Source organism: Stenotrophomonas sp. YJH_SMC_105-26, assembly GCF_059368915.1.
The window spans coordinates 57,416-112,861 of sequence record NZ_JCAFSD010000004.1 but is presented as its reverse complement, the minus strand read 5'-3'; the positions used below and the strand labels follow the sequence as shown (position 1 = coordinate 112,861).

The 55,446-nt window shown below is 66.0% G+C and carries 53 protein-coding genes (2 of these 53 only partly in view); 19 read left to right on the top strand and 34 right to left on the bottom strand.

All coding sequences use genetic code 11. The annotated features are described in order from the left end of the window. Positions 1-775, bottom strand: partial view of a UvrD-helicase domain-containing protein gene (locus AC5P7F_RS12070; protein ID WP_014645444.1) — the start only. 1,202 nt of this gene lie to the left of the window's left edge; the window shows 775 of its 1,977 coding nt (coding positions 1-775); the start codon lies at positions 773-775; the stop codon falls past the left edge of the window. A gap of 99 nt (positions 776-874) precedes the next feature. Between AC5P7F_RS12070 and AC5P7F_RS12065 the strand changes: the two genes are divergently transcribed. The 3 genes from AC5P7F_RS12065 to AC5P7F_RS12055 all read left to right on the top strand — a co-directional run bounded on the left by AC5P7F_RS12065 (position 875) and on the right by AC5P7F_RS12055 (position 2,942). After that, entirely contained in the window at positions 875-1,546 is a 672-nt protein-coding gene (locus tag AC5P7F_RS12065) for an SEL1-like repeat protein (protein WP_014645443.1), read from the top strand. 196 nt (positions 1,547-1,742) lie between these two features. Continuing rightward, a complete protein-coding gene (locus AC5P7F_RS12060; RefSeq protein WP_014645442.1) occupies positions 1,743-2,312 on the top strand; it encodes an SEL1-like repeat protein in 570 nt (189 codons plus the stop codon). Between the two features lie 9 nt (positions 2,313-2,321). Then, on the top strand, positions 2,322-2,942 hold the full coding sequence (locus tag AC5P7F_RS12055; protein ID WP_014645441.1) for a thymidine kinase: 621 nt from the start codon (positions 2,322-2,324) through the stop codon (positions 2,940-2,942). A gap of 541 nt (positions 2,943-3,483) precedes the next feature. On the opposite strand, the gene AC5P7F_RS12050 is transcribed toward AC5P7F_RS12055, so the two are convergent. The 5 genes from AC5P7F_RS12050 to AC5P7F_RS12030 form a co-directional block, all read right to left on the bottom strand. Further along, positions 3,484-5,088, bottom strand: a complete 1,605-nt coding sequence (locus tag AC5P7F_RS12050) for a glucan biosynthesis protein (protein ID WP_164077257.1) — start codon at positions 5,086-5,088, stop codon at positions 3,484-3,486. Positions 5,089-5,193: 105 nt separating this feature from the next. Continuing rightward, positions 5,194-6,006, bottom strand: a complete 813-nt coding sequence (gene mutM / locus AC5P7F_RS12045; protein WP_014645439.1) for a bifunctional DNA-formamidopyrimidine glycosylase/DNA-(apurinic or apyrimidinic site) lyase — start codon at positions 6,004-6,006, stop codon at positions 5,194-5,196. Positions 6,007-6,082: 76 nt separating this feature from the next. Further along, positions 6,083-6,901 carry a hypothetical protein gene (locus AC5P7F_RS12040; protein WP_164077258.1) on the bottom strand — a complete coding sequence of 273 codons (819 nt, stop codon included), beginning with the start codon at positions 6,899-6,901 and terminating at the stop codon, positions 6,083-6,085. A 198-nt stretch (positions 6,902-7,099) separates the two neighbouring features. Beyond that, complete coding sequence (locus tag AC5P7F_RS12035; protein ID WP_164077259.1) at positions 7,100-7,432, bottom strand: EF-hand domain-containing protein; 333 nt, start codon at positions 7,430-7,432, stop codon at positions 7,100-7,102. After that, a complete protein-coding gene (locus tag AC5P7F_RS12030) occupies positions 7,429-8,631 on the bottom strand; it encodes a DesA family fatty acid desaturase (RefSeq protein ID WP_164077260.1) in 1,203 nt (400 codons plus the stop codon). Before AC5P7F_RS12030 ends, AC5P7F_RS12035 begins: the two co-directional genes overlap by 4 nt. A 151-nt stretch (positions 8,632-8,782) precedes the next feature. Here AC5P7F_RS12030 and AC5P7F_RS12025 point away from each other — a divergent pair, with 151 nt between their 5' ends. After that, positions 8,783-9,604: an ABC transporter ATP-binding protein gene (locus tag AC5P7F_RS12025; RefSeq protein WP_164077261.1), complete on the top strand. Its 822-nt coding sequence runs from the start codon at positions 8,783-8,785 to the stop codon at positions 9,602-9,604. A gap of 130 nt (positions 9,605-9,734) precedes the next feature. On the opposite strand, the gene AC5P7F_RS12020 is transcribed toward AC5P7F_RS12025, so the two are convergent. Together AC5P7F_RS12020 and AC5P7F_RS12015 are read right to left on the bottom strand one after the other, a co-directional pair. After that, positions 9,735-10,937 (bottom strand): DUF4785 domain-containing protein, encoded by a 1,203-nt coding sequence (locus AC5P7F_RS12020; protein ID WP_046427650.1) that lies wholly within the window; start codon positions 10,935-10,937, stop codon positions 9,735-9,737. 11 nt (positions 10,938-10,948) lie between these two features. Beyond that, complete coding sequence (locus tag AC5P7F_RS12015) at positions 10,949-11,827, bottom strand: hypothetical protein (RefSeq protein WP_032962353.1); 879 nt, start codon at positions 11,825-11,827, stop codon at positions 10,949-10,951. Positions 11,828-12,085: 258 nt separating this feature from the next. Here AC5P7F_RS12015 and AC5P7F_RS12010 point away from each other — a divergent pair, with 258 nt between their 5' ends. Next, a complete protein-coding gene (locus tag AC5P7F_RS12010; protein ID WP_049408886.1) occupies positions 12,086-12,925 on the top strand; it encodes an acid phosphatase in 840 nt (279 codons plus the stop codon). Positions 12,926-13,058: 133 nt separating this feature from the next. On the opposite strand, the gene AC5P7F_RS12005 is transcribed toward AC5P7F_RS12010, so the two are convergent. After that, positions 13,059-15,329 (bottom strand): TonB-dependent receptor, encoded by a 2,271-nt coding sequence (locus AC5P7F_RS12005; RefSeq protein ID WP_049408885.1) that lies wholly within the window; start codon positions 15,327-15,329, stop codon positions 13,059-13,061. Positions 15,330-15,486: 157 nt separating this feature from the next. Between AC5P7F_RS12005 and AC5P7F_RS12000 the strand changes: the two genes are divergently transcribed. After that, entirely contained in the window at positions 15,487-16,506 is a 1,020-nt protein-coding gene (locus tag AC5P7F_RS12000; RefSeq protein ID WP_164077262.1) for a TIGR00266 family protein, read from the top strand. Positions 16,507-16,710: 204 nt separating this feature from the next. Continuing rightward, entirely contained in the window at positions 16,711-17,703 is a 993-nt protein-coding gene (locus AC5P7F_RS11995; protein WP_032958418.1) for a patatin-like phospholipase family protein, read from the top strand. Positions 17,704-17,742: 39 nt separating this feature from the next. Here AC5P7F_RS11995 and AC5P7F_RS11990 read toward each other — a convergent pair whose 3' ends face one another. Beyond that, entirely contained in the window at positions 17,743-18,228 is a 486-nt protein-coding gene (locus AC5P7F_RS11990) for an Lrp/AsnC family transcriptional regulator (RefSeq protein WP_049446786.1), read from the bottom strand. A 125-nt stretch (positions 18,229-18,353) separates the two neighbouring features. Here AC5P7F_RS11990 and phhA point away from each other — a divergent pair, with 125 nt between their 5' ends. Continuing rightward, positions 18,354-19,247 (top strand): phenylalanine 4-monooxygenase, encoded by an 894-nt coding sequence (gene phhA, locus AC5P7F_RS11985; protein WP_164077263.1) that lies wholly within the window; start codon positions 18,354-18,356, stop codon positions 19,245-19,247. A 106-nt stretch (positions 19,248-19,353) separates the two neighbouring features. On the opposite strand, the gene AC5P7F_RS11980 is transcribed toward phhA, so the two are convergent. Continuing rightward, on the bottom strand, positions 19,354-20,409 hold the full coding sequence (locus tag AC5P7F_RS11980; protein WP_041862907.1) for a LacI family DNA-binding transcriptional regulator: 1,056 nt from the start codon (positions 20,407-20,409) through the stop codon (positions 19,354-19,356). Positions 20,410-20,649: 240 nt separating this feature from the next. Here AC5P7F_RS11980 and AC5P7F_RS11975 point away from each other — a divergent pair, with 240 nt between their 5' ends. The 4 genes from AC5P7F_RS11975 (at position 20,650) to AC5P7F_RS11960 (ending at position 23,641) form a co-directional block, all read left to right on the top strand. Continuing rightward, complete coding sequence (locus AC5P7F_RS11975) at positions 20,650-21,240, top strand: cysteine dioxygenase family protein (RefSeq protein WP_014645425.1); 591 nt, start codon at positions 20,650-20,652, stop codon at positions 21,238-21,240. Positions 21,241-21,357: 117 nt separating this feature from the next. Beyond that, entirely contained in the window at positions 21,358-21,996 is a 639-nt protein-coding gene (eda, locus tag AC5P7F_RS11970) for a bifunctional 4-hydroxy-2-oxoglutarate aldolase/2-dehydro-3-deoxy-phosphogluconate aldolase (protein ID WP_014645424.1), read from the top strand. A gap of 96 nt (positions 21,997-22,092) precedes the next feature. Beyond that, positions 22,093-23,121, top strand: a complete 1,029-nt coding sequence (gene adhP, locus AC5P7F_RS11965; RefSeq protein WP_014645423.1) for an alcohol dehydrogenase AdhP — start codon at positions 22,093-22,095, stop codon at positions 23,119-23,121. A gap of 127 nt (positions 23,122-23,248) precedes the next feature. Then, positions 23,249-23,641 carry a hypothetical protein gene (locus tag AC5P7F_RS11960; RefSeq protein ID WP_014645422.1) on the top strand — a complete coding sequence of 131 codons (393 nt, stop codon included), beginning with the start codon at positions 23,249-23,251 and terminating at the stop codon, positions 23,639-23,641. Between the two features lie 75 nt (positions 23,642-23,716). Here AC5P7F_RS11960 and ligD read toward each other — a convergent pair whose 3' ends face one another. The 3 genes from ligD to AC5P7F_RS11945 form a co-directional block, all read right to left on the bottom strand. After that, positions 23,717-26,209: a DNA ligase D gene (ligD, locus tag AC5P7F_RS11955; protein WP_164077264.1), complete on the bottom strand. Its 2,493-nt coding sequence runs from the start codon at positions 26,207-26,209 to the stop codon at positions 23,717-23,719. A gap of 3 nt (positions 26,210-26,212) precedes the next feature. Then, a complete protein-coding gene (ku, locus tag AC5P7F_RS11950; RefSeq protein ID WP_032958403.1) occupies positions 26,213-27,133 on the bottom strand; it encodes a non-homologous end joining protein Ku in 921 nt (306 codons plus the stop codon). Between the two features lie 164 nt (positions 27,134-27,297). Then, positions 27,298-27,696 (bottom strand): hypothetical protein, encoded by a 399-nt coding sequence (locus tag AC5P7F_RS11945; protein WP_164077265.1) that lies wholly within the window; start codon positions 27,694-27,696, stop codon positions 27,298-27,300. A 146-nt stretch (positions 27,697-27,842) separates the two neighbouring features. Here AC5P7F_RS11945 and AC5P7F_RS11940 point away from each other — a divergent pair, with 146 nt between their 5' ends. Continuing rightward, entirely contained in the window at positions 27,843-28,187 is a 345-nt protein-coding gene (locus AC5P7F_RS11940; RefSeq protein WP_014645419.1) for a hypothetical protein, read from the top strand. Between the two features lie 79 nt (positions 28,188-28,266). Here AC5P7F_RS11940 and AC5P7F_RS11935 read toward each other — a convergent pair whose 3' ends face one another. After that, positions 28,267-30,360, bottom strand: coding sequence for a TonB-dependent receptor domain-containing protein (locus AC5P7F_RS11935; RefSeq protein ID WP_164077266.1), 2,094 nt, complete (start codon positions 30,358-30,360; stop codon positions 28,267-28,269). Between the two features lie 171 nt (positions 30,361-30,531). Here AC5P7F_RS11935 and AC5P7F_RS11930 point away from each other — a divergent pair, with 171 nt between their 5' ends. The 3 genes from AC5P7F_RS11930 to AC5P7F_RS11920 all read left to right on the top strand — a co-directional run bounded on the left by AC5P7F_RS11930 (position 30,532) and on the right by AC5P7F_RS11920 (position 33,829). Next, complete coding sequence (locus tag AC5P7F_RS11930; RefSeq protein ID WP_014645417.1) at positions 30,532-31,734, top strand: amino acid aminotransferase; 1,203 nt, start codon at positions 30,532-30,534, stop codon at positions 31,732-31,734. 259 nt (positions 31,735-31,993) lie between these two features. Further along, entirely contained in the window at positions 31,994-33,010 is a 1,017-nt protein-coding gene (locus AC5P7F_RS11925; RefSeq protein ID WP_032957939.1) for a class 1 fructose-bisphosphatase, read from the top strand. Positions 33,011-33,118: 108 nt separating this feature from the next. Continuing rightward, on the top strand, positions 33,119-33,829 hold the full coding sequence (locus AC5P7F_RS11920) for a 2OG-Fe(II) oxygenase (RefSeq protein WP_053494964.1): 711 nt from the start codon (positions 33,119-33,121) through the stop codon (positions 33,827-33,829). Between the two features lie 96 nt (positions 33,830-33,925). Here AC5P7F_RS11920 and AC5P7F_RS11915 read toward each other — a convergent pair whose 3' ends face one another. The 19 genes from AC5P7F_RS11915 to dnaA all read right to left on the bottom strand — a co-directional run bounded on the left by AC5P7F_RS11915 (position 33,926) and on the right by dnaA (position 53,049). Next, positions 33,926-34,444, bottom strand: a complete 519-nt coding sequence (locus tag AC5P7F_RS11915; RefSeq protein WP_197639793.1) for a hypothetical protein — start codon at positions 34,442-34,444, stop codon at positions 33,926-33,928. A 207-nt stretch (positions 34,445-34,651) separates the two neighbouring features. After that, positions 34,652-34,855, bottom strand: coding sequence for a hypothetical protein (locus AC5P7F_RS11910; protein ID WP_046427592.1), 204 nt, complete (start codon positions 34,853-34,855; stop codon positions 34,652-34,654). Positions 34,856-35,146: 291 nt separating this feature from the next. Further along, the gene (locus AC5P7F_RS11905; RefSeq protein WP_041863994.1) at positions 35,147-35,329 is read right to left on the bottom strand and encodes a hypothetical protein; all 183 of its coding nucleotides are present in this window, start codon (positions 35,327-35,329) and stop codon (positions 35,147-35,149) included. Between the two features lie 67 nt (positions 35,330-35,396). Next, the gene (locus AC5P7F_RS11900; protein WP_239510495.1) at positions 35,397-36,002 is read right to left on the bottom strand and encodes a hypothetical protein; all 606 of its coding nucleotides are present in this window, start codon (positions 36,000-36,002) and stop codon (positions 35,397-35,399) included. A 57-nt stretch (positions 36,003-36,059) separates the two neighbouring features. After that, positions 36,060-37,151 carry a PA0069 family radical SAM protein gene (locus AC5P7F_RS11895; protein WP_164077268.1) on the bottom strand — a complete coding sequence of 364 codons (1,092 nt, stop codon included), beginning with the start codon at positions 37,149-37,151 and terminating at the stop codon, positions 36,060-36,062. Between the two features lie 142 nt (positions 37,152-37,293). Further along, a complete protein-coding gene (locus AC5P7F_RS11890; protein ID WP_014645413.1) occupies positions 37,294-38,037 on the bottom strand; it encodes a pyridoxine 5'-phosphate synthase in 744 nt (247 codons plus the stop codon). 9 nt (positions 38,038-38,046) lie between these two features. After that, complete coding sequence (locus AC5P7F_RS11885; protein WP_014645412.1) at positions 38,047-38,316, bottom strand: hypothetical protein; 270 nt, start codon at positions 38,314-38,316, stop codon at positions 38,047-38,049. Between the two features lie 40 nt (positions 38,317-38,356). Next, complete coding sequence (gene cls / locus AC5P7F_RS11880) at positions 38,357-39,817, bottom strand: cardiolipin synthase (protein WP_014645411.1); 1,461 nt, start codon at positions 39,815-39,817, stop codon at positions 38,357-38,359. Between the two features lie 173 nt (positions 39,818-39,990). Beyond that, positions 39,991-40,404 (bottom strand): ExbD/TolR family protein, encoded by a 414-nt coding sequence (locus AC5P7F_RS11875; protein ID WP_005411740.1) that lies wholly within the window; start codon positions 40,402-40,404, stop codon positions 39,991-39,993. Between the two features lie 3 nt (positions 40,405-40,407). Beyond that, entirely contained in the window at positions 40,408-40,833 is a 426-nt protein-coding gene (locus AC5P7F_RS11870) for an ExbD/TolR family protein (RefSeq protein WP_005421196.1), read from the bottom strand. 61 nt (positions 40,834-40,894) lie between these two features. Next, positions 40,895-41,656, bottom strand: coding sequence for a TonB-system energizer ExbB (gene exbB, locus AC5P7F_RS11865; RefSeq protein WP_005411738.1), 762 nt, complete (start codon positions 41,654-41,656; stop codon positions 40,895-40,897). Between the two features lie 94 nt (positions 41,657-41,750). Continuing rightward, positions 41,751-42,419 (bottom strand): energy transducer TonB, encoded by a 669-nt coding sequence (locus tag AC5P7F_RS11860; RefSeq protein ID WP_049408447.1) that lies wholly within the window; start codon positions 42,417-42,419, stop codon positions 41,751-41,753. A 143-nt stretch (positions 42,420-42,562) separates the two neighbouring features. Beyond that, entirely contained in the window at positions 42,563-43,756 is a 1,194-nt protein-coding gene (locus tag AC5P7F_RS11855; RefSeq protein WP_014035419.1) for a tetratricopeptide repeat protein, read from the bottom strand. 132 nt (positions 43,757-43,888) lie between these two features. Then, complete coding sequence (locus tag AC5P7F_RS11850) at positions 43,889-44,695, bottom strand: M48 family metallopeptidase (RefSeq protein WP_014645409.1); 807 nt, start codon at positions 44,693-44,695, stop codon at positions 43,889-43,891. A gap of 71 nt (positions 44,696-44,766) precedes the next feature. After that, positions 44,767-45,615, bottom strand: a complete 849-nt coding sequence (locus tag AC5P7F_RS11845) for a CPBP family intramembrane glutamic endopeptidase (RefSeq protein ID WP_046433405.1) — start codon at positions 45,613-45,615, stop codon at positions 44,767-44,769. Between the two features lie 67 nt (positions 45,616-45,682). Then, entirely contained in the window at positions 45,683-48,142 is a 2,460-nt protein-coding gene (gene gyrB / locus AC5P7F_RS11840) for a DNA topoisomerase (ATP-hydrolyzing) subunit B (protein ID WP_014645407.1), read from the bottom strand. A 112-nt stretch (positions 48,143-48,254) separates the two neighbouring features. After that, positions 48,255-49,349: a DNA replication/repair protein RecF gene (gene recF / locus AC5P7F_RS11835; protein ID WP_014645406.1), complete on the bottom strand. Its 1,095-nt coding sequence runs from the start codon at positions 49,347-49,349 to the stop codon at positions 48,255-48,257. Between the two features lie 992 nt (positions 49,350-50,341). Continuing rightward, positions 50,342-51,442, bottom strand: coding sequence for a DNA polymerase III subunit beta (gene dnaN, locus AC5P7F_RS11830; RefSeq protein WP_005411731.1), 1,101 nt, complete (start codon positions 51,440-51,442; stop codon positions 50,342-50,344). A 275-nt stretch (positions 51,443-51,717) separates the two neighbouring features. After that, positions 51,718-53,049, bottom strand: coding sequence for a chromosomal replication initiator protein DnaA (gene dnaA / locus AC5P7F_RS11825; RefSeq protein WP_014645405.1), 1,332 nt, complete (start codon positions 53,047-53,049; stop codon positions 51,718-51,720). A gap of 255 nt (positions 53,050-53,304) precedes the next feature. Here dnaA and rpmH point away from each other — a divergent pair, with 255 nt between their 5' ends. The 3 genes in view from rpmH to yidC are tightly spaced (at most 5 nt apart) and all read left to right on the top strand, a layout consistent with a single transcriptional unit that may run on beyond the window. Then, complete coding sequence (gene rpmH / locus AC5P7F_RS11820; protein ID WP_005411729.1) at positions 53,305-53,445, top strand: 50S ribosomal protein L34; 141 nt, start codon at positions 53,305-53,307, stop codon at positions 53,443-53,445. Between the two features lie 5 nt (positions 53,446-53,450). After that, positions 53,451-53,945, top strand: coding sequence for a ribonuclease P protein component (gene rnpA / locus AC5P7F_RS11815; protein WP_080053031.1), 495 nt, complete (start codon positions 53,451-53,453; stop codon positions 53,943-53,945). Next, a protein-coding gene (gene yidC, locus AC5P7F_RS11810; protein ID WP_014648955.1) for a membrane protein insertase YidC crosses the window boundary here: on the top strand, positions 53,945-55,446 show its 5' portion. The gene runs 214 nt beyond the window's last position; 1,502 of the gene's 1,716 nt are visible here — the first part of the coding sequence; its start codon is at positions 53,945-53,947; its stop codon lies beyond the right edge, outside the window. Before rnpA ends, yidC begins: the two co-directional genes overlap by 1 nt.

Here is a 55,446-nt window from a genome sequence, read left to right as displayed (position 1 = left end):
TCTGCTGCAGGTTTTCGGGATTGGCGCCGCGCCAGGCGTAGATCGACTGGTCATCGTCGCCGACGCAGGTGAAGTTGCCCTTCTCGCCGGCCAGCTGCTTGAGCAGGCGGTACTGCGCGTCGTTGGTGTCCTGGCATTCGTCCACCAGCAGGTAGCCGATGCGCTCGCGCCAGGCCAGCGCGATCTCCGGGTTCTCTTCCAGGATCTGCACCGGCAGGCGGATCAGGTCGTCGAAGTCGACCGCATTGAACGCGGTCAGCCGCAGCTGGTAGCGCTCGTAGACGCTGGCCGCTTCCTTCTCGCGGTTGCTGCGCGCGGCGGCCATCGCCTGTTCGGGCGACAGGCCAGCGTTCTTCGCGCGCGACACCAGGTTCTTCATGTCCTCGATGTCATCGGGCTTGGCGCCGTACATCAGGTCCTTGATCTGCGCGGCGGCATCGTCGGCATCGAAGATCGAGAAACCGCGCTTCAGGCCCACCGCGGCATGTTCGATCTGCAGGAACTTCAGGCCCAGCGCATGGAAGGTACAGATGGTCACCTCGTCGGCGTCCTGCTCGCGCAGGCGCTTGGCCACGCGCTCGCGCATTTCCTTGGCCGACTTGTTGGTGAAGGTGATCGCGGCGATGCGGCGGGCCGGGTAGCGGCCACAGCCGATCAGATGGGCAATCTTCTCCACGATCACGCGCGTCTTGCCGCTGCCGGCGCCGGCGAGCACCAGCAACGGGCCTTCGACGTGCAGGACCGCGGCAGCTTGGGGAGGATTCAGACCGTGCATGGGGACAGGATTGTAGCGGGGTGCCGGCAGGCCCACCTGACTTGCATGGCGCCCGCCCGTAAGGTATTGAATCGGCACCGGAACACAGGAGCGTGGTCCATGTCCCCGACTGTCATCGCCCGTCCGCTTGCGGCCGCCCTGCTCGGCCTGCTGGCCCTGCCTGCGGCCGGGTCCGGCCCGCCGCCGCGCACGGATGCCTATGAAGCGATCGTGCTGCAGTCGCACGAGTTCCTCGTCTACCATCCGGACCTGCGCTTCCGTGGGCTCGGCATGCAGGCCCGCGAACGGGGCCGCCACGAAGAAGCCCGCATCGACTTCCGCAATGCCGCGCGCTACGGCGACAAGCTGTCACAGGCAGCGCTGGCCGACATGCTCTGGAACGGGCAAGGCGGCCCGGCTGACCGCGCCCTGGGCTACGCGTGGATGGACCTGGCGGCCGAGCGCGGCACCGAGTGGCTGGTGGTGCAGCGTGAACGCTTCTGGGAGGCGCTGTCCGCCGACGAACGCGAGCGCGCGGTGCGCGAGGGCCGCGCGCTGTACGCCGAGTTCGGTGACCCCGCCGCCACACCGCGGCTGGAACGCGAACTGCGCGCCGGCAGCATGCAGCAGACCGGCAGCCGCGCCGGCTGGAGCGGCGCCATGCGCAGCCAGGGCCGCGGCGATGCCGGGCCGCGCGTGCTGCAACCGGAGAAGCACCAACTGGCTCGTTACTGGGATCCGGTGGCCTACCGGCAATGGCAGGACGAGGCGTTGGCGAAGTCGGGGCGATGACGTTGGTTTTTCCATGGCCATGGCCAGGAGGGCGATCATGAAGGCGAAACACGCTCCACTCTGCCTGTTGCTGCTTCTGTCGACGGCCGCTGCCGTCGCCGCAAAGGAATGTCCGGTTGAGGCCCCGCGACGGATTCCGCCCACCGTCCTGACCGGAGGGTTTTTCGATTCGCACCCGGACCTCTTCTGGCGAAGCATGGCCCAACGGGCCGAACAGGATAAACAGCCCGCCAGGGCCCTGGTCTACTACAAACGCTCGGCACGCTACGCCGACAAGTTCTCCCAGGCAATGGTGGCAAGGCTGTACCAGGAGGGTATCGGCACTGCGCCGGACCCGGTGATGGCCTACATCTGGATGGACCTGGCCGCCGAGCGCATGTACCACGACTTCCTGGTCCTGCGGGAACACTACTGGGCACGCCTTGATCCGCTGCAGCAGGCACAGGCGATCGAGCGCGGCCAACAGGTATACGCCGACTATGGCGACCGCGTAGCCAAGCCCCGCATGGAACGGGCGCTCAGCGACGGGCGCCGGCAGATCACCGGCAGCCGCGTCGGCTACGTGAGCTCGGCCCTGGTCGTCGTGCAGCGCCGCGGCGACGAGCAGGGCATCGCAACGCCAGGCAACATCGTCTACGACAACGACTACTGGAAGGCCGCCGACTACTGGTGCCTGCAGGACAACTACTGGCGGCCAGCGCTTGCGCCCAGCATCGAGATCGGTGCACCGCAGCAGATCCGCGACGGCGGGCCGGGGGGCGACTAGAATTGGCCGATGGCCAAGCTCTACTTCTACTATTCGGCGATGAACGCCGGCAAGACCACCACTCTGCTGCAGAGCGCACACAACTACCGCGAGCGCGGCATGCGGGTGGCGATCCTGACCCCGCGCCTGGACGACCGCGCCGGCGCCGGCGTGGTCGCCTCGCGGATCGGCCTGCGCGCCGATGGCATGGCCTTCGACCGCGATACCGACCTGCAGCGCTGGGTGGAGCAGGATCTGGCGGCCAACGGCCCGATGGGCTGCGTGCTGGTGGACGAGGCGCAGTTCCTGACCCGGGCCCAGGTCTGGCAGCTCAGCGAGGTAGTCGACCAGCTGCGAATTCCGGTGCTGTGCTACGGGTTGCGTACCGACTTCCGCGGCGAGCTGTTCGAGGGCAGCCAGTACCTGCTGGCCTGGGCCGACGAGATGCAGGAAATCAAGACCATCTGCCACAGCGGCAAGAAGGCAACGATGACGGTACGCGTGGACGAACATGGCCATGCGGTGAAGGATGGCCCGCAGGTGGAGATCGGTGGCAACGACCGCTACGTGTCGGTCAGCCGTGCCGAGTTCAAGAAGATCACCCGCGGTGAAGGGCGGATCGATCCGGCGCAGGCGCCCCTGCCGCTGTAAGGGGTGTTCTTTTGCAGGGCTTGCAGCCCTGCACCCGCGGTAGTGCCGGCCGCTGGCCGGCAACAGCAACAGCAAGAGCTGGCATTGCGTGTGATGGCGGGGCGGTGTCGGACTGCGGGGACGCTGCAAGTACGTCCCTGTAAGCTTGGCAGCCGCATCCATGCGGCTGACACCCCGCACTCCGACACCGCCCCACCTCTGACAGTTGGCCGCGGCTGTTGGTAGGTGTCGACCTTGGTCGACACATCTGTCAGATATCGAATGAAATTCCGGGGTCAGATCCGTTTTCCTTCGTAAAACGGATCTGACCCCATGAGCAATTCCGACAGATCGCGGCGATCTGTCGAAGGCGGGGTGGGTCCGGTGGCGGGAGTGTTCGCGGCATGGATGCCGCGACCAAGCCCCCAGGGAAGGGTTTACGGCGTCTCCCGCCGCCGGACCCACCCCGCCTACCCTCAGGAAACCAGCTTCTGCTTCGGCTGTTGCTGTTGCTCTGGCCTCTGCAGGTGCAGGGCTGCAAGCCCTGCAAACCCAACCCCTCTTAGTACAGCGTGCGCTCCGGCGCACCCGCCGGCGGCGGGGTGAACTGGTACAGCCAGGTTTCCGTAAGCGTCTTGCCACCACTGCGCAGGAACAGGCGGATGTCGATCTGCTCGGTACTGCCTTCCGGCGGCACCAGGTCGAACATCGCGCGATAGCCGTTGATCTCGCGCAGCGGGCGCGCCGACACGATCTCGACCCGGCCACGGCTGGCTTCCACCACCGCCTCGACCTCACCCTTGTCGATCAGGCTGGCCAGCTCGCCCCCTTCGAAGTCCACCGCGAAGCGCCAGCTGAAGTACTCGCGCTTCTTGCCGACCACACCGCCCAGGCCGGTGCGGCTGGCTACGCAGTGCGCCAGCGGCGGGCGCGCCGGCGGTTCGGCGCCCCAGTACAGGCGGTAGCCGACCAGCAGCTCCTGGCCCGGCTGCGGCTTTTCCTTCGGGTTCCAGAACGCCACGATGTTGTCGAACGTCTCGTCCACGGTGGGAATCTCCACCAGCTGCACCGAGCCCTCGCCCCATTCGCCCTTCGGCTCCACCCACAGGCACGGGCGCTTCTCGTAGAACACGCCGTCGTCCTGGTAATGGTCGAAATTGCGGTCGCGCTGCAGCAGGCCGAAGCCGCGCGGGTTGCGGTCCACGAACATGTTGAAGCGCAGGTTGCGCGGGTTCAGCAGCGGCCGCCAGATCCATTCGCCAGCGCCGGTCCACAGCGACAGGCCATCGGTATCGTGGATCTCCGGGCGCCAGTCCCATGCCATGCGGCGGTCGTTCTCGCCCACTTGGTACATGCTGGTGCACGGTGCGATGCCGAGCCGCTCGATCGGCTTGCGCGGGTACAGCGCGCTGTCGATGTCCATCAGCAGCACGTCGCCATTGGTGATCGCGAAGCGATAGGCGCCAGCCACGCTGGGTGAATCCAGCAGGCCGTAGACCACGATCGTGTCCGAATCAGCCGATGGCTGTTCCAGGTAGTAGGCGATGAAATCCGGGAATTCCTCCGGCTTGCCCATCCCGGTGTCGATCGCCAGGCCGCGCGCGGACTGGCCGTACTGGCCTTCCTTGCCTACCGCGCGGAAGTAGCTGGCGCCGAGGAAGGCGGCGAAGTCGCGGTCAGTGTCCTTGCGGGTGTTCAGGCGGAAGCCGGCGAAGCCGAGGTCGGCCGGCAGCTCGCCATCCTTGATGCCGCTCTTGCCGTAGTTGAACGCCGCGCCGTCATAGGCCAGTTCCTGCGCCTTGCCGTCGACCACGTCGAACATGCGCACCGGCGAATGGAAGTACAGGCCCAGGTGGAAGAACTTGGCCTGGAACTTGCCGGGCTGGTCGGCCCACAGCGCATGGTCCTGGCGGTAGCCGATCGACTGGTACTGGTCCCAGTCCAGTCCTTCCAGACGGCCCGGCAGCACCCGCTTGTGGCTCTTGTAGGGCGCCTGCGCCAGCGCGCGCGCCTGGCCCTTCAGGGTAGCGAAGTCGAACGGTTGCGGCTGGCCGAGGCGGCGCAGGCCCATCTGGCCGCTCCTGCTGGCCGCGCACGCGGGCAGGGACGGCAGGCCGAATGCAGCCAGGGCGAGGGAGGCATTGCGGATGAAGTCGCGTCGTTGCATGCAGGCGCGTCAGGCACAGGGAGGAAGGTCGGCCATCATAGGCAGACAAACGTTAACGGGCAGCGGAGACGCGCCCTGCCCGTTCAGCTGCCGCTGGCTGCCGGCTCAGCGCTGGCAGTGGCTGCACCAGACGCTGGCGCGCTGGCCGATGGTGGCGTGCTTCAGCGCGCGGCCACAGTTCGGGCAGGGCAGCCCGTCACGGCCGTACACCAGCAGTTCCTGTTCGAAGTAGCCCGGCGCGCCATCGGGGCTGATGAAATCGCGCAGGGTCGTGCCGCCACGGGTGATGGCATAGCCCAGGATCTCCTTCACCGCGTCGGCCAGCCGCTGGTAGCGTTCGCGCGAGATCTTCCCAGCCTCGCGCAGCGGACTGATGCCGGCCTTGAACAGGCTCTCGGCGGCGTAGATGTTGCCCACGCCCACCACCACCGCCTGGTCCATCAGGAAGGTCTTCACCGGCGCACTGCGGCCACGGCTGCGCGCAAACAGGTAGTCGCCGTCGAATCCCTCGTCCAGTGGCTCCGGGCCCAGCCCCTGCAGCAGCGGGTGGATCTCACCGGCGGGCTGCCAGAGCAGGCTGCCGAATCGGCGCGGGTCGTTGAAGCGCAGCAGGCGGCCGTTGTCCAGACTGATATCCACATGGTCGTGGGCGCGCAGCGGTGTGTCACCCGGCAGCACGCGCAGGCTGCCGGACATGCCCAGGTGCAGCACCGCGCTGCCGATGGCGGTATCCAGCAGCAGGTACTTGGCGCGGCGGCGGATGTCCTCGATGCGCTGCCCCGGCAGCAGCTCGGCCACTTCCGGTGGAATCGGCCAGCGCAGGTCGGCGCGGCGCAGGATCACGCCATGCACGCGGCGGCCCTGCAGGTGCGGCGCCAGGCCGCGGCGGGTGGTTTCGACTTCGGGCAGTTCAGGCATGCAGGGATTCTATCCCCGCTCTGCGGCCGGCACCTGGCCGTCGATGCCGGGGAATGATCCCCGGCATCGACCGGTGTCAGGCGCCCTGGCCGGCGCGCACAGGCTCCGCCGGAACCGGTGCCGCAGCGGCGGGACGGTCCGGGAACAGCGACGGCAGCGTTTCCACGAACCGGGCCAGGCACTGGTCGCTGTAGCGCTCGGCCGTCTGCTTGACCAACGCATAGTCGTCGGCCTGCCAGGCTTCCAGGGGTGCGGCCACCGGTGCGTCGACCTGGCACTGCACGCCTTCGCCACCGACCAGGCGCAACAGCTTGCGGGTATACGGGAAGCCGACGTGCTGGGTCTGGCGCAGCTCGTACTGGGTATCGGCATCGCCCAGTTCCTTGTAGATCAGGGTGAAGCCATCGGCGGTGATCTGCACCGGCCGTACCTCTGCCGGCACGGCGCCCGGATGCGCGGTGAAGTACTCGGCCAGGCGCATGCGCACCTGGTCCTGCAGGTAACCGAGGGCCGGGTTCGGAACGGTCTCCACCCGGGTTCCCTTCAGCTGGTCCTTCTTGAACGAGCTGCCGCCGAGCGTGCCGGAAAACAATGACACGGCAACCTGCGCGGCCACCAGCTTGCCGGTGGTGGAACGCTGCACCAGGCGCAGCGTCTTGTCGCCGACTGGCTGGCCATCCGCGCCCATCTGCAGCTTTACGCTCACCGGCACCCGGCTTTCCCAGGCAGGCAGCTCCGCCACGGCGGCGACAACGCCGGCATCAGCGGCGGGAACGTCTGCAGCCGTCGCCGTGTCGGACGGGGCGGTCGGGGGTGGCTCATTGGCCAGCACAGGCGAGGCGATGACGAGGCTGCCGAGCAGCGCGGCCGCCAGCAGGGGTGGGTTCGATTTCATGGGGGATCCTTGGGTCGTGTCGGGCCAGTGCAGGCGATTCCGTTCGGCATCGATCATCGCAATGGCACCGCACTCCCTTCCATGTCCTTCCCCCTACCGCGATCCATCGCGGTCGACATGCCAGATCGCCTTACCCGTGCGGATCGACCGGTACCCGGGATCGCGTCGAACCCACCATCGGCAGCACGCCGGGAATCTTTAGCGCGGAGGCGCCGCCAGTTCGCGCGCATCCAGGAAACCATCACCGTTGGCATCCTGCTTGTGGAAGCGCTGCACGATCACCTGCCGCTGCTGCTCGCGGCTGATCGCCCTGCCCTTGCCACCGGGCAGCTCCTCGGCCGTCAGCACACCATCACCGTTGCGGTCCATGCGGTCGAAGGCATACAGCATCCACTGCACGTACTCGGCCTCGCTGACCCTGCCGTCGCCATCGCTGTCCATCCGCTGCAGATAGCTGGCGGTGTCGTTGACCTGGGCCAGCGCCGCGCCCGGCAGCAGTGCCGCCAGCAGAAGCCCGTACCCTGCCCTCATGCGCCCACCAGGCTGTAGCCCTTCAAGCGTGCGGCGTAGGCCTGCAACGCCGCGATACCGCTTTCCTCGGCCTCGCGGCACCACGCCTGCAACTGGTGCAGGCGCTCGGCGGCGTCGTGGCCTCGGGCTTCCAGCAACGCCGCCAGCCGCGCGCGGTACTCGACCAGGGTGCGGATGCGCGGGCGCTGTGCCACCCATGCGCTGAGCTGGGCACGGCTGTCCGGCTTCAGCCAGCGACCATCGTTGACCAGTCCACGGCGCAGCCGGCGCGGCAGCAGGCGGCGCAGCTTGGCTCCGGCTTGGGCGGCTTCCTCGCGCAGGGCCGGCATGAACACATTGCGCTGGTAGTCGGTCATCGCCTGGAAGCGATGCGACAGCAGCGCCTTAAGGGTCTCGGCATCGGGCACGGCGATGTTCGGACGCACGTCCATGGCCGGTGCCACCCGCAGCACCTTGGCCAGGCGCAGCGCCTGCAGCAGGCGGATCGCACTCCAGCCGATGTCGAATTCCCAGCGCCGCATCGCGAAGCGCGCCGAGCTGGGGAAGGCATGGTGGTTGTTGTGCAGCTCCTCGCCACCGATCCAGAACCCCCACGGCGTGAGATTGGTGGAGGTATCGGCAGACTCGTAGTTGCGGTAGCCCCACCAGTGGCCCAGGCCGTTGACCACGCCGGCCGCCCAGAACGGGATCCATGCCATCTGGATCGCCCACAGGGCCACGCCGGGCAGGCCGAACAGCACGCTGTTGATCACCAGCAGCAGCACCGGGCCCAGCGTGGGGTGCGGGGTATACAGGTGGCGCTCGATCGCATCGTCCGGGGTACCGCGCCCGTACTGTTCGATGTCCGCGCGCATGCCGCGTGCCTCCCGGTACAGCTCCACGCCGTGCCAGAACACCCTGCCGATGCCGCGGGTGACCGGGCTGTGCGGGTCGTCCTCGGTCTCCACCTTGGCGTGGTGCTTGCGATGGATGGCCACCCACTCGCGGGTGATCATCGAGGTGGTCAGCCACAGCCAGAAACGGAACACGTGGGCAAGCGCCGGGTGGAAATCGACCCCGCGATGGGCCTGGCTGCGGTGCAGGTACAGGGTCACCGAGAAGATGGTGATCTGGGTGAAGACCAGCAGCACTGCCAGCATGGCCCACCACCCCAGGCCGAGCACACCACCGGTCAACAGGGACATCAGGGCATCAGGCATGACGGCTCTCCGGATCGACGCGGGGATGGCAGACATGATGGCCGCTTGCGTTGCAAACTGCATCCCTGCGGCGATGTATCGCATCGCCATCCGTGGCACCGTTCACAGTTGGGGACCTGAGTTGTCGAGCCTTGATCCACGCGCCAGCGCCATGACCGCCGCCCCGCCCGTCGCGGAGCTGCCCCCCTTGATCGAACTGGACCGCGCCACCGTGGTGCGCGGCCAGGTGAAGGTGCTGCACGGGCTCAGCCTGCGCATCGCGCAGGGCCAGCACACCGCCCTGCTCGGCCCCAACGGCTGCGGCAAATCCACCTTCATCAAGCTGATCACCCGCGAACTGTATCCACTGGCGCAGGGCGACGGCACGGTGGCGGTGAAGGTGCTGGGCCAGAACCGCTGGCAGGTGGACCGGCTGCGCTCGCAGCTGGGCATCGTCACCGGCGACCTCAGCAGCAACCTGGCCGACATGCCCGGCCTGACCGTGGAACAGGCGGTGCTGTCCGGCTTCTTCGCCAGCTACGTGGTGCCGGCCTTCCGCGAGGTGACCGCCGACATGCGTGCACGCGTCGGCGAAACGCTGACGATGACCGGTGCCCTGACGCTGCGCGAGCGCGCCTATGCCGAGCTGTCGGCCGGCGAGACCCGCCGCGTGCTGATCGCCCGCGCGCTGGTCAATCGACCGCAGGCACTGCTGCTGGACGAACCCTCCACCGGGCTGGACCTGGTCGCCCGCGAGCAGCTGGTGGCGACCATGCGGGTGCTGGCGCAGCAGGGCATCACCCTGGTGCTGGTGACCCACCACATCGAAGAGATCATTCCCGAGATCGAGCGCGTGGTGCTGCTGCGCGATGGTCGCGTACTGGCCGACGGCACCCGCGCCGAGCTGCTGCGCAACGAACCGCTGTCGGCGGTGTTCGGCGGCGCGATCACCGTATGCGAGCAGGAAGGCCGGCTGACCGCGTACGCGGGGTGATCGACATGCCACTGTAGAGCCGAGCCGATGCTCGGCTGCTCCTGATCACGACAAACAGCAGCCGGGCATCGGCTCGGCTCTACAGGATGCAATGCAGCGGGCCGGATATCCCGGCCCGCCACCGCCGTGCTCAGAACCGCAACGCCAGCGCGCGCGACTCGATCGGTGCCATCCGGCTCTGGTCCTGCAGCTGCAGGTCGCGCAGTTCGTACGGCGCACCGAAACCGGCCGGCAATGCGGCCTGGTCGAACGGCAGCACCAGCTGGCCTGCACCGGGGCCATCGAACCACGCCGCCGCATGTGCCTGCGCGACCGGCTTCAACTGGCCATCGCGGGCCGTGGCGTACAGCGTGCCGCGTGCTTCGTAGCGGCCAGCGGCGGCCACCTGCAGCGGCAGTGCCACCTGGCGGCTGGACGGGTCCGGTGCCGCCTGGCCACTGAAGCGCGCGGTCGGCCGTGCCACCGCGAAAGCCACCTTGCCGTCGCGCAGCACGCCATCGGCCTGGGCGAACACCTGCAGTTCCCACAGCCCCTGCACGCTGCCGAGATCGGCGGGGATGCGCACCTGCGCGCGCAGGCTGCCGTCGGTGGTGCGCAGCAGGCGCTGCGGCCAGCTGCGGCCATCCGGTGCGACCAGCAGGGCTTCACCGCCCAGGCCGCCACGGCGCGATGCCAGCTGCGCGGTGGTGGCGCCGTCTTCCAGCAGGCGTGCCTGCAGCTGCACGTTGCCACCAGCCAGCACCTGCGCCTGGTTGGCCTGCACTTCCAGCCGCAGCGGGCTGTTCGGCTCAAGCACCTGCACCACATAGCGGCCCTGCGCCTGCGTGCTCTGCAGCGTGTACGCACCGGCCGAACTGGTCGCGCCGGTGCGCAGCATGCTGCTGCCATCACTCACCGGCATGCCGGCATCCTGCAGCGCGCGCGCATCGACACTGCGGGCCACGCTGCTGCGGCCGGCCGGGTCGCGCACCTGCAGGGTGTTGGCCGGCAGCGCGCGGGCACCTGCGGCCGGGCTCAGCTGGATCACCGCATCGGGCGCCGTCAGCGGCAGGTCCAGGCCGCGTTGCAGCTGCGTGCCATCGACCTGCTGCCAGTAGCTGCGGCTGACCGAGGCATACGGCGTGGCCGCCTGCAGCGGTTGTGCCGGGTCCAGCGCCCAGGCAAAGGACAGCGGCGCGTGCTCGCTTTCATCGGCGGGCAGCGGCGCGGCCACCAGTGCGGCAGGCACCTGATCGCCCGCGCGGGCGGCCTGCAGCGGCTGCGCGGCCTGCGCTGCGGAAAGGGACAGCACGGCCAGCAAAGCACTGGCCAGCAGGGTGGAATGGTTCGTCATGGTCATCTCCCTCACTGGTTCAGGTCGTTGCGCAGCAGGGTGCCGAGGCCGAAGCACTCGCGCCGGCTCTGGTTGTGGCTGAGTGGTTCGGCGCCCTGGGTGCGTGCCTTGTCGGTGAACCAGGTGGTGCCGGCAGCCTTCTGGCTGCTGCACTCCAGGAAGCCATCGGAGCAGGACGACAGCCAGTTCTGGGTGAACTCCAGGCCGACATTGGCGGCGTAGCCACCGCAGTAGCTGTTGCTGTCCCACACCGCCGATTCCACATCGCTGCCGACCACCGCACGGAACGGTTTGGGCAGCGCCGGGCGACCGGCCGTGCCGTACAGGTTCTGCGCGTTGTAGGTGGCCATGCTCGCCACCTGCTGCTGGCGTACCGCGTCGTTCTTGTAGCCCAGCAGCCAGCCCAGCGACGTTTCGAAGGTATTGCCGTTGAGCACCGCATCGGCCAGCGGCGTGCCCGCCGAGGACGGAGCCAGTGCATTGACCTTGCGCACCGTGCGGATGATCTTCGGATAGCGGCTGTCGTAGGTCGGGTTGGACAGGATCCAGCGCATCACATTGCCGCCGTTGGAGTGGGTGATCACCACCAGCTGGGTGATGCCACGGCTGTCGATGAAGCCGGTCAGCTGGTTGGCCAGGCAACCGGCCGCTTCCGGTTTCCACATGTACTGGGTGAAGTCACAGTTGATGACGACGTAGTTGCTGCTGTTCGGCAGGCCCTGGCGCACGGTGTCGATGATCGCCGGCTGCCAGTAGTCCTGGGTGGCATTGGTCTGCGCGCCGGTGCCATGCACGAAGGCCACGCCGACCACGTCGGCGGCCTGCGCCGGGGCGGTTGCCAGCCCGAGGAGCAGGGCCAGGACGGTACTTCCTGTTGCGGTGCTGCGCATCGCTTCTCTCCCTCTGTCAGTGGATCCCCCCGACCCGGCTGGAACTGGACGGCCTCTCGACCCCGTTGTGTCGATGCTCGCGGCGCAGGCGCGTGAAAGTCCGTGCGCTGCGCCCGGATTCAGGAGACTGACGACACTCGATGACGTTTTTCATACTGCCCCGATGACCATGCCGGGTCTGGCCGTATGACCGATGGCCACTGCGGTGTCGCATACGGGCTGCGATCATGACGCGATGTTTTTCCTCTGGAGCCGTCCATGTCGCTGATTTCCCACACCGCCCGCCCACTGCTCGGTCTCACCGTTGTCGCGGTCCTGGCTGGCTGCGCAGCCACCGCCAGCAAGCCGACCGCCGTCGAAGCCAACATCACCACCAAGGCGGTGGGCTATCTGGACACGAGCGCGGTTCCGGCCAGCCTGGACCTGGTGCCGGCACCACCGGCGGCCGGTTCGGCCGCCCTCGCCCTGGACGAACAGGTCAGCCGTGAAGCCCGCGCGCTGCGTGGCAGCCCGCGCTTCGCCCAGGCCGGCGTCGATGCGGAACTCGGCTTCCCCGAAGGCGCCAACCACTTCTCCTGCGCCGCCGACATCGACGTCGATGCAGTGAAGACCCCGGCGCTGTACCGACTGCTGGAGCGCAGCCGGATCGACGCCAGCGCCGCCACCAAGGCGGCCAAGAACCACTACCAGCGCCCGCGCCCGTTCATGGTCAACGGTGAGCCGACCTGCTCGCCGAAGGACGAGGACGGCCTGCGCAAGAACGGTTCCTATCCGTCCGGCCACACCTCGATCGGCTGGGCCTGGGCCCTGATCCTGTCGGAGATCGCGCCGGACCGCGCCGATGCCATCCAGGCCCGCGGCCGCAACTACGGCGAGAGCCGCCTGGTGTGCAACGTGCACTGGCAGAGCGACATCCTCGAAGGCCGCTTCATGGGCGCGGCCGCCGTGGCCCGCCTGCATGACAACGCTGCCTTCAACAAGGACCTGCTGGCCGCACGCAAGGAGATCGAGGCGGCGCGCAAGGCCGGTCGGCACTCCAGCCGCGACTGCGCCACCGAGAATGCGGTGCTGAAGGTGCGCCCGCAGAGCGCGCTGTAGGCCACGCCTCTGTAGAGCCGAGCCATGCTCGGCTCAGAGCAGCCGAGCGCAGGCTCGGCTCTACACGAAGCAGGAAACCAGAAGGGCCGGCATTGCGCCGGCCCTTCTGCATTGCATCAACGCAGCCACCGCATCAGAACTTCGCGGTGAACTCCACGCCCCAGGTACGCGGCTCGTTGAGGAAGCCGGTCAGGTTGTTGAAGTCGATCGCGCCGACCACGCGGGTCTGGTTGGTCAGGTTGCGACCGAACACCGCCACGTCGTACTGGCCGTAATCCCAGTTGTAGCCCAGGCGCAGGCCGCCTTCCAGCGAACTACGGCCGCGGAATTCCGGCGACTCGTAGATGAAGAAGTTCACCGCACTGCGGTAGGCCCAGTCGGTGTAGGCGTACAGCTCGCTGCCATCGCTGAGCGGGAAGCCCACGCGCAGGGTCGCGTTGTGGATCCACTTCGGCGCCTGCGGCAGCGGGTTGCCGTTCACCAGCGCATAGGTCTGGCCGTTGATCACCGTGGTCGGGTCGGTGATGGTGCAGCCACCGCCGCAGATCGCCACCGCCAGGTTCTTGTCCTTGATCTCGGTGTCGTTGTAGCTGCTGCCGAAGGTCAGCAGGACGTTGTCGGCCAGGTAGGCCTCCAGGTCCAGCTCGACGCCCTGGCCGATGGTCTTGTCGGCGTTGAGCAGGGTGGCGGTGTTGTTGCTGCCGCCCACCGCGATCAGCTGCTGGCCATCGACGTTGTAGCGGAACACGCTCAGGCCCAGGCGCGCGCGGCGCTCGAACAGGTCGGCCTTGATGCCGGCCTCGTACGAGATCACCTTCTCCGAATCGGCCTGCGACAGGCCTGGCGCGAAGGCCAGGCGGCCCTGGATCGACGGCGCGCGGAAGCCCTTGGCCACGCGGGCATAGGCGTTGATGTCGTCGGTCAGCTTGTAGACGCCGCTGAGGTCCCAGCTGACGTCGTTGACGTCGGTGTTGGCCAGGTACGGGCCACTGACCGGGGTGCCGAACGGAACGGCCTGCAGCACGCTGGCGCTGAAGTCCTTCTTGTCCTGGGTGTAGCGCACGCCGGCACGCAGCTTGAAGCGGTCGGTGACATCGAAGTCACCCGAGGCGAACACCGCCCAGGCCTTGTTGCGCTGGTTCTGCACCACGTGGCCGGTCTGCGGATTGCCCGGGGCCAGCGAGTCGTAGTTGAAGTTGTTGATGGTCACGTCTTCATCGAAGTAGAAGACGCCGGCCTGCCAGTCGAAGCGGCCCCACTCGTTGGACTCGATGCGGACTTCCTGCGTCCACTGGCGGTGATGCGGCAGGCCGTCAGCCGACTCCGACGAGAACGGAATCAGGCCGGGGCCGTAGTTGCCGGCGCCAAGGAACGCCGCGCCGTAGCCACCGTCGATGTCACCGCGGTTGAGCGATTCGGCGGTTTCGTAGCCGGTGATCGAGTGCAGCGTCACCGAGCCGAGGTTCCACTGCAGGCGCGCGCTGCCACCCCAGGTCTTCAGGTCGGAGAAGTTGACGCCGTCGTTGGCCACCTTGTCGCGGTCGAAGTTCTCGACCAGCGAGTTGCCACCCTTCTCGATGATGTTGGCGCGGAACAGGCGGGCGGTGCCATTGAGCTTGCGCTTGTGCAGGTTGAACAGCGCTTCGAAGTCATCGCCTTCGTACAGGAACTGCACGCGGCCGGCGGCTTCGTCATAGCCTTCGAAGCCACTGTTGGGAGCGCCGACGCGGGTGTTGTCGACCCAGTCATCGCGGCGCTGGTAGATCGCCGAGACGCGTGCCGACCAGCGATCGGTCAGCGGGCCGCCGTAGGCGCCCTGTACGTTCCAGCTGTTGTAGCTGCCGTAGCCGACGCGGATGTAGCCATCGGCATCCTGCGACGGACGCGCCGAATCGAACTTGACCACGCCGGCCGGGGTGTTGCGGCCGAACAGCGTGCCCTGCGGACCACGCAGCACTTCCACGTTGGCCAGGTCGAACAGCGGGAAGCCCTTCAGCAGCGGGCTTTCCTGCACCACGTCGTCGTACACCAGCGACACCGGCTGCGACGCATTGAGGTCGAAGTCGGTGTTGCCCAGGCCGCGGATGTAGAAGCGCGGGAAGGCACGGCCGTAGGACGACTCGATGTTGAGGCTGGGCACGCGTGCGGCCAGGAAACGGATGTCATCGCCGGCCGAACCGAGCACATCCAGCTTCTCGCCCTGGATCGCGGAGAGCGCGACCGGCACGTCCTTGGCGTTCTCGACACGGCGCTGCGCGGTCACCTGCAGGGCGTCGAGGGCAACCGGATCCTTGGCAGCGGGGGTTTCCTGGGCGGCTGCTACCAGCGGCAGCAGGGCGGAAAGAGCGGCAACGAGGGGGCGCGCGACCGGAAATCGGCCACGGGAAGTGCGGGTCGGGGACATGGCGGTAGGCTGTGTTTGGAGGGGTGGTAAAACGGCGCTACCAGATAATTGTTGCAATACAGCACCTACGCCGCAAATGCCCGCCGTTCATGGCCCCGTCGCCGGCACCCCCGGGCGCTCGCTAGACTCGGGGTTTCCACGCGACGGACCCGCCGCCATGACCCAGTGGTACTTCCATGCCTCCGCCCAGGCCGAGCGCATCGGCCCGCTTGATGACGGGGCCGCACGCCGCTACGCGCAGGCCAATCCACGCGCCCTGGCATGGTGCCAGGGCATGAGCGGGTGGACGCCGATCGCCGAGGTGGCCGAGCTGCAGGCTCCGGCCCCGGGCATGCCCAACACACCGCCGCCGGTCCCGGTCGCCGCCGGCGCCAGCGGCCGCGCCGACGACATCGAGTTCCGCATCGTCGGCCATGAAATGCAGTTCGTGGAGCTCGAGCTCGACCCCGGCGAGAGCGCCATTGCCGAGGCCGGCGCCTTGATGTTCAAGGACGCCACGGTACAGATGGACACGGTGTTTGGCGCTGCCAACGGTGACCAGGGCGGCTTCATGGGCAAGGTGATGGCCGCCGGCCGCCGTGTGCTGACCGGCGAGAGCCTGTTCGCCACCGTCTACACCCAGAGCGGGCATGGCAAGGGCAAGGTCGCCTTCGCCGCGCCCTACCCCGGCACGGTGCTGGCGATGAAACTGGACCAGCACGGCGGCCGCCTGATCTGCCAGAAGGACAGCTTCCTGGCCGGCGCGCGCGGCGTGCAGATCGGCGTGCAGTTCCAGCGCAGGATCATGACCGGCCTGTTCGGCGGCGAGGGCTTCATCATGCAGAAGCTGGAAGGCGACGGCTGGGTGTTCATCCACGCCGGTGGCTGCGTGATCGAGCGCGAGCTGGCCGCCGGCGAGCGCCTGGACGTGGATACCGGCTGCGTGGTGGCCTACCACTCCAGCGTGGACATGGACGTGCGCCGGGTGGCCGGCATCAAGAGCATGCTGTTCGGCGGCGAAGGCGTGTTCCTGGCCACGCTGACCGGCCCCGGCAAGGTCTGGCTGCAGTCGCTGCCGTTCTCGCGCCTGGCCGGCCGCATGTGGATGGCCGCACCGCAGGGCGGCGGCCAGAGCCGCGGCGAAGGCTCGGTGCTGGGCGGCCTGGGCCGGATGCTGGATGGTGACAACCGGTTCTGACCCACTCATTTGGTAGGTGCCAACCTTGGTTGGCACATTCCTTCAGCGCGCGACCAGGCATTTGTGCGGACCAAGGTCCGCACCCACCAGAAGCGATTCACGTTTTTTTTGCTGAATAGGGAGTTCCCCCCACCCTGCCCGCCCCGCCACGGCTTCGGTATGCTGGCGCCCTTTCCTGAATCCAGCGCCGCGAGCGCACTGCCGATGAGCCTGTTCCGCCCCCGCATGCTGCTGTCCGTCGCCCTGATCGGCCTGCTGGCCGGCTGCGGTGGCGACCCGGTCCGCCCCACGCCGCCGCCGGCGCCGACCGTGGTGCCGCAGGCCAAGCCGATCAGGATCGGCATCGCCCTCGGTGGCGGCGCGGCCAAGGGCTTCGCGCACATCGGCGTGATCAAGATGCTGGAAGCCAACGGCTTCGAGCCGGCCGTGGTCTCCGGCACCAGCGCCGGCAGCGTGGTCGGTGCGCTGTATGCCAGCGGCATGGACGCCTTCCAGATGCAGAGCAAGGCAGTCGCGCTGGACGAAGCCAGCATCCGCGACGTGCGCCTGTTCTCCGGTGGCCTGGTGCAGGGCCAGAAGCTGCAGGACTACGTCAACGAGCAGGTCGCCAACCGTCCCGCCGAGCGCCTGAAGAAACCGTTCGCCGCCGTTGCCACCCAGCTGGAAACGGGCGAGCGCGCGATCTTCGTGCGCGGCAACGTCGGCCAGGCGGTGCGCGCGTCGAGCAGCATCCCCGGTGTGTTCGAGCCGGTGAAGATCGGCGGCCGCAATTACATCGACGGCGGCGTGGTCAGCCCGGTGCCGGTGGATGCCGCGCGCCAGCTCGGCGCCGACTTCGTGATCGCCGTGGACATCTCCAGCAAGGCCAGCGGCAAGGCACCGACGGACATGCTGGGCATCGTCAACCAGTCCATCTCGATCATGGGCCAGCGCCTGGGCGAGCAGGAGCTGGCGCGCGCCGACATCGTCATCCGTCCGAAGGTACTGGACATCGGCGCCGCCGATTTCAGCCAGCGCGGCACCGCGATCCTGGAAGGCGAGAAGGCCGCAATGGCGGCCATGCCGCAGATCCGCGCGAAGATCCAGCAGTTGCAGCGCGCGCGCGCCGCCGCGGCGGCACCCGCGCCGGTGGCCGCACCAAAGTGCGAGGAAGCCTCGCGCCTGGGCAAGCTGATGGGCCGCAAGGACAAGTGCTGATCCATTGATGCCAGGCCACCGGGCACGCCTGGTGGCTGCTCAGGGCTCCAGCTGCGACAACGGCAACGCCTGGAAACCCTTCACCGTGCGCAGCACGAAGCTGGAATTGGCATCGGCCACGCCGCCGGCGTTGAGCAGCCGGTCCAGCAGGAAGTGCGAGAAGTGCTCCAGGTCGCGCACGTAGACGTGCAGCAGGTAGTCCATGTCGCCGGTCAGCGCATGGCAGGCCACCACTTCATCCCAGCCCTGCACGCTGTCCACGAAGTGGCCAATGGCGGCCTGGTCATGCTTTTCCAGCTGCACGCGCACGAAGGCCTGCAGGCCCAGGCGCAGCTGGCGCGGTTCCAGCCGCGCGCCATAGCCGACGATCACGCCCTCGCTTTCCAGCCGCTGCAGGCGGCGCAGGCAGGCCGAGGGCGAGAGGTTCACCCGTGTCGCCAGCTCGGCGTTGGTGGCGCGCCCATCCCGCTGGATTTCAGCCAGTAGACGTATATCCGTGCGATCGAACTGGACTTCTCCGGCCATTGTTGCCCCGCAACATGGTGAGTACGCAAGGATATTGCGCCAACAAGGCCAATCGACGCAACTTTTGCAACCCTGTTGCGCGCGCCCTGCCCTAGCATCGTGGGTATCCCGTCAAGGAGTGCCCCATGGACCTCGCCCAGCCCCGCCGCGTCGAACACCAGCAGACCGACAAGGGCTACGTGCCGGTGTATACCACCGCGCTCGTCGAGCAGCCGTGGGACACCTACAGCGCCGACGACCACGCCACCTGGAGCACGCTGTACCAGCGCCAGCGCGAACTGCTGGTCGGCCGCGCCTGCCAGGAGTTCCTGGACGCGCAGGACGAGATGGGCATGAGCGCACACATGATTCCGCGCTTCGACCAGCTCAACGAAGTACTGGGCGCCGCCACCGGCTGGACCCTGGTCGGCGTTGAAGGCCTGCTGCCGGAACTGGATTTCTTCGACCACCTGGCCAACCGCCGTTTCCCGGTGACCTGGTGGATCCGTCGCCCGGACCAGATCGACTACATCGCCGAACCGGACCTGTTCCACGATCTGTTTGGCCACGTGCCGCTGCTGATGAACCCGGTGTTCGCCGACTACATGGAGGCGTACGGCCGTGGCGGCGTCAAGGCCCACGCGATCGGCCCGGATGCACTGCAGAACCTGACCCGCCTGTACTGGTACACGGTGGAGTTTGGCCTGATCGATACGCCCGACGGCCTGCGCATCTACGGCGCCGGCATCGTGTCATCGAAGGGCGAGTCGCTGTACTCGCTGGAATCGACCGCGCCCAACCGCATCGGCTTCGACCTGCAGCGGATCATGCGCACCAAATACCGCATCGACACCTTCCAGAAGACCTACTTCGTCATCGACAGCTTCGAACAGCTGATGCAGGCGACGTCGCCGGACTTCACCCCGATCTACGCGGCACTGGCCGACCAGGCGCATCTGCCGGCGGGCGAGGTGCAGGGCGATGACCGCGTGTTCCAGAAGGGCACGGGTGAAGGCTGGGCCGACGGCGGCGACGTGTAAGCGCGTAACGCACACCGCTCCGCAGTGGAAACGGCGCACCCTGGTGCGCCGTTTTCGTTGTTGCCTGCACCGTTCTGTCGCGACGGCGCAGGCGAGGGCAGGACACTCAGCCGTCCACGGCCCGGCAGGAACCGCGCACCATCAGTTGCGGATGCACGCTGGCCGCAGCCGGCGCCTCCGGTACGTCGGTCTGCACCAGCATCGCGGCAGCCATGCGGCCGATGTCGGAGACGTGGCGGCGTACCGACGTCAGCGGCGGCCACAGGCGCGACGCCAGCGGGCTGTCGTCGTAGCTGACGATCGACAACTGCTGCGGCACCGCGATGCCCGCACGCAATGCCACCTGGTAGACGCCCGCGGCGATTTCGTCGTTGCCGGTGAAGATCGCACTGGGGCGTTGTCCGCCCATCAGCAGGCGTTCGGCGGCATGCACGCCGGACTCGAAGGTGTCGCCCGCTTCCAGCACGCGCTCGCCCGGCAGGGTCACGCCGACCTGGGCCAGCCGATCAAGGAAGCCGTGGGTCCGCTCGCGGGCAGCGCGCCGGTCACCGGGACCGGCAATCACCGCGATGTCGCGGTGGCCGAGCGAGAGCAGGTAGCCCGCAGCCGCCGCCGCACCATCGCGATCGTGGGTGACCACCGCCTGCACGTCTTCTTCCGACGCATGCGCGTTGATGCGGATGTGGCGGCAGTCGATCGCGTCGAGCATCTGCGCCAGCGCCATCGATTCGGAGGCGCGCGGGCCGAGGATCACGCCATGCAGTTTCTGCTGCTGCACGAAACGGCGCACGCCGTCCGCACAGTCCGGATCCTGGCTGTTGCACGGGTGCACCACCAGCTCATAGCCGGTGCCGCGCAGCGCTTCCAGCGCGCCGTGCTGCAGGTCGACAATGCATTGGGCGCCGGGGTCGTCATACACCAGGCCGATCAGGAAGGAGCGGCGGAACGCGAGTCCGCGCGCCAGCGGGTCGGGCACGTAACCGACCTCGCGCATCAACGCCTCGACCTTGTCGCGGGTGTCTTTGCGCACCAGCGGCGAGTTGTTGATGATTCTTGAAACCGTTTTCTTGGAAACTCCCGACAGTCGTGCGATGTCGTTGATCGTGGCAGCCTTGCCTTTCGATGCCGGCAACGCGGCATCGCTCATATTTCGCACTGACATGTATAGAACCAGGTAAGTCGGAGAATTCTAGCCTTGCACCCGTCGGATGCGAAGTTGCGGAACGTCGCAGCGGATCTGAATCGCGTCGTGTTCGACACGTTTTGCTGCGCGAGGTTCCATTGTGATTGCTCTAGTGCCTCTGCATCTGAACCGTTCTTCTGCGCGTGTTCACCCTGAATGCGGACGCGACGCGCGCGAACGCCAACATTCCCTTAACCATGCTCCGCTACAGTCAGGTGCATGGACCTGCAGACCTCTCCGTTTCCGCCGTTCCGTGGCCGCGACCGGTTGATCGCTGCGGTCGACGCGGCGGTGACCGCCGGTGATGCCGGGCGCATCACCGCCGACCTGCAGCTGGCGCTGCAGGAAGCCATAACCGACAGCCGCATCGAATTGCCCGAATGCGTGCATCGGCCGGTCAGTGATCATTACGCGCGACGTCCGCTGTACCACAGCCGCGAACACGGCTACAGCGTGATCGCCATGAGCTGGGGCCCAGGGCAGGGCACGCCGCTGCACGACCACGATGCCATGTGGTGTGTGGAGGGAGTGTGGTTGGGCGAACTGGAGATCACCCGTTACGAGCTGCTGGAGCGCGCCGGCGAGCGCTGGCGTTTCCACCGCCACGCCACGCTGCGCGGAGGCTGCGGCAGTGCCGGCAGCCTGATCCCGCCGCACGAGTACCACACCCTGCGCAACGCCAGCGACGACGCATTGGCGATTTCTGTGCACGTGTACGAGTCGCAGATGGAGCGCTCGGCGGTGTTCGACCCGCTCGGTGGCGACTGGTACCAGCGCCGCATCCAGGCGCTGCAGGCCGACCCGGCCTGACCGGGGCAGGGCGGGGCGACGCTGCCAGCACCTTCGTGAGCCACGTGGCATCATGCGCCGCTGCGCTGCCGTACCCGGCGGCGATCCGCGATGCCCCGTCGGGCAAGGAGCAAGACCATGTCCAGCGCTGATCCGCGCCTGCGCGCGCTGTTGAAGCTGGCACCGGTGATCCCGGTGTACACCCCCGAAGATGTGAATGAAGCGGTCGACGTCGCCCAGGCACTGTTCCGCGGCGGCCTGCCGGTAATCGAGGTGACGCTGCGCACGCCGCAGGCGCTGGATGCGATCAAGGCGATGGTCGAGGCCGTGCCGGACGCGGTGATCGGTGCCGGCACCGTACTCGACGCCGCGCAGATGCAGGCAGCGAAGCAGGCCGGCGCGCGATTCGCGGTGTCCCCCGGTGCCACGCCGGCGCTGTATGCGGCCGCGCGTGATGCCGACCTGCCATACCTGCCCGGTGCCGCCACCGCCTCGGACCTGATCCTGGGCCTGGAGCATGGCCAGGACACCTTCAAGTTCTTCCCGGCGGTGCAGGCCGGCGGCGCTGCACTGCTGGCGGCCTGGCACGGTCCGTTCGCCGATGTGCGCTTCTGCCCGACCGGCGGCATCAGTGCGCAGACCGCGCCGCAGTTCCTGCATCTGCCCAACGTGCTGTGCGTCGGCGGTTCGTGGCTGACCACCCCGGCACTGCTGCAGACCCGCGACTGGGAGGCGATCGAACGCCTGGCCCGCGAGGCGTCCGTGCTGGCCAGCTGAACCTGCTCCGCGAATCTTCAAAGGTTTGATCGTGATCAAAGCGCCGGCCTCGTGCCGGCGTCATTCTGTGGGCAAGCGCACTACGGAGATCCGAACATGAATTCGACCATGAAGGCCGCTGTCGTGCGTGAGTTCGGCAAGCCACTGGTGATCGAGGAAGTCTCGGTACCACGCCCGGGGGCGGGCGAGGTACTGGTCAGGATCGAGGCCTGTGGCGTCTGCCACACCGACCTGCACGCCGCCGAGGGCGACTGGCCGGTGAAACCGAACCCGCCGTTCATCCCCGGCCACGAGGGCGTGGGGCACGTCGTGGCCGTGGGAGGCGGGGTAGGGCACGTCAAGGAAGGCGACAGGGTCGGCATCCCCTGGTTGTACTCGGCGTGTGGCCATTGCGAACACTGCCTGGGTGGCTGGGAAACGCTGTGCGAGACACAGCGCAATACCGGTTACTCGGTCAACGGCGGCTTCGCCGAGTACGCACTGGCCGATGCCAACTATGTCGGCCTGCTTCCGAAGGACGTGGGCTTCGTCGAGATCGCACCGGTGCTGTGCGCCGGCGTGACCGTCTACAAGGGCCTGAAGGTCACCGACACCAAGCCCGGCGACTGGGTGGCGATTTCCGGCATCGGTGGCCTGGGCCACATGGCGGTGCAGTACGCCCGTGCGATGGGCCTGAACGTGGCTGCGGTGGACGTGGACGACAACAAGCTGGCATTGGCCCGGCAGCTCGGCGCGCAGATCACCGTGAACGCGCGTACCACCGATCCGGCCGCCTTCCTCAGGAAGGAGATCGGCGGCGCGCACGGCGCCCTGGTCACGGCGGTCTCACCGAAGGCGTTCGAGCAGGCGCTGGGCATGGTCCGCCGTGGCGGCACCGTCTCGCTCAACGGCCTGCCGCCCGGCAATTTCCCGCTGGACATCTTCGGCATGGTGCTCAACGGCATCACCGTGCGCGGCTCGATCGTCGGCACCCGGCTGGACCTGCAGGAGTCGCTGCAGTTCGCCGCCGAAGGCAAGGTCGCGGCCACGGTCAGCACCGACCGCCTGGAGAACATCAACGACGTGTTCGCGCGCATGCACGCGGGCACCATTGAGGGCCGCGTGGTACTCGACTTCGCTGCCTGACCGCCCGTGCATGGCCGCCGTCGCTCCGTCCCCCTCTCCCACGGACGCGGCGGCCATGCCGATTCATCGGTAGTGCCGGCCGCTGGCCGGCAACGCGGGCACTCTGTGGCCGCCGTACAATGCGCGCATGCCCGGCCTGCTCAAGACCCTGTTCCTGTCCATCGTCGCCCTGATCGGCGGCGTCCTGTCGCTTGCGCTGGTCAGCAGCGTCGCCAGCTGGCTGCCCCCGTTGCTGGGCCTGTCGCCGGACAACAACAGCGTGCAGCTGGGCTGGGACCTCACCTTCAGCGTTCTTGGTGGCATCGCGGGCGTTTCCTTTGCCACCTATTACGCCCCCTGCTGGCCGCGTTCGCATGGCTTCTCGATCTGGTCGCTGATCGCGCTGGGCTGTGGCTACGCGATGTGGACGGCCGGTGCGGATTTCCCGTTCTGGTTCGTCATTTCGCTGCTGGCATCGCTGCCGCTGCAACTGCTGGCCGGTTGGTGGTTCGGCCGCCGCGCCTCGCGCGACGCAGGGTAACGCCGCCTTTGTAGAGCCGAGCCCATGCTCGGCTTTCATGCACATCGACACAGGCAGCCGAGCTTGGGCTCGGCTCTACAGGTCCATGCGCGGCAGCGTCTGCTCCAACTGCGCGATGCCCTGCCATGGGTCACTCTTCAGGCGTTGCGCCCTCGCCAGCGCCTTGCCCATGGGAAAGGCGTCGGCAGCACTGATACGCGCCAGTTCCTCCCAGCGCAGCGGCACTGCCACACCGGCGGAATCGCGCGCGCGCAGCGACCACGAGCACACGCTGGTGGCCCCTCGGGTGTTGCGCAACCAGTCGATGAAGATGACGCCACTGCGCTTGGCCTTGCTCATCGTCGCCACATAGCGATCAGGTTGCTCCTTTGCCATTGCCTGCGCAAAGGCCTCGCAGAACGCCTTCGCCTCGTCCCAGCCAGCCTTGGGCTGCAGCGGTACCACCACATGCAGCCCCTTGCCGCCAGACAGCCGCACGAAGCTCTCCAGGCCCACCTGCTGCAGGCGGTCACGCACATCGCGTGCACCCGATTTCACCTGTGCCCAGCTGACGCCGTTGCCAGGATCGAGATCGAATACCAGTCGATCCGGATGCTCGGTGTCTGCTACGGTCGCACCCCACGGATGCAGCTCCAGCGTGTTCATCTGCACCAGCTGCAGCAGGCCCCGTGCGTCGTCGATATAGACGTAGTCCTCGCGGCCGCTCTTCTGCTGCAGGGGCACCGCGTGCACCGCGTCGCCCAGGCCGGGGCCATGATGCTTCTGGAAGAAACAGGCCTTGCCCACCCCATCGGGGCAGCGCAGCAATGACAGCGGCCGTCCGGCAATTTCGGGCAGGATCCAGCGCGCCATGCGCCGGTAATAGTCGGCCACGTCGCCTTTGCCCAGTCCCTGACCGGGAAACACCACCCGCTCCGGATGCGTGATCTGGACCTCACCCCCGGCTTCAGCAACTGCTGTTGCGTTGCTCATTCCCAGGTCCTCCTTCTGCTTGTCGCTGCGCAGCCGCTTGAAACTGGCCTGGCGCAGCAGGCCTTCCTTGCCCCAGCCACGGAACGCCACTTCCGCCACCGTCACCGGCTTCACCCAGCGCACGCTGGCGGCGCGGAACGGCACATGCGCCGGAAGCTGCAGCACGGGCGTCTTTACTGCCAGTGGCTGCAATGCCTTGAGCAGCGCGCGCAGGTTCTCGTCGTCGAAGCCGGTACCGACGCGGCCCACATAGCGCAGACCCTCCTTGTCCGGCGTTGCCAGCAACAATGATCCGAAACCCACCCGCGAGCCCCTGGGGGCCGTGTAGCCGACAATCACGAACTCGTCGGTGTCTTCGTGCTTCACCTTCACCCAGCTGCGTGCGCGGGTGTTCACGTACGGCGCGTCCACCTGCTTGCTGACGATGCCTTCGAATCCCGCCTGGCCACTGGCATCGAACACCTGCGGGCCCTGGTCGATCACATGTTCGCTGAAGGCCAGGATGCCGGGCACCGGTCCGATGAGATCCTTCAGCAGCGCTTTGCGTTCCAGCAATGGCGCACGACTGATGTCCGCGTTGGCCACACCCGGAAGATCGAACACGATGTAGCGCAGCGGTTGCTTCGAGCTTCCATCGATCACGCGCTGCAACGCTGCGAAATCGCTGCGCCCTTCCTTGTCCAGCACCACCAGCTCACCGTCCAGGCGCGCATCGCGCACCGGCAGCGCCTGCACGGCCTGCACGACCTCGGGGAAGTCATCGGTCCAATCCAGGCCATTGCGGGAGCGGAGCTTCACCTCGCCGTCGTGCAGATCGGCCAGCAGGCGATAGCCGTCCCACTTGATCTCGTGCAGCCAACGCGCGCCGTCCGGCGCGCTGTCGCGATGATCGGTCAATTGCGGTTTGAACCCATGCGGGTAGGGCGTGTCACGTGCGCCGTCCAGTTTCAGCGCGCGCGCATGCCAGCGTGCATCGGCCTTGCGGGTAGCCGTGCGTGCGGCGGGCACAGCACGCCCTGCCTTCCCCCCAGTGCGCTTCATCACGGTGGATGCGCGCTTGGGCACGTGCGCGTCCAGCAGATCGTCTGCTTCGGCATCGCGCGCCTGCTCGTCGTCGCGCTTGATCAGCAGCCACGGCACCTGGCGTCCCTTCATTGCCGTGCGCACCAGCTTCCAGCCACCGGCCAGGCGTTGTCCATGCAGTACGAAGTCGATCTTTCCAGCTGCCAGCGCCTGCAGTGGATCGCCTTCGCAGGCCCAGGTGCCCTGATCGAACACCTCCACGTGCCCCGCGCCGTAGTGGCCTTCGGGAATGTCGCCCTCGAAGCCAGCGTAGGACAACGGGTGATCTTCCACTTCCACGGCCAGCCGCTTCTCGCCGACGCGAAGCGAAGGACCTTTCGGCACCGCCCAGCTCTTCAGCACGCCGTCCATCTCAAGGCGGAAGTCATAGTGGCGCGAACTGGCATGATGCAGCTGGATGACGAAGGTTGGCCGCCGCTGCGGATCACCGCGTGCGGGTGTGTCGTCAGGCTCCGGCGTCTGCCCTGTGCCTCCGCCAAGCCGGCGCTTGCGCCGGTACTGGTGCAGCGACATGGTTCAACCTGCCTTGCGCCGTGGTGCGGCCTTCTTCGCAGCCTTCTTCGTTGTCTTCTTTGCGGCCTTCTTCACCGTCGACTTTGCGGCTGCCTTGCGCGTTGCGGCCTTCTTCGCCGGCGTGCGCTTGTTCGCATCCAGGCTCTTCTGCAGCAACGCCATGAAGTCGACAACGTTCGTTGTCGCATCCTCGTGTGGTGCGGGCTCATCTTCCACCCGCGTGGTGCCGCCCTTGGACTTGATGCGCTTGTTCAGCACCTGCTGCAGGCGCTCGCGGAATTCATCGTGGTAGTGCGATGGGTCCCAATCGCCGGACATCGACTCGATCAACTGCTCGGCCATCGCCGTTTCCTTGCTGGTGATGCGGTAGTCGGACAGCTTGCCGGCAGGCAGCTTGTAGTCCTCGGGATCCACCAGTTCCTGCGGATAGCGCAGGATCATCAGCACCAGCGCGTCCGCATGCGGCATCACCGCACACAGGTACTCGCGCGTGCGCACCACCACCCGGGCAATGCCTACCTTGCCGGTACTGCGCAGCGTTTCGCGCAGGAGCACGTAGCCCTTTTCGGCCTTCTTGCCGGGCACCAGCAGGTACGGCTTCTCGTAGTAGCGCGGGTCGATCTGCGCTGCGTCCACGAAGGATTCCACCTCCACCGCTTCGTGGCTTTCCGGCGCCGCCGATCGGATGTCGCCTTCCTCCAGCACGACATAACTGCCCTTGTCGTACTCATAGGCTTTGACGATGTCCTTCCAGGGCACTTCCTCGCCGGTGTCGGCGTTGACCCTTTCGAAACGGATCGGCTTGCGATCGCGCGAGTCGAGCATGCGGAACTGCAGGTCAACCTTGCGTTCGCCGGACATCAGCGACACCGGCACATTGAGCAGTCCGAAGGACAGCGTACCGGTCCAGATCGGGCGGGCCATGGACGCACCTTTGATGGGGCAGGGCACCCAGCTTCGGATGGGCGGTGTAAACCACCCGTGTCGATACCGTGCACGTGGGTTCCACGCAGGTGCGGTAGTGCCGGCCGCCGGCCGGCAGAGCTCGCGGCCTCAAGTGTCCTGGGGTTGCCGGCCAGCGGCCGGCACTACTGCAGCAACGGCCTCACCGCCGCCGGCGGAATATGGTCCAGCGCGCGCCAGGCGTCCTCCACCACCGGCCGCGCCTGCGACCAGCCCAGCCGCGACTGCCCGCGCATCTGTTCCCAGTGCTCGGCCAATTCCTCGCAGGTATCGGCAGCGTCGCCGCGCGGCCAGTCGGCAGCATGGGTTGTCAACGCGAAGGCATAGACCGGGCACAGGTCACGCCAGTTGCGATGACTTTGCCCGCGACGTTCCTCGTAGTCACTGAGCATGTACTGCAGATAGTCCTGGGCCACCGCCTGCGGATCCTCATGGCGGCGCGTGCGGCGCTGCGCGGTACGTTGGCCGAGCGGATCGAGCAGGGCGTTGAACACGGACGGTGCGGGTCGTTCAAGACGGGGCATGGCCGGCTCCTGCAGCGGGGGCGGGTGGGCAGGAATACGCGCGGTGCCGTTACCAGCGGGTGAGCGAGACGTTCATGACGCCAGGTTCGCGGCGGCTTTACCTGCGTCGCGGTGTAGTGGGGACCCCGAGCGCAGGTAGCCAGACCATGAGCCGAGAGACCTCCCGCGACCCGCTGCGCGCAAACCACCCGCCCATTCCGGGCGAGCAGCGCGGCAAACGCGATGCCGACAACGCCGACTACCGTGGCACCGGCGCACCGTTCTTCGATGCCGAGCACGGGAGCGACCATCTGCCGGTGAAGCACGAGGCTGAACAGGCGGCGCAGGACCGCAAGGATGGCGGTGACCGCCATCGCGGTGGCCAGGAAAGCCCGCTCAAGCGCCGCGAACGCAAGCAGCGCGCCAGCGACAACCAGGACGAAGCGCTGGAGGAGACCTTCCCGGCCAGCGACCCGACATCGCCGTTCGTGCCAGCCAAGGCCCCCGACTGACGGGTAGTGCCGGCCGCTGGCCGGCAACCTCCTGACGTCCTGCACGGCGCGATGCCGGCCAGCGGCCGGCACTACCCCTTCAACGCCACGACCATTGCAGGCCGACGTTGGCCCGCCGTCCCGGTCCCGGTTCGTAGAAGCGCCCGTTGCCATCGTTGACGATCACCGAGCCTATGTAGGCCTGGTCCAGCACGTTCTCCATCCGGGCGAAGGCGCGCAGCTCGCCACCCGGCAGGGCCCAGCGACGGCCGGCTTCCAGATGCAGCAGGGCGAAGCCGGGCGCGCGTTCGGTCGCCACGTCGTTGACTACGGTATCACTGCTGGCGGAGGCCTCCAGCGCCCACTGCCACTGGCCGGGCGACCATTGCAGCCGGGCAAAGGCCTGCTGGCGCGGTACCCCGGGCAGGCGGCTGCCGGCGGCAACCAGGGTGTTGGAGGTGAGGTACGGCGAACGCGCCTGCGCCTGCAGCCAGGTCCACGCCAGCTGCAGCTCCAGCTGCTCGGCCAGCGGCTGGCGATACTGCAATTCCACACCCTGGCGGCGGGTGCGGCCGATGTTGCGATAGGTGCTACGACCGCCGATATTGCTGGCAACTGCCAGCTCATCGTCGGTATCTGCACGGAACAGGCTGACATCGAGCTGGGTTCCATCCTGTGCGTGCCACTTGCTGCCTAGCTCCAGGCTGCGGCTGCGGGCGGCCGCCAGATCCAGCGCCAGACCCGCCTGACCATCGGCGCGATACCCCAGCTCGTTGAAGGTGGGGGTCTCGAATCCACGCCCCACGGCGGCATGCAGGCGCCACTGCGGGCTGGCCTCGAAGCTGACGCCTGCCACCGGCGTGGTCGCCTGGTAGCGCCGGTGGCCACTGTCATCCGGGTTGCGGGTGGTGATGTAGCGATCATCCGAGTCGAAACGCACCGCGCTGTGGCGCACCCCGGCCAGCAGCGACCAGCGCGGACTCCATTGCCACCAGGCCTGGGCGAACTGGTCCACGTTCTGCACGGTATCGATCTGGTCACGGCGCAGGCGCCCGCGCACCCCGAGGGCGCTGCCCAGGAAGTTCTCGTAGCCGGTGCGGTGCTGGCGCTGGCGGTCGGCGCTGAGCCCGGCCACCAGGTCCAGCGGCCGGCCGGCGAGGTCGCCGTGCCAGCCCCAGCGCGCGTCCAGCCCGCCATACCCGCCCTGCAGATCGATCACGCCGCCGGCATGCAGCGGGCTGTTGGTCTGGGGTGCCGGCGGAATCGGCAGGTATTGGGTCACCGTGCGTTGGCCGGCATAGCCCATCAATTGCCAGCGCTGTGCCCCGGTCTCCCAGGTCCAGCGCAGGCCAGCCTGCTGCTGGCGCACCGATTTGCGGGTGTTGTACTGGTGCGCGACTGCCGTGGCCTGGCGCGGATCAGCCGCCACCTGGGCACGGCTCAGGCCCAGCGGATCCTGCGCATCGGGGGCATCCAGCGCATTGAGCAGCAGCTCCAGCCGCCCACCGCCCAGATCACCACCAATGCGTGCGTTGAGCGATTCGCGGCGCGCACGGCTGTGGTCCCGCCAGCCATCGGTGCGGAAGTGGTTGGCCGCGATGTTGTAGTCCAGCGCTGGGCCGGCACCCTTGAGCTGTGCGCCGACACTGAGCGTGTTGTCGGCGCCGGCATTCACGCGCAACCGCCACGGGTCACCGGCCTGGCCCTGCGCGCTCCAGACCTGCAGCACGCCACCGGAGGAATTGCCGTACAGCGCCGAGAACGGCCCGCGCAGCACCTCGATGCGCTCGGCGCCCAACAGGCTGGCATGCGACAGCTGGCCCTGGCCGTCAGGCATGGTGGCCGGCACGCCGTCGATCAGCACCCGCACCCCGCGCACGCCGAAGGTCGAGCGTGCGCCGAAGCCACGAATCGACAGCTGCGTGTCCTGGGCGAAGTTCTGCCGGTCACGTGCCAGCAGTCCGGGGACCCCGGCCAAGGCCTCAGACAGCTGCGCACCGGTGCCCGCGCGGCTGGCGTCGATCCAGACCGTGTCCTGGCTAGCCGGCAGCGCGAACGGATCGATGCCCGGCACCCGGGCGGCCTGTACCTGCACCGCAGGCAGGGCGGTGGGCGCAGGCTCGGCCACCGCCGTCCAAGGCGACAGCAGCAGGGCGGACAGCGGCAGGCAACGGCGTCGTGCGGCGGGATTCATGATTCAGGTTGATGGATCGGGCGGCAACGCACGCCATGGTACGGGGCCGCGGATGACGATGGCGGCGGCCAGCCCCGGCAGGCTTTGTTACGATGGGCTGTTTCCGGCCGAAAAGCCGCGGACCGCGTAGCGCACTTCCTCCCCCTTTCCGTCTACCGAACGAGTACCGCCGTGTCCTTCTTTGCAAACGTGGAACTGGTCCCAGGCGACCCGATCCTGGGCCTGACCGAGGCGTACAACGCCGACAGCCGCCCGACCAAGGTCAACCTGGGTGTGGGCATCTACTACGACGAGAGCGGCCGCATTCCGCTGCTGCGCGCCGTCAAGCAGATCGAGCAGCAGCTCGCCGCTGAAGCCAAACCGCGCGGCTACCTGCCGATCGATGGCCTGCCGGCGTACACGCAGGCGACGCGTGAGCTGGTGTTCGGCAAGGATTCGCCGCTGCTGGCCGCCGGCCGCGTGACCACCGCGCAGACCGTTGGTGGCAGCGGTGCGCTGCGCGTCGGCGCCGACGTGCTGAAGAAGCTGCTGCCGCACGCCACCGTTGCGCTGAGCAACCCGAGCTGGGAAAACCACCGTGCGGTGTTCAGCGCCGCCGGTTTCGAGGTGCTGGATTACACCTACTTCGACCCGGGCACCCATGGCGTCGATTTCGACGGCATGCTGGCCGACCTGGGCAAGCTGGAAGCCGGCACCGTGGTGCTGCTGCACGCCTGCTGCCACAACCCCACCGGCGCTGACCTCACGGTCACCCAGTGGAAGCAGGTCGCGCAGCTGCTGAAGGACAAGCAGCTGTTCCCCTTCATCGACATGGCCTACCAGGGCTTCGACAAGGGCATCGAGCAGGACGGCGCAGCGGTGCGCATCATCGCCGAAGCCGGCATCGACAGCTTCATCGTCGCCAACTCGTACTCCAAGTCGTTCTCGCTGTATGGCGAGCGCGTGGGTGCGCTGTCGATGGTGGCGCCGACCGCCGCTGACGCCAAGGCCGTGCAATCGCAGGTCAAGCGCGTGATCCGCACCATCTACTCCAGCCCATCCACCCACGGCGCTGCACTGGTGGCCGGCGTGCTGACCAACCCGGAACTGCGTGCGATGTGGGAGCAGGAGCTGACCGAGATGCGCGAGCGCATCCACGCCCTGCGCCACGGCCTGGTCGAGAAGCTGGCCGCTGCCGGTGCACCGCAGTTCGGTTTCATCAACGAGCAGGCCGGCATGTTCTCCTACTCCGGCCTGAGCCGTGAGCAGGTCGAGCGCCTGCGCGACGAGTTCGGCATCTACGCCGTCGGCACCGGCCGTATCTGCGTGGCCGCGCTGAACCAGAACAACCTGGAATACGTCGCCAAGGCCGTGGCCACCGTCGCCAAGGGCTGAAGCAACGCTCCAGTAGCTTGAGGACAAAGGCGCCGAAAGGCGCCTTTGTTTTTTGCGCCCTGGTCTCTGTAGAGCCGAGCCTACGCTCGGCTTGTGCGGCATGAAGGACGAAGAGCAGCCGAGCGCGGGCTCGGCTCTACAGAAGGAAGGCGCCACGAGCGCAACGCATCTGGAAACGATTACGCCTTCCCGCGCTCACGCACGCCCCCGCCAGACGGGCGACAATAGGCGTTTTCCCGCTGCCGAGACCTGCCCGCTCATGTCCCGTACTTCGTTGACCCGCTTCCTGATCCAGGAACAGCACGCCGGCCGCATCAATGCCGACCTGCGCCAGCTGATCGCGGTCGTCGCCCGCGCCTGCACCAGCATCTCCATCGCCGTCAGCAAGGGCGCCCTCGGTGGCGTGCTCGGCGACGCCGGTACCGGCAACGTGCAGGGTGAAGCGCAGAAGAAGCTCGACGTCATCAGCAACGAGATCCTGCTCGAAGCCAACGCCTGGGGTGGCCACCTCGCCGCCTGCGCCTCGGAGGAAATGGACCACAGCCAGCCGGTGCCGGACATCTATCCCCGCGGTGATTTCCTGCTGCTGTTCGATCCCCTCGATGGCAGCTCCAACATCGACGTCAACGTCTCCGTCGGCACCATCTTCTCCGTGCTGCGCTGCCCGACCAATGTCGAGCTGCCGGGCGACGACGCCTTCCTGCAGCCGGGCAGCAAGCAGATCGCCGCCGGCTACTGCATCTACGGGCCCAGCACCCAGCTGGTGCTGACCGTCGGCCATGGCACCCACGCCTTCACCCTGGACCGCGAGAAGGGCGAGTTCGTGCTGACCACCGAGAACATGCAGATCCCGGCGGCCACCCAGGAATTCGCGATCAACATGTCCAACCAGCGCCACTGGGAAGCGCCGATGCAGGCCTACGTCGGCGACCTGCTGGCGGGCAAGGAAGGCGTACGCGGCAAGAACTTCAACATGCGCTGGATCGCCAGCATGGTGGCCGACGTGCATCGCATCCTGACCCGCGGCGGCATCTTCATCTACCCGTGGGACAAGAAGGACCCGTCCAAGGCCGGCAAGCTGCGCCTGATGTACGAAGCCAACCCGATGGGCCTGCTGGTCGAGCAGGCCGGCGGTGCCGCCTGGACCGGCCGCGAGCGCATCCTCGACATCCAGCCCGACCAGCTGCACCAGCGCGTGCCGGTGTTCCTCGGTTCGCGCGAGGAAGTGGCCGAGGCCGTGCGCTACCACCACGCACACGACGACGCACAGGGCTGACAACCGATCGCCTGACAGCGGTCATGGCAGATCGATGACATGACCGTGGGGTGACACCGAGGGCGGCAAACGGCACCATCAAGCCGTTGCCGCCGAAGGAACGCACGCATGCACGAGCAGGGCCCGGTCGATTTCATCGAAGTCATCCACAACGCCGTCCCCAGCGAGGTCTGCGCGGCGATCGTCGAGCGCATGCGTGCGACGCGTGGCCTGCTGCCCGGTGCGGTGGGCAGTGGCGTGTTCCCGGAACTCAAGCACAGCAAGGATCTGCGCATCAGTGGCCTGGACGGCTGGCAGGATGTTGATCAGCAGCTGCAGATTGCGGTGTTCAACGGCCTGCTGACTTATCTACGCCGTTATCCACAGGCGTTGATCGCCCCACTGATGTTGCAGATCCAGGACAGCAACGGCCAACCGCGACGCCTGTCTGCCGAGGACTTCCCCGACATGCCGCAGCAGCAGCTGGCCGACCTGGCCCGCACCTGCCTGCGCCCGGGTGCGATCAACCTGCAGTGGTATGCGGCGGGCGAGGGCGGCTACCCGTACTGGCACTGCGAGCTGTACCCGAAGGATGCGCAGGCCGAGACCCTGCACCGGCATGTGCTGTGGACGCTGTACCTCAACGACGAATTCGAAGAGGGCGAAACCGAGTTCATGTTCCAGGGCCGCAAGATCGCGCCACGTACCGGCAGCCTGTTGATCGCCCCGACGGCGTTCACCCACACCCATCGCGGGAATCGGCCACAGGGCGGCGACAAGTTCATCGCGACCAGTTGGATCCTGTTCCAGAGTGCGCAGAAGTTGTTTGGAGGAGGGTGAAGCAAACTGGTCACTCGATGTTCTCAGCATCTTGTCCGGATCAAGAAGCGGGTCCCCGAGATCCTGTGCTGTCGTGCGGGCAGTTGGTGCTATCTCCTAAGGCAATCCGCTACTCGGGCTGCCCTCGCTGATAAGAGAATCTCCAGGGGCGTGCACGCCTTCCCAGGCGCCCACCTGACCCAGCGGTCTCCGGATGGCATTCAGTTCATAGCTGAGCTCGCGCATCTTGCAGTGGTCCTTCCAGCCCGCGGGGCTATCGAGATCAGAGCGCGCGTTGATGCGAAGCTGCATCAGATCATTGGATTTCCTGAGGATTTCGACGCTGCCTGAAACGGCCTTTCCGTAGCATCCAGTGCTGCCAGGTCTCAGGCTAAGGCCAGTGCTGTAGAACGCCCTGATATCACCCTCCGTCAAACTGAAGACATCGCCCTCCGCCAGATTCGGGGGAAGGATCAATGTCAGCTTCCTGTATCTTTCATTCTCAATCTTGGTCGCTGTGTACTCGCGCAATGCCACTACGACATTGTCGCCATCAACAATCCGATGGCACGCAAGTGAAATTTCCCTGTAGTCAGACCTTTCGCAGCCGGTCACATCAGAGTTGGCGTTAGACACGTAGAAGGCGCTGATCTTATGGCTACCAGGAAGCAGCGACGCGCACGCGCTGCAGCTCAAGCCTAGAACAAGCGCAATCAACAATCTCGTTCGCACAGTCGCGCTCCCCAGAAACATCTACTTGTACGGTGCGAATTTTTTATATCGCTCGCGTCGTAACCACGGCGGTCGACACCGACCAGCTCGCCCGGAACCACCGGCTCAGAATCAGGGTCTCGGCTTCCTACCTGGCCTGATCAAGGTCTTGTGCATGACCCAGGCGATCCAGCCGCAGACCAATCCGATCCCCGCGACAATGATTTCCTCTTCCTCGAAGGCAGTTCCATTTAGCCCTTGATAGGCGACGAACGCGATTGCTCTCAATGACAGCAAAGCAAATAAACCAACAGGTACCCAAAGTAGAATCTTCATCACTCTCCAAATCGCGATCGCACAAACCAGTGCTGGACGACTGGCAATCCTGGATCTCTTTTCCTGCTTTTTCGCGGTGCCATAAGTTCCTCGCACAGTCGCCTTACCGCGGATGATGTACCCAGTGCCTTGAATCCGCCGCGAGCGGTCGTCCAGTCAGAAATGATTCTGACTGCCTTGGCTCTGTGATGCCCCAGGAGAGCTCCGCCACTCTTCAAGGCTGCCGTGCCAGGACCTCCAGTCAATGCTTTCTCAGCACTGGACCCGGACCACGGTCGAACGAACTCACCTCTACCGAGGGCGGCGGCGATAGAGAATCCCTCCCGCCATCAGACCAAAGAGGGCGACGCCGAAGCCCACGAGTTCTTCGTTCCCAAGCGCGTTTCCTGACATCAGCTTGGCAGTCGTCAGCAGAAGAAAGTTCAGTGGAAGCATCCAAAGGAACGCGATGCCGAGCCGGTGGATGATCTTCATTTCAGTTATCGCATTGTTCCAGATACATCGAAATAAGCCAGTATTGGGTAAAGGTTGATCCGCTCGATTATCTGGCAGGTCCAAAGGATCTCAAGAGGTTGCCGTTGCCGCCTTGCCAGGCACTGAGCTTCTCGACGGGGATCTCCTCGAGTTGACAGGTGAACTGGAGATAGAAGGAACGGTCCTCCTTTCGATAGCTGTTCCACCCAACAGCCGTCACTTTGACTTCGATCCGACTGTCGCCCTTGTGCGGCCGATGTAGTTCGATATCCGCTGAATCGGACAACCAGTAGTCTCCCTTGTGCGCGAAGCCCGCGCTGCCACTGCTCAGGCGTGCGCCGAGCACGGCCGGAATCCCTTCAGAGGACGGAGTGTATCCAGACAGGGTGCCGGTGACCTTGGTGAACTCTTGGGAATCCATCACGCCCGGTGATTCCGAGAACAGGCGAAGCAGAAGAAGGGTGTCGGTGCCCTTGCTGACCACCTGACCTGCATTTGCTGTCCACAAACGTTGTTCGAACTCGTCCAGGCCAGCCGGCATTTCAGTGACGACCGCGGCCTGCGGAACGACGATGCATTCGTGCAGGGCGCGGGCCTGGACTTGCAGGGTCGCAAGGCAGAGAAGAAGACCACTGGCACGGAAGCAGTGACTGCATTTCATCGTGTACAACACCAGGCGATGCGGCAGGGTGTGGATTGTTACCGGTGGATCGCGCTGCGGTCCAGAGCCCTAGAACAGACTGCCCTGCGGCGACTCCTTCTTCGGCGGCAGCGGCTTCTGGAACCGGCTGCAATCCAGCTTCGGCCAATGGCTGTTCTGTGCATTGAAGCCCAGACGCTTGCGTGCCAGCTTGAACCGGTTGTTCAACAGATCGGCATACACGCCCTGGCCACGCATACGCGTGCCGAACTGGCTGTCGTAGTCCTTGCCGCCGCGCAGCTGCTGGATGGTGCTCATCACGTGCGCAGCGCGATCGGGATGGTGCGTATCCAGCCAGTCGCGGAACAGCGGTGCCACTTCCAGCGGCAGGCGCAGCAGCACGTAACCGGCGGTGCTCGCACCTGCGCCGTGCGCAGCCTCCAGCACGGCTTCCAGCTCGCTGTCGTTGATCCACGGAATCACCGGTGCCACCATCACACCGACCGGAATGCCGGCGTCATGCAGGCGCTTCATCGCGCGCAGCCGTGCATGTGGCGCTGATGCACGCGGTTCCAGCTTCGCGGAAAGATGCGGGTCCAGCGAGGTCACCGAGAAGTGCACGCTGACCAGGTTCTCCGCGGCCAGCGGCGCGAGCAGATCGATGTCGCGCTCGACCAGCGCGTTCTTGGTGATCAGCGAGAACGGATGCCGGGTCTCCAGCATCACTTCAATCAGCTGGCGGGTCAGCTTGAACTTGCGTTCGATCGGCTGGTACGCATCGGTGTTGATGCCCAGTGCGATCGGCTGCGGCACATAGCCCGGTTTCGACAGTTCCTTGCGCAGCAGCTGCGGCGCATTGGTCTTGGCGAACAGCTTGGTCTCGAAGTCCAGCCCCGGCGACAGGTTCAGATAGGCATGCGAAGGGCGGGCGAAGCAGTACGAGCAGCCGTGCTCGCAACCGCGGTAGGGATTCACCGATTGACTGAAGCCGACGTCGGGCGAGTTGTTGCGGGTGATGATGCTGCGCGCGGTTTCGGCGCGTACTTCGGTGCGCAGGCGCGGGGCGAGGAACTCTTCGCTTTCGTCGACCGCCCAGCCGTCGTCCACCGCCTCGCTGACGGTGCCTTCAAAGCGCCCGGCAAGGTGGGACGTGGAACCTCGGCCCTTGATCGCAATACCCATTGCGGCAGGGTACGTCGTGGCCGTCTCAATGGCTGCGACGGCCGCCTGAAGGGTTCAGGGCGAGGCTGAGCCGAGCATGGACTCGGCTCTACAGTTGATGCAGAGACCTTGTGGAGCCGAGCCTACGCTCGGCTGCAATGCATCAAAGCAGCGCCAGGTACCCGCGCACGGTGGCATCCAGCCCGTCATACAGTGCCTCGCCGATCAGCGCGTGACCGATCGACACCTCCAGCACCTCCGGCACATGGGCCAGGAAGTCGCGCAGGTTGTCCTGCGACAGGTCGTGGCCAGCATTGACACCCAGGCCGACGGCCTGCGCTCGTCGGGCAGCAGTGGCGAACAGCGCCAGCATCGCATCGGCATCGCCCGCCGCATGCGCCTCTGCATAGGGCCCGGTATACAGCTCGATGCGGTCCGCCCCCACCTCAGCTGCCTGCTCCAGCAATGGGTTGCCCGCGTCAACAAACAGGCTGACCCGACACCCCATGGCCTTCAGCGCAGCCACCAGCGGACGCAGGCGCTCGGCATCGCGTTCGAAGTCGAAACCGTGGTCGGAGGTGATCTGGCCATCATCATCGGGGACCAGGGTGGCCTGCGCCGGACGGGTCTGTTCGCACAGCGGCAGCAGCCCCGGGTAGCCCTCGCGCGGCGGCGCGAACGGATTGCCTTCGATGTTGAATTCAACGCCACGCGCGCGGGTCAGCGTGGACAGGGCCAGCACGTCCTCGGCGGTGATATGCCGGCGGTCCGGCCGCGGATGCACGGTGATGCCATGCGCGCCGGCATCCAGGCAGGCCTGGGCGGCGCGCACCACGTCCGGTTCGGCGCCGCCGCGCGAATTGCGCAGGACGGCGATCTTGTTGACGTTGACGCTGAGCTGGGTCATGGAACGGGACTACTTGGAAAGAGGGGACGGGTCGTGGTCGTTGTGGTCATCAGTGCGGCGGGCCTGGGCCTGTTCGCGCAGGCGGCGCAGCTCCTCGGCATCGATCAGCGTGGCCGGGTCGCGCTGCAGGTCACCGAAGCGGGCCACGTAGCGGCCGCGCACCCAGGCCAGCAGGAAGCCGAGCGCCGCCAGCAGGCACAGGGTCATCAACCCCGCGCTCGGGGTCTTCAGGGCGAAGGCAAAGCAGCCCAGCGCCAGCAGCAGGTACAACCAGTACATAGTCGGGCTCCCCGGATGATCGCCGCAGTGTAGCGCTGCGTCAGAGCAGCGGCGAGGCCAGCCGGGCGAAGGCCTCGGGCAGGCGGTGCAGCCACAGCGAGCGGCCGGCCTGGTCGTGCACCCGCGTGGAACGGTCGAATTCGCCCTGCAGCAGTTCGGCCAGTGCAGCGACGCGGTCACGGTCGCTGATCATCATCGACAGTTCGAAGTTCAGCCGGAAGCTGCGGTGGTCGAAGTTGGCGCTGCCGACGATGCAGACATCGTCGTCGGCGATGAACGCCTTGGTATGCAGCATGCGCGGGCCGTACTCGTAGATCTTCACGCCCGCGTGCAGCAGTTCGTCGAAGTAGGACCGTGCGGCCTGGGTGACGAACCAGGAGTCGCTCATCTTCGGCACCAGCAGGCGCACGTCCAGGCCGCCCAGCGCGGCCGAGGTCAGCGCCATCCTCGCTGCTTCACCGGGCACGAAGTAGGGCGTCACCAGCCACACGCGCTCGTGTGCTTCCTGGATCGCCGCCACGTGCAGGCGGTGGATGGTCTCCCAGCCCGAGTCGGGCCCGGACACCAGCACCTGGGCGCTGATCGATCCATCCGCACGCAGCGGCATGTCGGCCGGCCACAGGCGGGCGATGTCGAAACGCGAGTGGTCCTGGCCACTGGCATAGAGCCAGTCCTCGGCGAACACCAGCTGCAGGCTGCGCACCACGTGGCCGCGGATACGCATGTGCAGGTCGCGGTAAGCGTCGGGCCTGCGGCTCTCGTCTTCCTCGTCAGTGATGTTGATGCCGCCGGTGAAGGCGAGGCGACCGTCGACGATCACCAGCTTGCGGTGGGTGCGCAGGTTCAGCCACGGGCGCTTGAACGGCTTCAGCAGCTGTCGCGGATGGAACCAGATCGCTTCGCCGCCGGCGTCCAGCAGTGGCTGCAGGAAGCGCCGGGGCAGGGCGGAAGAGCCCACCGCATCCAGCAGCAGGCGCACCTGCACACCGGCCTGCGCACGTTCGACCAGGGCATCGCGCAGTGCGGTGCCGGCATGGTCGGGGTTGAAGATGTAGTACTCCAGGTGCACGTGGTCGCGCGCCTGTGCGATCGCGTCGAGCAGCGCGGCATAGGTGGCTGCGCCGTCGACCAGCCAGGTCACCTCGGTGGCACTGCTGGGCGCCAGTCCGGTGGTGGCCTGGGCAACCTTGGCCAGCTCGGTGCAGTCCGAATCGGGCGGGCAGACATCGCTGTAGTGCTCCATGCCCGAGCGTGCACGGCCACGACGCAGCCGTTGCCGCTTCACCTTCTGCGGCCCCAGCAGGTAGTAGATGAAGAGCCCGAGGTAGGGCAGCAGTGCCAGCGAAAGGATCCAGCTCAGCGTGGCCACCGGCTCGCGCTTCTGCAGCATGATCCAGCCCGCCAGCGCGAACAGGTAGAGCAGGTAGGCCACCGCCAGGATCGTGCCGAGGTGGGCGATGCCGTCGAGCCAATGGCGCAGGGAGTCGAAGAGGGCGAGCATCCGCCGATCATAGCGGCGCCTGCTGCCGGATGGGGTCGGATGGGCTCAGATCCCTTTCCTCAGGAAAAGGGATCTGACCCCAACCCGTGCGCCACGACGAGAACACAAAAAAACGCCCCTGTTTCCAGGGGCGTCTGCAGTCGCGTCATGACTGTTGTATTGCGGTGTAGCGTTTACTGCTGCACAAATCCGATCTTCTTCATCTGAGCATTCTTCGCGGCGGCCAGAACCTTGGCCATCACGTCGTACTCGGAATCCGGGCTGGCGTCGATGCGCAGTTCCGGCTGGTTGGTCGGGTCACGCTGGACCTCCTGCTCCATCCGCTGCTGCAGCTCGCTGGTATTGATCGGGCTGTTGTTCCACGAGACCTGGTTGCTGGCGTCGATCTTCAGTTCGATCGGCGGCGGCGGTTCGACCAGCTGCGGCGGTGGGTTGAGCACGCGCTGCGGCAGGTCCACGGCGATCGGGTACGTCATGATCGGCGCGGTCACGATGAAGATGATCAGCAGAACCAGCATCACGTCCACGAGGGGCGTGACGTTGATGTCTGCCATGGGGCCCTTGCCACCACCACTACTGAATGCCATGGCTTATTGCCCCTTTTCTTTGGTCGCAACGAAGCCGACGTCCAGCATGCCCTGTTCCTGCGCGACCTTGGTCAGGTCGTTGATGACGCGCATCTTGGTGGTGCGGTCACCACGCAGGTTCAGCGGCGGCTGCGGGGTCTGCTGTGCGGCGGTCGCCAAGCGGGACTCGAGAGTCTGCTTGTTGATTTCTTCGTCGTTCCAGTAGATCGAGCCGTCTTCCTTGACTGCCAGCGTGATCGGGTTCGGACGCTTTTCAGCATCTTCCGGCTTCTGGATCAGGTTGGCTTCCGGCAGATCCACCTTGACCTTGTGGGACATCAGGGGCGCCGTGATGATGAAGATGATCAGCAGCACCAGCATCACGTCCACGAGGGGCGTAACGTTGATGTCGGCCATGGGGCCGCCGCTGTTACCACTACTGAAAGCCATAACGGGCTCCGTCTAGATCTTGGTGACTACTTACTTCGTCGCTGGGTGACGCGCGCCGCAATTAGCGGACGCGCGAACCGGTGGCGAAGAAGTCGTGCAGGTCGTGCGCGAAGGTATCGAACTTGCTGATGGTCGCGCTGTTGATCTTGCTGAAGAAGTTGAAGGCGAACACGGCCGGGATTGCGACGAACAGACCGATCGCGGTCATGATCAGCGCTTCACCCACCGGGCCGGCAACGGCGTCGATCGAAGCGGAGCCGGTGGCACCGATCTTGATCAGCGCGCCGTAGATGCCCCACACGGTACCCAGCAGACCGACGAACGGAGCGGTCGCGCCGACGGTGGCCAGCAGGGTCATGCCCGACTGCAGCTTGTTGCTTTCGCGGGTGACGGCCTGGCGCAGAGCGCGGTCGACGAACTCCGAACGGCTCAGGTTCTCACCGACGCCGCCGGTAGCACCGCCTTCAGCGCGCTGGTGGTGGGCAGCGGCCTGGGCAGCGTCCAGGGCGATCTTCGAGAACGGCTCCGAAGCCGGCTGCTCTTCCATCGCACGGATGGCGTCCTGCGCGTTCGGGGTGTCCCAGAACAGGCTGACGACGCGGTCAGCGGCGCTCTTCAGGCGGGTGGCACGGAAGATGTTGATGACGGTCCAGTACCAGGACATGGCCGACATGGCGATCAGGGTCAGCAGCACGACCCAGGAAACCGCGAAATCACCCGGCTTGGTGGTCATTTCGTGGATCAGGTGCTCGAAGCCCATCTGCGACAGGGCGTTGGACGGATTGCCCCCGGCAGCAGCGGCGATGAAAATTTCCTGCAGCATGACGCTTACCTTTGTTGTGTGTGGTGATAAAGGGTGTAGCTAAGCTAAACAATCGAACCGGGAGCGGGGGTGGCCGGAGGGCCACCCGGACGCATCAGTTCAGCGCAAAGTTGACCGGGACGCGAACGCGACCTGCCGCCTTCTTACCGCCAGATTCAGCGGCGTTGAAGCGCCACTTGCGAGCTGCTTCCATCGCAGCACGGTCCAGGTCGCGGTTACGGCTGGACTTTTCCACCGTGACATTGGTGACGTTGCCGTTGGCATCGACATCAATGATCAGGATCACTTCGCCCTGGATACCCGCGCGGAAGGCGGCCGGCGGATAGCGCGGCGGATTCATGGCCTTCGACGAGATGTCCACGCTGGCCTCGATCGAGGTCGGCGGAGCCGGCGGCGACGGGGGCGACGGCGGGGTGACGATATCGTTCGGGCGCGGCTCCGGCACGTCCACGACCGGCGCCTGCGGCGGCGGCGGTACGGGCGACGGCTTCGGCGGCGACAGATTCTTCACCGGCGGTGGCGGAGTATCCTGCGGCGGCGGCGGCGGCGGCGGCGGTGGGGGCGGCGGCGGCGCGTCGACGATGGTCACCATGACGTTGCGCTCCTTCTCCGCGACGGCCTTGGGAGCCACGGCGGGAATGAGGAGCATCATGAAGGCGGCCAGATGCAGGGCAATTACAAACGCGATGCCGACGATGCGAGGCCAGCTCAGCCCCTTGTCATCGGGTTGTTCGTACCGGTGAACGACTAGTTGTTCCGTCATGCGCCAAGAGCTCAATAGTGGGGCCGGAATCCCGGGGGCGGGATCCCTGATCAGCGGTGCATGACACCGCAGGAACCTCCAAGCTTATACCAATCCTGAGCGCCTGCGCATCAACTGAGCAGGCATTCAGGCGTTATTCCTACTTACTTCAGGTTGATGATTTTTTTGGCATCCGCCTGGTTCTTCACGCCCTTCGCCAGCGCCTGCTGGGCGGCCTGCTTGGCCTCGGGGACGCGACCTTCGGCATGCAGGACGCGTGCCAGGTTCAGGTAGGTCTCACCGTCCTTGGAGAGCGGGGCAGCCTTCTGCCACGCATCGATCGCCTGCGGCACCTGGTCGGAGTAGTAGTAGGACTGGGCCAGCGCCAGGTAGACCTGGTAATCCGGCTTCAGGATGCCCTTCTGCAACCCTTCGTTGATGACCGCGATGACGTCCTTTTCCTTGTTCTCGGTGTTGGCATAGATCGAGTACAGCTGCTTGTACTCGCGCTCTTCGGTGAGCTGGCCGCTGCTGCGCAGCTTGTCCATCACCGCGGCGGCCTTCGGCATCTGGTCAGCCTGCATGTACATGTTGGCCAGATTCAGCTGGGCCTTCTTGTCCGTCGGGTTCTTGGCCGCCAGCGCTTCTGCGGCCTGCACGGCCTCACCGGTCTGGCCGGCTTCGGACAGGGCCGCCATCAGCAGCTGGTTCCAGTTGTCCTTCGGCTCGGCGGCGCCGGCGATGGCCTGCTTCAGCACCGGGATCGCTTCCTGGTAGCGCTCCAGCTGGTACAGCGCCTGGCCCTTGGCGATCAGCTCTTCCGGCTTGGTCGACTTGCTCTCTGCGAAGTACTTGTCCAGGGTGGCCAGGCCTTCGGCGGTCTTGTCTTCCTGCAGCTGCAGCTGGCCCAGCATCAGCATCGACTGGAAGTGGCCGTTGTTGTCCAGGCCGTTGAACTGGATCACCTGCTTCAGATACGCGATGGCGCCCGGCACGTCGTCGGTCTGGTAGGCGGCCTGCGAGGCCAGCTGCGCGGCCAGCGACTTGTCGTACTCGTTGGAAGCGCTGTCGGCCAGGATCGCGTCAGCCTGTTCGCGCGTCTCCGGGAACTTTTCCTTGTTGTAGCTGTCGATCATTTTCTGCAGCTTGCTGCCCATCTTGGCCGAGGCCTTGGCGGTCGGCTCCTGGCGGGTCGCATTCGGGTACAGCGGTTCGGCCTTGGCCTGCTTGCTGCTACCGCCGCGGCTGCCACGGTCGGAGGAACGCGAGGACTGCGCAAAGGCATCGGTGACCACGGCGCCGGTCAGGGCGGTCGCGACGAGGACGGAAAGCACAGCTTTGTGGTTACGGAAAATCATCGTTCACCTCGATCGAACCGCCGGATAGCGGCAAAGTCGGACTGTCAGAAAAATCTGAGCCGCCAAACGTATCAGAAACAGATGGCGTGAGAAATCGTTTTATGTGCTGCAATACAGCATAGAACTGCGCACTCATCCGCACTTTGGCCGCAGCCCGGCCGCCTGCGCCTGCTGGTAGACCGGCGTCAGGCCCGGTGCATCACGTCGCAGCTCCTGGATCCGGTTGGCCGGATCGGGGTGGGTGGACAGCCATTGCGGGCTGCGACCGCCGCTGGCGGCCATCATGTTCTGCCACAGGTCCACGGCCTGGGCCGGGTTGAATCCAGCCTGCGCCATCAGCCGCTGGCCAATCACGTCTGCCTCGCTTTCCTGCGTGCGCGAACCCGGCAGCAGGAAGGCCGCCTGCGCGCCCATCCCACCCAGCTGGTTGACCGTGCTGGCGGCGCCATCGCCATAGGCGGCACCGGCCAGCGCGCCCAGCACGGCCAGGCCGGTCTGCGCGCCCATCTGCCGGGTGATGCGTTCTTCGTGGTGACGCGCGATGACATGGCCGATCTCATGGCCGATCACGGCAGCCAACTGGTCCTGGTTCTTGGCGACGGTGAAAATGCCGGTGTTCACGCCCACTTTTCCGCCGGGCAGGGCAAAGGCGTTCGGTTCCTTGTCGACGAACACGGCGGTCTCCCACCGTACGCCACGGTACTGAGGCGGCAACTGCGCGACCAACGCGTTGACCACGCACTGCACGTAGCCGTTCTGGCGGCCATCGGTGCTGATCTTCTCTTTCTGCTTGGTCTCGGCAAACGCCTGCGCGCCGAGCTGGTCAAGCTGTGCCTGCGATACGCCGCCCACCATCTGCCGTCTTCCGGTTGGCGAGGTGGTGGTCGCACAGGCACTGACCACGGTGGTGATGACTAGAGCCAGCAGCAGTTGTTTCATGGGTCCGCCCCCGTGTTCATGTGCGCAGTGTGTAGCGTACCTGCTTAATCTTTCGTCAAGCGGGCACGGCGTTACGTTGACCCCAGGAACACCATTGCGGCGAGCGCCACCGCGTTGTTCAGCGCATGCGCCGTGATCGCCGCCCACAGGGTGCCGGTGCGGCGGTACAGCCAGCAGAAGGCGGCACCCATGCCGCCGTAGACCAGCCACAGCTGCGCCATGCCCAGCAGCGAGTTCTTGCTGACACCGGGCACTTCATGGACCAGGGCGAACGCCAGGCTGCTGAGGATGAGGCCCAGCCAGGGGCGGCCGGCCTGCCACAGGCGCCCGAACAGGACACGACGGAACAGCAGCTCTTCGTAGGCGGGGGCGAGGACGACCGCAAACAGCACCAGGAACAACGGGAAGCGCGCGATCGCGCTCTGCATCAGTTCCACGTTGGTCGGCACCGGCTCGATGCCGAACTGCTTGGAAAGGAAGGCGACGCCGTTGCTGCCAACCACGATCAGCGTGGCCACCAGCAGGGTCCAGCCCCAGGTGGAAGGACGCTGCAGCGCCTGTCGCGAGGCCAGGCGTTCGCCGGCGTTCGCCGGGCGCCGCCAGAAGTACAGCAGCAGCGCGGCACCACCGGTGGCGATCAGGGCCATCAGGATCTGGGCCAGGGCCCCGGGCTGGCCCACTGCCGCGCCGGCGCTGTCAGGTGTGAGTGCACCGCCATTGGCCGCGACGTTGGCGCGGCTGACCACGATCGCACGGTAGAAGCCCCAGAACAGTCCGGTGACCATGCTCAGGCCGACCAGGGTGACGGCGGCGATGCCCAGGTCGATGAAGAAACCTGCCAACGGTGCCACGGCGCGCGGCGGGGTAGACGGCGGCGGAACCGGAGGCGGAGCGGCGGAGACCGGGGCGGATGCGGACATCAGGTACCTGCGTTCAAGGGACGAAGGCCGGTGCAGCTCCCCGCGCACCGGCCAGGTCCCGATTGTGTCAGATATCCAGGTTGGCGACCTTCAGCGCATTGTCTTCGATGAAGTCACGACGCGGTTCGACCACATCGCCCATCAGGGTGCTGAAGATCTGGTCGGCAGCGACCGCATCCTCGATGCGCACCTGCAGCAGGCGACGGGTCTCCGGGTTCACCGTGGTATCCCACAACTGCTCCGGATTCATTTCACCCAGACCCTTGAATCGCTGGATCTGGCGGCCGCGCTTGGCCTCCTCGAGCAGCCAGTTCTGCGCCTTCGCGAAGCTGTCGACTTCGATCGACTTGGCGCCGCGGGAAATCGTTGCACCTTCGCGCACCAGCCCGTGCAGCAGCTTGGAGGCCTGGTGGATCGCGCGCAGTTCGCCACTTTCGAACGCCGACAGCGGCAGCACCTGGATGTGCTCCTCGCCCATGTGGCGACGGGTCACCAGCACGGCGGCGGGGCGCTCCTCGTTGGCCTCCTGCAGTTCCAGGCTGAAACGCGGGCTGCCCAGGCTGCCCTGGTTGAGGCGCTTGGCCAGCGCATCCAGGCCTTCGCCTTCGCCCGCATTGCGCAGGCTGTCCATGTCCATCGGCACGAAATCGACCAGCGCTTCGAGCAGGTTGCGGTCATAGCGGTGGGCATTGCGTTCGATGGAATCGAGCGCGGCGGCATAGGCCAGCAGCAGCTTTTCCAGCGCCAGGCCTTCGATGCCCGGTTCGCCGGTGGCCGGCACCAGCGCGGCGTTTTCCACCGCACTGCTGGCCAGGTAACTGTCCAGCGCCGGGTCGTCCTTCAGGTACAGCTCCTGCTTGCCCTGCTTGATCTTGTACAGCGGCGGCAGGCCGATGTAGACGTAACCGCGCTCGATCAGCTCCGGCATCTGACGGTAGAAGAAGGTCAGCAGCAGGGTGCGGATGTGGGCGCCGTCGACGTCGGCGTCGGTCATGATGATGATCTTGTGGTACCGCAGCTTGTCCGGGTTGTACTCGTCACGGCCGATGCCGGTGCCCAAGGCCGTGATCAGCGTACCCACCTGGTCGGAGGACAGCATGCGGTCGAAGCGTGCGCGTTCCACGTTGAGGATCTTGCCGCGCAGCGGCAGCACCGCCTGGTTCTTGCGGTTGCGGCCCTGCTTGGCCGAGCCACCTGCCGAGTCACCCTCGACGATGAACAGTTCGGACAGCGCCGGGTCCTTTTCCTGGCAGTCGGCCAGCTTCCCCGGCAGGCCGGCGATATCCAGCGCGCCCTTGCGGCGCGTCAGGTCGCGGGCCTTGCGCGCCGCTTCGCGTGCACGCGCAGCGTCGACGATCTTGCCGGCGATCGCCTTGGCTTCGTTCGGGTTTTCCTGCAGGAACTCTTCCAGGCGCGCGCCGAAGGCGTTTTCCACCGCCGGGCGCACGTCGGAGCTGACCAGCTTTTCCTTGGTCTGGCTGGAGAAGCTCGGGTCCGGCACCTTCACCGACAGCACCGCGATCATGCCTTCGCGCATGTCATCGCCGGTCAGGTTGATCTTGGCCTGCTTGGCGATGCCGTTCTGCTCGATGTAGTTGTTGAGCACACGGGTCAGCGCACCGCGGAAGCCGGCAAGGTGGGTGCCGCCGTCCTTCTGCGGAATGTTGTTGGTGAAGCAGTACATCGTCTCCTGGTAGGAGTCGGTCCACTGCAACGCCACATCCACGACGATGCCGTTGTGCTCGCCGGTGACCGAGATGACGTTCGGGTGCAGCGGGGTCTTCAGCTGGGCCAGATGCTCCACGAAGCTGCGGATGCCGCCTTCGTAGTGGAAGTCATCACGGCGGCCATCGCCACGTTCGTCGGCAAGGACGATCTTGACGCCGGAGTTCAGGAACGACAGCTCGCGCAGGCGGCGAGCCAGGATGTCGTAGTGGAATTCCACGTTGTCGTGGAAGGCGACCGTCGACGGCCAGAAGCGCACGGTGGTGCCGCGCTTGGTGGTGGTTTCCAGCTTGGCCAGCGCGGTCACGGCGGCGCCGTTGCTGAATTCCTGCTGGTAGTGGAAGCCGTTCTGGAACACGTCCACCAGCAGCTTCTGCGACAGCGCGTTGACCACGCTGACGCCGACGCCGTGCAGGCCGCCGGACACCTTGTAGCTGTTGTCGTCGAACTTGCCGCCTGCGTGCAGGACGGTCATCACCACTTCGGCAGCCGACACTTCGCGACCGAGCTTGGCGCTCATCTGCTCGTGCTTGCCGGTCGGAATGCCGCGACCGTTGTCGGATACCGAAACCGAGCCATCGGCGTGGATCGTCACTGCAACGTGATCGGCGTGGCCGGCCAGCGCTTCGTCGATCGAGTTGTCGACAACCTCGAACACCATGTGGTGCAGACCGGTGCCGTCATGCACGTCACCGATGTACATGCCGGGTCGCTTGCGGACAGCCTCCAGGCCTTCCAGGGCGGTGATGCTGTTGGCGTCGTAATTGCCGTTGTTTGCCGGGGTGTTCTGTTCGTCGCTCATTGCGCTTGCCGTAGGCTCCGCAGGTCGGCCACCGCTTGGAGCGATGCGCCGAGAATGAAAGGATTTCAACCCGAATTATACCAGCCGGGGTCGAGCGGCCCTGGTGTGCCCACTATGGCACAGCCACGATCTGTGCATGTTCCACGTGGAACCGGGCGATGTGGGTCAGTTCCTGCAGCGCCGCCGGCGTTTCGGTGGCGGTGATGAAGATCTGCGCCGGCCCACCGAGCAGGCGCTGCAGAACCCGCGCCTGGTGGGTGCGATCCAGCTCCGAGCCCAGATCGTCCAATGCGATCACCGGCCATTCGCCGCGCTGTTCCGCGTAGTCCTCGGCCTGCGCCAGCAGGCAGGCCAATGCCGTCAGCTTGGCCTGGCCGCGGGACAGCGCATCGCGACCCGGAATGCTGTGGAAATCCACGCTCCAGTCTGCCCGGTGCGGACCGACCGAGGTGTATCCGGCCTGGCGGTCACGTTCCCGGGCCAGAAGCAGCGCATCGGCCAGAGGGAGCTCGTGCCGACGCCAGCCCGGGCTGAGTTCCAGTGCCTGGATGCCGAGCTGCGGGGCCAGGCTGGAAGCCAGCGCCACGGTGCGCTGCTGCAGACGCTCCAGGTAGTGCTGCCGACGGCTGGTCAACGGTTCGCCGGCTTCAGCCAGTTCGTGATCCCAGGTATCCAGCATCCGCGACGGGCCACCTTGCTTGAGCAGGGCATTGCGCTGTTTCAGTGCCCGCGAATACCGGCGCCACAGGGACAGGAAATCAGGTTCCACGTGGAACAAGCCCCAATCGAGGAATCGGCGGCGGGGTTCACCACCACCGCTGACCAACGCATGGCTGCCTGGCTCGAATGTGACTACCGCAAGCGCTGCGCACAGATTGCCGAGCTGGGCCACGTCTTCGCCGTCCAGGCGCCCCTTCCAATCCTGACCACTGTGCCGAAGGCCGGCCTTTCGGCGGTGCGGCGGGTGATTGGCACGTTGTTCGTCCCATTCCACGAAGATTTCCAGCGCTTCCTGGCCCTGGCGCACCAATCCATCGCGGACACGACCACGGAAGCTGCGCCCATAGGCCATCAGGTGCAGGGCCTCGAGCACGCTGGTCTTGCCGGCACCGTTGTCGCCGGTCAGCAGGTTCAATCCCGGCTGGGGCGACAGCTCCACCGCATTGAAGCGACGCAGTTGGTGCAGGGCGAGGCGGCGGATAAGCATGGGGCGCGAAAGACCATCCGCACGGGGCGGCAGAGGGGCAGGGAATTCATCAGCTTACTGCATCGGTCAAGCCGGACGTGCCCGGCCAGCTATCCGGCCAGCTATGGAGCAGTTACCGCAGGTCTGCCTGCGCCCTGACCGCTGGTTCCACGTGGCGCTGTTTCCTCATCCCAGCAGATGCGGGTCTCGGCAAGCCCGGAAATCCTTCGATTCTGCGAAGGGTAGCGGGGGTGTGAGCCTTGGATTTCGCCGATTTCAGGCGATGCCGTGGACAGCGCTTGCCTCGTCGCCGACGAGTACCAGCGGATGAACCTGCAGATTCCTTGAAATCTACGATCCCATGCCCTGGGCGGTTCCACAGATTTCAAAGAATTCAGACCGATCGTTCCACGCTGTCCACAGCTGCCCTGTATGACTTATACACAAGGTATGGGCAATCTGTGGATAAAAAAGTCCTTTTGCCATGCCTTCGAAACTATCCACAGGTTCCCCCCCAGGCTGGGAGGCCGATATACAGGGGGTTTCAGGTGCATAAATTTCTTTTAAATCAGTCAGATAAGGTGTTTTTCCACGAGATCTGGCTCTACCATCACCACCATGCTTTAGATTTATACCCAGATTTAGAAGCTAGGCTTGCCCCAATCTGCATCGAATCTTCCCTGTGGACAGCGGCGTTTGCAGAGGGAAGTCCATCGCGCCGCGATGCAGGATCATCGGTCCCTGTCAGGCCAGATCTGGGGACAGGCGACGAGTATCGGATCCTGCACCTGGACTTTCGATCAATCGCGACTCGTCATTGCTACGATCCAGCGATCCTGTTTTCAACGATCGAGACGAACATCCCGGAAAGGCAACGGATTTCAACCGAGCCCATCGACGGAAGTGACGTCGTCCGGAGAACTGCGTCTTCTCGATGCTCCACGTGGAACCTGCAAAAAAAAACGCCCGGGAAGATCCCGGGCGTCGTTCGGTTCCACGTGGAACAGCAGCTGTCAGAGACGCAGCGGCATCACCACGTGGCGCGACTTCTCGCTGCTGGACTCACGTACAAGCGCCGAGGAGTTGGAATCGCGCAGCTGGATGATGACTTCCTCATCGCGCAGGGCGGAGAGGGCATCCAGCAGGTAGTTCACGTTGAAGCCAATGGCCAAGTCGCTGACCGTGGTATCGGCTTCGATCTCTTCCTGGGCTTCTTCCTGTTCCGGGTTGTGCGCGCTGATCTTCAGGTTGCCCGGCGAGACTTCCACGCGGATGCCGCGGTACTTCTCGTTGGACAGGATCGCGGCGCGCTGAAGCGAGGCGCGCAGCGCTTCGCGATCAACCTTCACTTCACGGTCGGCACCGATCGGAATCACCGCTTCGTAGTCCGGGAAGCGGCCGTCGATCAGCTTCGAGGTAAAGGTGACATCGTCGCGCTTGACGCGCACGTGGCTGCGGCCGACTTCCAGCTCGATCTCGCGATCGCCGCTTTCCAGCAGTCGCTGCAGTTCGGTCACACCCTTGCGCGGCACGATGATCTGGCGCTTGGACCCGCTGGGCTTGGCCAGATCGGTTTCACACAGCGCCAGGCGGTGGCCGTCGGTGGCAACGGTACGCAGGGCATCGCCGCGCAGGTCGAACAGCAGGCCGTTGAGGTAGTAGCGCACGTCCTGCTGGGCCATCGCGAACGCGGTGCGCTCGATCAGCTCCTTCAGGGTCGCCTCGCCGATGGCCACGCGCTCGGTGGCTTCCACTTCATCCACCGACGGGAAGTCGTTCGAAGGCAGCGTGGCCAGGGTGAAACGGCTGCGACCGGCCTGCACGGTGATCTTGTCTCCGGTCTGCGAGACGGTGATCCGGCTGCCGTCGGGCAGGGCGCGGATGATCTCGAACAGCTTGCGGGCGGGAATGGTGGTTTCGCCGTCCTGGGCATCTTCAACCGCGATCCGCGACACCATCTCCACTTCCAGGTCGGTACCGGTCAGCGACAGCTGGCCGTTCTGCACCTGGACCAGGAAATTGGCCAGAACCGGAAGGGTCTGGCGGCGTTCGACCACGTTGACGACCTGTGCCAACGGCTTGAGAAAGGCTTCGCGCTGCAGTGTGAAACGCATGTGGTTCCGTGCCCCTATGCTTTAAAAAATGTGGAATAAATCAAAAGCTTGGTGGTGCTGGTAGAGACAGAATCGCTGGAAAACAATGCTAAGTCTTTGTAATTAAAGGTATTTCAGACCTCGAAACCCTCTGCATTACCGACCCCCAAGGGGTGGGGAAAGCTGTGGATAAATCTGGCGCGATTTCAAACGGCATTTTTATCCACAACGTGTCCCGCGCTTGCTACCGGATTCTGCACCGTTTTGTGCGATGACGCCTCATCGGCATCCGTGCATCATTCGCTCAGCTTCCGGATCAGCTTGTCCCAGTCCTCGCGGAGCTTGCCGTCGGTCTCCATCAGGGTCCGGATCTGGCGGCAGGCATGCAGCACCGTGGTGTGATCGCGACCGGCAAAGGCGTCGCCGATCTCGGGCAGGCTGTGCTCGGTCAGTTCCTTGGTCAGGGCCATGGCGACCTGGCGGGGACGGGCCAGCGAGCGGGTCCGACGCTTCGACAGCAGATCCTTGATCTGCAGGCCGTAGTAGTCGGCAACGGTTTTCTGGATGTTGGGAATGCTGATCGCCTGCTGCTGGGCGCGCAGCAGGTCGCGCAGGGTTTCCTGGGCGAATTCGGTGGTGATCGCGCGGCCGGTGAAGTTGGCGCGGGCGGTCAGGGTATTCAGCGCGCCCTCGAGGTCGCGCACGTTGGAGCGCATCTTCTTGGCGATCAGGAACGCAACATCATCGGGAATCTCGGCACCGCGTTCGCGCGCCTTGGCCAGCACGATCGCGGCGCGGGTCTCGAAGTCCGGCGGTTCGATCGCGACCGACAGGCCCCAGGCAAGCCGCGACTTCAGGCGCGCTTCCAGGCCCTCGACTTCGCGCGGATAGCGGTCGCAGGTCAGGATGATCTGCTGCTTGCCATCGAACAACGCGTTGAAGGTGTGGAAGAACTCTTCCTGGGTGCGGTCCTTGCCGGCGAAGAACTGGATGTCATCGATCAGCAGCGCATCCACCTGCTGGAACTGGCGCTTGAACTGATCCATGGTCTTTTCCTGCAGGGCCCGGATCATCGCGCTGAAGAACTGTTCCGAACGCAGGTACAACACCTTTGCACCTGGATTGGCCTGGCGCATGGCGTTGCCGGCGGCGAACATCAGGTGGGTCTTGCCCAGGCCCGTGCCTCCGTACAGCAGCAGCGGGTTGTGCGCCCGGTCGCCCGGCTTCTGCGCTGCCTGGAAGGCGGCGGCCAGGCCCAGCTGGTTGCTGCGGCCTTCGACGAAGTTGGCGAACGTGTAGTGGCTGTCCAGATTGCCGGCGAAGGGCACCTGCGGTTCGCTGGACACATGCGCCGACGGCGTGGAAACCGGCGCGTTCTGCGCCTCCACAGGGCGCGGGCGCGAGCCGATTTCAAGAAAAACGTCGCTGAAACCAGCGAAATGCGCCAGCAGCTCGCGGATCCGGGCCAGGTACAGCTCGCGAACCTGGTCGACGATGAAGGCATTCGGTGCATACAGCACCAGGCTGTCCACGCGCAGATCGGCCTGCAGCGGCTTCAACCAGGTATGAACGTCTTCCGGCGGGAACTCCGCTTCGAGGCGCTCGAGACTACGGGACCAGGCATCCATCAGCAATAATCGTCCGGTGGCCGGGGCATGGACGCGACAAGGCGCCCAAACACAGGCCGGAAAGGGGGGAAATGGATGGCTCAGACTACCACCGAGCGCCCGCCTTCGGAATGCTTGTCCCCTACTTATTCACAAAAACATCCACAGCTATTGCACAGCCCGGTGAATTCGCGTAGCTGCCAGGGGTTGACGCGGGGTAGGGTACCTCTCTAGAATTTCCGGTTCTTTCCGTCCCATTCATACGAGAGGCCCCCAATGGCCACGAAGCGCACCTACCAGCCCAGCAACCTCAAGCGTAAGCGCGACCACGGCTTCCGTGCCCGTATGAAGACCGCTGACGGCCGCAAGATCCTGTCGCGTCGCCGCGCCAAGGGCCGCAAAGTCCTGAGCGCCTGATTGCCATGCCGCACCCCGCGGCAGACGCAATCCCTTCGACAGTGAATACTGCAGACCCGCGCAAGCGATTCCCTCGCTCTGCGCGGGTTCGCACGCGTGCCGAATATTCAACGGTCTTCAACGGCGCCCGCCGTGTGTCCGATCCGCTGATGACCCTGCACTGGCTGCCGGCTGACCGGCCGGCCAGGCTGGGTCTGGCGGTTTCCCGCAAGGTTGATCCGAACGCCGTGGGGCGTAACCGGATCAAGCGCGTCCTGCGCGACATCCTGCGTCAGACACGTACCGAAATCCAGCCAGGCGACTTCGTCGTCGTGGCGCGTAGTGCTGCGCGTTCCGCCAGCAACGACGAGATCCGCCAGGCCTTCCTGCGCCTGCTGCGTCGCCTGCGTGCATTGCCCGCGCCGGGCGTGGACGGCACAATGCCGCCGCCTGATGGCATCGCAACTCCTTCTTTGACCGAGCCGGCATCGCGTCCCGGCCCCGCCGAGCCTGTCCGCTGATGAACCAGACCCGCGTATTCCTCATTTTTGCCTGGCTGATGGTGGCCGTGCTGCTGTGGATGGAGTGGAGCCGTGAAAAGGCTGCTCCGACCCCGGCACCGACGACCACGTCGGCCCCGGCTGCTGCACAGAGTGTTCCGGGCGCGACCCCGGGCAGCATCCCCAGCGCTCAGGTCCCGGGTGCGCCGGGCCAGGCCGCTGTGCAGGCCCAGGCCAGCGCCACCCCGGCCAGCCAGCGCGTGACCGTCACCACCGACGTGCTGCGCCTGGTGCTGGACGGCGGCCGTGTGCTCGATGCCGAGCTGCTGCAGTTCCCGCAGACCAAGGACGAAGGCAGCCCGCCGGTTCGCCTGCTGACCGAAGACCCCGCGCATCCGTACAGCGCGATCAGTGGCTGGGCCAGCGAAGACAAGAACACCCCGGTTCCCGGCGCTGACGGCTTCAAGCTGGTCGGTGATACCAAGGACTTCGTGCTGGCCAAGGGCCAGAACGAACTGCAGATCCCGTTCGTGTGGACCGCCGACAACGGCGTGACCATCAAGCGCACCCTGACCGTCTCGCGCAACGAGTACGCCGTGCGCTTCAAGGACGAAGTCAGCAATGCCGGCGCCGCACCGTGGAACGGCTACGTCTACCGCACCCTGGACCGCACCCCGACCATCCTGTCGCGGAGCATGACCAACCCGGATTCGTTCAGCTTCAACGGCGCCACCTGGTACGACAACGACAAGAAGTACCAGCGTCGTGCGTTCAAGGATTACCTGGACGACGGCGCACTGAACCAGAACATCACCGGCGGCTGGCTGGCGATGCTGCAGCATCACTTCTTCACCGCCTGGATCCCGCAGAAGGACCAGACCGCGCACTACGTGCTGTCGCAGGTGGCCGGTCGTGACCTGATTGAAGCGCGTGGCCCGGCCTTCACCGTGGCCCCGGGCCAGTCCACCAGCACCGAGGCCCGCCTGTGGGTCGGCCCGAAGCTGGTCAACCTGATCGCCAAGGAAGACGTGCCGGGCCTGGACCGCGTGGTCGACTACAGCCGCTTCTCGATGATGGCGGTGATCGGCCAGGGCCTGTTCTGGGTGCTGAACCAGGTGCACAAGCTGGTCGGCAACTGGGGCTGGGCGATCGTCGGCCTGGTGGTGCTGCTGAAGCTGGTGCTGTACCCGCTGTCGGCGACCCAGTACAAGAGCGGTGCCAAGATGCGCCGCTTCCAGCCGCGCATCGCGCAGCTGAAGGAACGCTATGGCGATGACCGCCAGAAGTTCCAGACCGCGATGATGGAGCTGTACAAGAAGGAAAAGATCAATCCGATGGGCGGCTGCCTGCCGATCCTCATCCAGATGCCGATCTTCTTCGCCCTGTACTGGGTGCTGGTGGAATCGGTCGAACTGCGCCAGGCGCCCTGGTTCGGCTGGATCCAGGACCTGACCGCACGCGACCCGTACTTCATCCTGCCGGTCATCAACGTGGCAGTGATGTGGTTCACCCAGAAGCTGAC

What these genes read in the sequence shown, in the direction of transcription:
- AC5P7F_RS11920 (WP_053494964.1), top strand. Translation starts at nt 33,119, where the DNA reads ATGCACGAGCAGGGCCCGGTCGATTTCATCGAAGTCATCCACAACGCC.
- AC5P7F_RS12010 (WP_049408886.1), top strand. Translation starts at nt 12,086, where the DNA reads ATGTCGCTGATTTCCCACACCGCCCGCCCACTGCTCGGTCTCACCGTT.
- AC5P7F_RS12040 (WP_164077258.1), bottom strand. Translation starts at nt 6,901, where the DNA reads ATGAAATCGAACCCACCCCTGCTGGCGGCCGCGCTGCTCGGCAGCCTC.
- AC5P7F_RS12005 (WP_049408885.1), bottom strand. Translation starts at nt 15,329, where the DNA reads ATGTCCCCGACCCGCACTTCCCGTGGCCGATTTCCGGTCGCGCGCCCC.
- rpmH (WP_005411729.1), top strand. Translation starts at nt 53,305, where the DNA reads ATGGCCACGAAGCGCACCTACCAGCCCAGCAACCTCAAGCGTAAGCGC.
- AC5P7F_RS12015 (WP_032962353.1), bottom strand. Translation starts at nt 11,827, where the DNA reads ATGCGCAGCACCGCAACAGGAAGTACCGTCCTGGCCCTGCTCCTCGGG.
- AC5P7F_RS11940 (WP_014645419.1), top strand. Translation starts at nt 27,843, where the DNA reads ATGAGCCGAGAGACCTCCCGCGACCCGCTGCGCGCAAACCACCCGCCC.
- ligD (WP_164077264.1), bottom strand. Translation starts at nt 26,209, where the DNA reads ATGTCGCTGCACCAGTACCGGCGCAAGCGCCGGCTTGGCGGAGGCACA.
- AC5P7F_RS11890 (WP_014645413.1), bottom strand. Translation starts at nt 38,037, where the DNA reads ATGACCCAGCTCAGCGTCAACGTCAACAAGATCGCCGTCCTGCGCAAT.
- AC5P7F_RS12030 (WP_164077260.1), bottom strand. Translation starts at nt 8,631, where the DNA reads ATGCCTGATGCCCTGATGTCCCTGTTGACCGGTGGTGTGCTCGGCCTG.
- dnaA (WP_014645405.1), bottom strand. Translation starts at nt 53,049, where the DNA reads ATGGATGCCTGGTCCCGTAGTCTCGAGCGCCTCGAAGCGGAGTTCCCG.
- AC5P7F_RS11860 (WP_049408447.1), bottom strand. Translation starts at nt 42,419, where the DNA reads ATGACGGAACAACTAGTCGTTCACCGGTACGAACAACCCGATGACAAG.
- AC5P7F_RS12035 (WP_164077259.1), bottom strand. Translation starts at nt 7,432, where the DNA reads ATGAGGGCAGGGTACGGGCTTCTGCTGGCGGCACTGCTGCCGGGCGCG.
- exbB (WP_005411738.1), bottom strand. Translation starts at nt 41,656, where the DNA reads ATGCTGCAGGAAATTTTCATCGCCGCTGCTGCCGGGGGCAATCCGTCC.
- ku (WP_032958403.1), bottom strand. Translation starts at nt 27,133, where the DNA reads ATGGCCCGCCCGATCTGGACCGGTACGCTGTCCTTCGGACTGCTCAAT.
- AC5P7F_RS11995 (WP_032958418.1), top strand. Translation starts at nt 16,711, where the DNA reads ATGAGCCTGTTCCGCCCCCGCATGCTGCTGTCCGTCGCCCTGATCGGC.
- recF (WP_014645406.1), bottom strand. Translation starts at nt 49,349, where the DNA reads ATGCTTATCCGCCGCCTCGCCCTGCACCAACTGCGTCGCTTCAATGCG.
- AC5P7F_RS11980 (WP_041862907.1), bottom strand. Translation starts at nt 20,409, where the DNA reads ATGTCAGTGCGAAATATGAGCGATGCCGCGTTGCCGGCATCGAAAGGC.
- mutM (WP_014645439.1), bottom strand. Translation starts at nt 6,006, where the DNA reads ATGCCTGAACTGCCCGAAGTCGAAACCACCCGCCGCGGCCTGGCGCCG.
- adhP (WP_014645423.1), top strand. Translation starts at nt 22,093, where the DNA reads ATGAATTCGACCATGAAGGCCGCTGTCGTGCGTGAGTTCGGCAAGCCA.
- eda (WP_014645424.1), top strand. Translation starts at nt 21,358, where the DNA reads ATGTCCAGCGCTGATCCGCGCCTGCGCGCGCTGTTGAAGCTGGCACCG.
- AC5P7F_RS12025 (WP_164077261.1), top strand. Translation starts at nt 8,783, where the DNA reads ATGACCGCCGCCCCGCCCGTCGCGGAGCTGCCCCCCTTGATCGAACTG.
- AC5P7F_RS11990 (WP_049446786.1), bottom strand. Translation starts at nt 18,228, where the DNA reads ATGGCCGGAGAAGTCCAGTTCGATCGCACGGATATACGTCTACTGGCT.
- gyrB (WP_014645407.1), bottom strand. Translation starts at nt 48,142, where the DNA reads ATGAGCGACGAACAGAACACCCCGGCAAACAACGGCAATTACGACGCC.
- AC5P7F_RS11895 (WP_164077268.1), bottom strand. Translation starts at nt 37,151, where the DNA reads ATGGGTATTGCGATCAAGGGCCGAGGTTCCACGTCCCACCTTGCCGGG.
- AC5P7F_RS11870 (WP_005421196.1), bottom strand. Translation starts at nt 40,833, where the DNA reads ATGGCTTTCAGTAGTGGTAACAGCGGCGGCCCCATGGCCGACATCAAC.
- AC5P7F_RS11960 (WP_014645422.1), top strand. Translation starts at nt 23,249, where the DNA reads ATGCCCGGCCTGCTCAAGACCCTGTTCCTGTCCATCGTCGCCCTGATC.
- rnpA (WP_080053031.1), top strand. Translation starts at nt 53,451, where the DNA reads ATGCCGCACCCCGCGGCAGACGCAATCCCTTCGACAGTGAATACTGCA.
- AC5P7F_RS11905 (WP_041863994.1), bottom strand. Translation starts at nt 35,329, where the DNA reads ATGAAGATCATCCACCGGCTCGGCATCGCGTTCCTTTGGATGCTTCCA.
- AC5P7F_RS11945 (WP_164077265.1), bottom strand. Translation starts at nt 27,696, where the DNA reads ATGCCCCGTCTTGAACGACCCGCACCGTCCGTGTTCAACGCCCTGCTC.
- AC5P7F_RS11855 (WP_014035419.1), bottom strand. Translation starts at nt 43,756, where the DNA reads ATGATTTTCCGTAACCACAAAGCTGTGCTTTCCGTCCTCGTCGCGACC.
- AC5P7F_RS11935 (WP_164077266.1), bottom strand. Translation starts at nt 30,360, where the DNA reads ATGAATCCCGCCGCACGACGCCGTTGCCTGCCGCTGTCCGCCCTGCTG.
- AC5P7F_RS12000 (WP_164077262.1), top strand. Translation starts at nt 15,487, where the DNA reads ATGACCCAGTGGTACTTCCATGCCTCCGCCCAGGCCGAGCGCATCGGC.
- AC5P7F_RS11850 (WP_014645409.1), bottom strand. Translation starts at nt 44,695, where the DNA reads ATGAAACAACTGCTGCTGGCTCTAGTCATCACCACCGTGGTCAGTGCC.
- AC5P7F_RS11925 (WP_032957939.1), top strand. Translation starts at nt 31,994, where the DNA reads ATGTCCCGTACTTCGTTGACCCGCTTCCTGATCCAGGAACAGCACGCC.
- AC5P7F_RS12050 (WP_164077257.1), bottom strand. Translation starts at nt 5,088, where the DNA reads ATGCAACGACGCGACTTCATCCGCAATGCCTCCCTCGCCCTGGCTGCA.
- phhA (WP_164077263.1), top strand. Translation starts at nt 18,354, where the DNA reads ATGGACCTCGCCCAGCCCCGCCGCGTCGAACACCAGCAGACCGACAAG.
- AC5P7F_RS12060 (WP_014645442.1), top strand. Translation starts at nt 1,743, where the DNA reads ATGGCCCAACGGGCCGAACAGGATAAACAGCCCGCCAGGGCCCTGGTC.
- dnaN (WP_005411731.1), bottom strand. Translation starts at nt 51,442, where the DNA reads ATGCGTTTCACACTGCAGCGCGAAGCCTTTCTCAAGCCGTTGGCACAG.
- AC5P7F_RS11845 (WP_046433405.1), bottom strand. Translation starts at nt 45,615, where the DNA reads ATGTCCGCATCCGCCCCGGTCTCCGCCGCTCCGCCTCCGGTTCCGCCG.
- AC5P7F_RS11875 (WP_005411740.1), bottom strand. Translation starts at nt 40,404, where the DNA reads ATGGCATTCAGTAGTGGTGGTGGCAAGGGCCCCATGGCAGACATCAAC.
- cls (WP_014645411.1), bottom strand. Translation starts at nt 39,817, where the DNA reads ATGCTCGCCCTCTTCGACTCCCTGCGCCATTGGCTCGACGGCATCGCC.
- AC5P7F_RS12055 (WP_014645441.1), top strand. Translation starts at nt 2,322, where the DNA reads ATGGCCAAGCTCTACTTCTACTATTCGGCGATGAACGCCGGCAAGACC.
- AC5P7F_RS12065 (WP_014645443.1), top strand. Translation starts at nt 875, where the DNA reads ATGTCCCCGACTGTCATCGCCCGTCCGCTTGCGGCCGCCCTGCTCGGC.
- AC5P7F_RS12020 (WP_046427650.1), bottom strand. Translation starts at nt 10,937, where the DNA reads ATGACGAACCATTCCACCCTGCTGGCCAGTGCTTTGCTGGCCGTGCTG.
- AC5P7F_RS11885 (WP_014645412.1), bottom strand. Translation starts at nt 38,316, where the DNA reads ATGTACTGGTTGTACCTGCTGCTGGCGCTGGGCTGCTTTGCCTTCGCC.
- AC5P7F_RS11975 (WP_014645425.1), top strand. Translation starts at nt 20,650, where the DNA reads ATGGACCTGCAGACCTCTCCGTTTCCGCCGTTCCGTGGCCGCGACCGG.
- AC5P7F_RS11910 (WP_046427592.1), bottom strand. Translation starts at nt 34,855, where the DNA reads ATGAAGATTCTACTTTGGGTACCTGTTGGTTTATTTGCTTTGCTGTCA.